Source organism: Mycolicibacterium sp. XJ1819, assembly GCF_053483675.1.
Window position 1 is genome coordinate 167,663 of the sequence record NZ_JBEFST010000007.1, and the last position, 57,671, is coordinate 225,333.

Below are 57,671 nucleotides of genomic sequence, written 5' to 3' on the forward strand. Positions count from 1 at the left end.
ATTTCACCGCGCTGGCCGCCGTCTTGCTGGCGATGAAGGTGTACTTCGGCTTCGAGCGCCAGCCCGTCGAGCGGCCGTCCAGGCGCTGGGTCGTGGTACCCGACAACGAATCCGGACCGCGGCAAGAGCCCGAGCCGCAGACCGCAGCCGCGGTCGAGCCCCAAGGGCAGAACCCGGCGGCGTAGGACATGGACTCGGGCGATCTCGAAGCCGGCGAAGGGTCGGCCTCGGGACCCGCCCTCGCCGGCCGGCCGTTCGTCGTGGCCCACCGGGGCGCCTCGGCCGACCGTCCCGAGCACACCCTGGCGGCCTATGAGTTGGCTCTGCAGCAGGGTGCCGACGGTGTGGAATGCGATGTGCGGTTGACCCGCGACGGCCATCTGGTGTGCGTGCATGACCGAAGGATCGACCGGACCTCCGACGGGACCGGGGCCGTCAGCGAGATGACGCTGGCGGAACTGCGTGAATTCGATTACGGCTCATGGCATCCCGGCGCGCAGTCGGACGGCGGGTCGGGCGCCACCGGTCTGCTGACGCTAGAGGAACTCGTCACGCTGGTGCTGGACTGGAACCGCCCGGTGAAGATCTTCGTCGAGACCAAGCATCCGGTGCGCTACGGCGCGCTGGTGGAAAGCAAGGTGCTCGCGCTGCTGCACCGCTACGGGATCGCCTCGCCCGCATCGGCCGATCTGGCCCGCGCGGTGGTGATGTCGTTCTCGGCGGCCGCGGTGTGGCGGATCCGGCGGGCGGCACCGATGCTGCCCACCGTGCTGCTCGGCGAGACGTCGCGCTATCTCGGTGGCGGTGCCGCGACCACGGTCGGGGCCACCGCGGTGGGCCCGTCGATCGCGACCTTGCGCGAGTACCCAGAGTTGGTCGACCGTGCGGCCGCCCAGGGCCGGGCGATGTACTGCTGGACCGTCGATCATTTCGAGGACGTCCGTTACTGCCGCGACCTCGGCGTCGGGTGGGTCGCGACGAACCATCCGGGCCGCACCAAGATGTGGCTTCAGGACGGGCTGACCGGCGCGCCGTGTGATTAGGGTTGCGCGTCGAGCACATCCTGGGGAACCGGCGAATCCGACCGCAGCGCGGCGAACAGCTGTTCGGCCGCGGTGCTGTCCCACACCACGGCGGAGCCCGAGGCGCTCGAGGTGAAGTCACCGATGGGGACGGTGACCGTGGTGACGTCTGTGCGCAGCGCCCAGGCCAGCGCGGCCAGATTCCAGATGTGGTCGCCGGAGTCGACGGCGACGGCGTCGGTGGCAGCGTGCGCCATCGGATACCAGCGCAACGGATTGAGCCAGACCGCCGGGCTGGCGGCGCGGTGCAGCAGCGCGGACATGAATTCGCGCTGGTTGACCATCCGGTCCAGATCGGCGCGCGGGGTCGCACGCGTGCGGACGTAGCCGAGCGCGGTGCGGCCGTCGAGCTCTTGGCAGCCGGCGGGTAGATCGATGCCCGCCAGCGGATCGCTGATGGGTTCGGGCAGACACATCGTCACGCCGCCGACCGCGTCGACCAGGACGGGAAATCCGGCGAAGCCGATCTCGGCGTAGTGCGACACCCGCAACCCGGTGGCCTGTTCGACGGTCCTGGCCAGCAGCGGCGGGCCGCCGACGACGAACGCCGCGTTGATCTTGTCGCTGCCGTAGCCGGGAATCTCGACGTAGGAGTCCCGCGGGATCGACACCATCGTGGTCGGGCTGCTCGACAGCACCGACGGGATGTGCACCAGCAGGATCGTGTCGGTGCGCCCGTCGCCGAGGTCCCCGCCGGTGGTCAGCTGTGCCTGCTGTTCGGGGCTGAGGTGCTGTCGGCTGTCGGAGCCGACGAGCAGCCACGTGGTGCCCGCGCCGGCCGCCGGGCGTTCGGGATAGTCGGCGAGGGCGGGAATCCGCCGTAGCGAGGTGTCCAACCACGCGCCGCCGGCCACCACCGCCATTGCGAACAGCAGGACCAAGACAAGCAGGATCCGGCCCCAATGCCGTTTGCGCCGCGGCGGCTTCACCGGTTTGGCAGCTGCCGGAGGCCCGGGTCGCCGGGGTAGCGGGGGTGGGGGTCGCCTCGCATGCGGAGGTGGCGGGGGTGGGGGTCGCCTCGCGGGCGGGGGTGGCGGTGCCGCCCTGCGCGGTGGCAGCGGCGGCGGAGGCCGCCGGCCCGGGTCGCGCCGGATCACCTGCGGCGGTTCCCTGCGGCGCGGCCGATTGTCGTCCACAGCAAGAAATGTACGGGTATCGCGGCCTACTGCAGCCATCCCAAGTGGCCGGCCGCCAGCGCATAGCCGACGAACGCCACCGCATCGATGAGCGCGTGCGCGATGATCAGCGGCCACAACCGCCCGGTGCGCACGTAGACGTAGCCGAAGATCAACCCCATCGCCAGGTTGCCCAGACCCGCGCCGAATCCCTGGTAGAGGTGATACAGGCCGCGCAGCACGCTCGAGGCGACCACCGCGACCACCGGGCTGACCCGCAGTTGGCGCAACCGGGTGAGCAGGAACCCGACCACGATGATCTCCTCGGCCCATCCATTGGCGAACGCCATCAGAAGAAGGACACCGATGCGCCACCAGGTGTCGTAGAGTTCGGCCGGTTCCACCGAGGCGTTCAGGCCCAGCAGCCGGGCGAGTTGATAAAGCGCCAGCCCGGGCACTCCGATCAGTGCGGCGAGCCCGACACCGCCGAGCACGTCGGGCCGCCACCGCGGCCGGGCCAGCCCGATGCGGGCCGGGCCGAAGCCGCTGCGCCACAACAGATACAGACCCAGCGCCCCCCACGCCAGCAGTTGAAACACCCCGGCGAGGTTGAGCCCGAGGTCGATCAGGTCGAACGGCGAACGTCGCGGGTTGAGCGCGACCACCTGCCCGGCCAGCCCCAGCAGCACGCCCTCGATCAGCCGCAGCAGCGCGGTGTAGGCCGACAGCGCGAACGTCAGCGCCAGCACGACCGCGATCTCGAGGCGCAGCGCGCGCCGCTGCGGATCGGTCGGTTCGTCGGCGCCCACGGTCACCGGAGCAACGCTAGCGCCCCCGCGCGAGGATCAGAGCCGGCGTGCCCGCAGCCCGTTGAGGAACGGACATCCCATCAGGATCCGAATGGCCTGGCTGAGCCCGGTGACGTCCTCGACCGGCTTGGCGAACGGCAACCGCACGTCGTGGTCCCCGTCGGCGCCCTCCACCCGCAGTCGCACGCCGTATCGGTCCAGACCCAGGGGGCGGACGCGGCCGCGGCGCAACGACATCGGCAGCCGGTCGGCCAATCGGTCGACCACCTCACGGTGTGCCGATTCCAAATGCTGCAGCCAGCGCGACTCCATCGCAAAGAACGGGTCGGGGCGGGCCGCGAGCAGTGCGCCGAGCGCTACGGCCTCCGCGCCGGTGGAGTCGGCCACCACCACGGAGTCGATCTCCAACCGCATCAGCGTGTGGCGGTTCGAGGCGTCGGCCGCTCGTGAGCCGGAGTTAACCTGCAGCAGCGCAGGATTCGGGTTCTGCGCGGCGAGGAGGTCGAGCAGCGCGGCAACCCCGGATTCGGGGACGTCATATACGCGGCCCCGCACCCAGACCAGCGAACGCACCCGTTCGCGCAACGGCAGCGGCGCGTAGTCGGTCATCTCCAGCACCGCCTGCTCACCACCGGTTCCGGCCGCCGCGACCCGCCGCGCCAGTGCCCCGTCGGCCGGGACGGTGACCGCGAACGATCCGTCGTCGAGCAGATGGTGCACCGGCGAGTCGACCGGATCGAGGTCGTCCACCGCCAGCATCGCGTCGCCGGGGCGAGCGAAGGTGCTGCGTACCCGTTCGGCCGTCGTCGGAGCCGCTGTCGTCATCCCCACCTCCAAATTAGGTTTGCCTAACTTAACTAGATGCGAAGAAATCGCGCAAGACGTACGTCCTGCGGAACGGCGTTACCAGGAATCACGGATAGGCTGGGTTCGTGAAACGCATCGCCTACCTGGGACCTCAGGGGACTTTCAGCGAGGCGGCGCTGCTCGAGATGTCGAACCGCGGCATGGTTCCCGAGTCGCCGCGGCACAACACTCCGGTCGCGACCGACAGCACGGCCGCCGCCCTGGAGATGGTGCGGTCCGGCGACGCGGCCTACGCGTGCGTGCCGATCGAGAATTCCATCGAGGGTTCGGTGTTGCCGACGCTGGACAGCCTGGCGAGCGGGACACCGCTGCAGATCTTCGCCGAGCTGACCCTCGACGTGTCGTTCGCGATCGTGGTGCGCCAGGGCGCGACGGCGGCCGACGTCGAGACGGTGGCGGCGTTTCCGGTGGCGGCCGCGCAGGTGAACCGTTGGCTGACAGCGCATCTGCCGACGGCGAAGGTGGTGCCTGCGATCTCGAATGCCGCTGCCGCGCAAGACGTCGCCGAGGGGCGGGCCGACGCTGGGGTGAGCACCGCGCTGGCTGCGGCCCGCTACGGCCTGGCCACCCTTGGCACCGAGGTGGTGGACGAGCCCAATGCGCGCACCCGCTTCGTTCTGGTCGGCGCGCCGGGCTCGCCGCCTGCCCGCACCGGCGCCGATCGCACGTCGGTGGTGCTGCGCCTGGACAACGTGCCCGGGGCGCTGGTGAGCGCGCTCACCGAGTTCGCGATCCGTGATATCGACCTTACTCGTATCGAATCTCGGCCCACCCGAACAGAATTGGGCACCTACATCTTTTTCCTCGACTGCGTCGGACACATCGACGACGACGCGGTGGCAGAGGCGCTCAAAGCGCTTCACCGACGCTGCGCAGACGTGCGCTACCTGGGTTCCTGGCCGACGGGGTCGGCCGCGGGCGCGGTCCCGCCGCGGTTGGACGAGGCATCTCGGTGGCTCACCCGATTACGAAAGGGACAGGCGTGAGTGGACGGCTCGTGCTGCTTCGACACGGACAATCGCATGCCAACGTCGAGCGTCGGATCGACACCCGGCCGCCAGGGGCGGCACTGACCGGCCTGGGCCGCGATCAGGCGCGTGCGGTCACCGAAGAACTGGCCCAACCGGTCGGGATGATCGCGCACTCGCAGGCGGTGCGGGCCGCCCAGACCGCGGACGTGATCGCCGGCCGACTCGGTATGCGCACCCTGGAGGAAGTCGACGGAATCCACGAAGTGCAGGTCGGCGATCTGGAGAACCGCAACGACGACGAGGCGATCGCGGAGTTCGAGACGATCTATCAGCGCTGGCATCAGGGACACTTGGACGTGCCGATGCCCAACGGTGAGACCGCACGCGAGGTGCTGGACCGGTACGTCCCGGCGATCACGCAGCTACGCATGCGCTATCTCGACGACGACGCGTTCAACAGCGACATCGTCGTGGTCAGCCACGGGGCGGCGATCCGGTTGACCGCCGCGGTGCTGGCCGGGGTGGAAAGCAGCTTCGTGCTCGACAACCACCTCGGCAACGCGCAAGCGGTGGTGTTGGCGCCGATCACCGACGGGCGGTGGAGTTGCGTGCAGTGGGGCACGATGGTGCCGCCGTTCTATCCGGCGCCCGCCGTGGACCCCGTGGGCGACGCCCTGCAGTCAGCCGACCCGATGGGCTGACCCCGACACCGGGATCCCCGGGGCGCACGTGCAGCCGATCGCGTCGCAGTCGATGTCGAACGCGTGCACCACCTCGGGCGTGACACAGTCCGGCTCCGTGCATTCGGCGCGCATCGACGCATGGTGAACGACGGTGCCGTGGCAGTGCTCGAGATCGGCCCGGCACTGCCTGCAGATGCTCTCCGCGGCAGGCGTGCTCATGGGGCCTTGATACCACTGTCCGGTGACATCGCGGGGATGCCGCGCTGGCTATCCCCAGCCGAGTTCGTGCAGCCGGTCGTCGTCGATTCCGAAGTGGTGAGCGATCTCGTGGATCACCGTGATCGCCACCTCGTCGACCACCTGCGCCTCGTTGTCGCAGACATCCAGGATCGCGTCGCGGTAGATCGTGATGGTGTCCGGCAGGGAGCCCGCCGCGTACCAGGAGTCCCGCTCGGTCAGCGCGATGCCCTGGTACAGGCCGAGAATCTCGGGCTCCTCCGGATCGCGGTCCTGCACCAGGACGACGACGTTGTCCAGCGCCGCGGTGAGGTCGGGCGGAATCAGGTCGAGTGCGTCGGAGACCAGTTCGTCGAACCGCTGCCTGCTCATCCGCACAGCCACGCCGCTACGGCCCCGGCGGGGGCGGTGCCGGCGGTCCGGGGGCGGGTGCGGGCGGTGGGGGCGCAGGGCCCGGTGGTGGGGCCGGCGCGGGCGGTGGCGGTGGAGCGTCCGCCGGCGGCGGCGGAGCGCCCGGCGGGGGAGGCGGCGGTGCGGGCTCGCCGGGGGGCGGGGGCGGCCCGTTGAGGAACGTGTTCTGCGGCGGTGCCTCGCCCTCGGTGGCCGCCTCCTCCTCGTCGGTCGTCGCCGCCGACTGTCCATGCTGGGTCGAGGAACTGCCGGTGCTACCCGTGGCGGAACCCGACTGGTTGCTCGTCGATCCGGAACTCGACGACGACGATGAGGAGGACACCGCATCGTCGGTGATCGGGATCGGCGGGAAGTTCAGCCGTTCCTCGGGGATGTCGGGCGGTGCGATCGGCGGCTGACCGTTGATCAGCAGCGGACCCTTGGCACTGTTGAGCAACGTCGACCAGCCGCCGTTGCCCAGGGTGGCGCCGATGCTGCACGACACCTGGCGGCTACCGGCCGACCAACTCGGCAGCGAGATGGTGCTGTAGATCAGCGTCAGCGTGGTGTTGCGCAGCTCGATCGGGGCCAGGTACGCGTCGGTCATCCGGGTGCACGCGTCCTTGATGAACGCGTCTTGCTCCGGCTCCGGCGGCAGCCCCTCCGGGAACTTCTCGGCGAGGTTGACCGCGCCGGTGACCTCCATCGCATGCGGTGCGGCGCAGTCGATCGGGATGTCGGTGGGCTGGTTGGTCGACGGGTCGATGCCCAGGCAGGTGCCCGCGGGCCACACCTTGGACTGGTCGACCTCGGCCACCTTGCCCTTGAAGGGCAGTTGCTGGTTGTTCTGCCCCGGCAGTTGTAGGCCGCACAGCACGCGGCGCTCGCCCTGCTGGCGCCACGCCCGGTCCCCGGACCACAGCATGCTCACGGTGAAGCGGCTGTTCGGGTCGAAGCGAGGGCCCAGGTAATTCTTCACCGCGGCCGTGCACTGCTCCTGGCTGATCTGCTGGATCCTGGCGACCGACGGCGGGGCGGCATCGGCGCCGTACTCGCTGCCCGGATAGGTGCGCATGTCGACCGACTGGGCGACCTCGAAGCGGTGCTCCTCGGTGCAGTCGACGATCTCGGCGGCATCGGGCGTGCGGTCCGGCCACGTCAGGCAGTCTCCGGCCTGGGCGTCCTTGAACGTGTCGTTGCCGCGCGGCCCGAGCGAGATCGTGCTGGCGGTCAGCGAGTTGGGGCCTTCCTTCTGCGGCATCGCGGTGATGAACCCGGCGATGAGCAGGCCACCGAGCGCGGTGAGCAGAAGCGCGCGCCGCGTCGACTCGGCGCGCAGGCTGTGCCACCAGGACACCGGCCGCGAGCGCTCATCGTTCGCGTCGGCGGGGGTCGGTTCCAGCGTCGGCGCCTTCGCCATCGGATCGGACATCGGCTCCATTGTGACAGGCGTGTCGGGGCCTGTGACAAGTGATGCAATTGTAACGTTATGGGGTTGTGCCTGGGGGATCCGATCGACCACCTCGGCATGCCGACGCCCGCGGGTCAAAAGTAGTGTTGCGGCCGTGATCGACCTCAAGCTACTGCGCGAAGATCCGGATGCGGTGCGCGCATCGCAACGCGCCCGCGGCGAAGACCCCGGCCTCGTCGACGTGTTGCTGCAGTCCGATGCCGCGCGGCGGTCGGCGGTGTCGGCCGCCGACAATTTGCGCGCCGAGCAGAAGGCGGCCAGCAAGAGCGTCGGGAAGGCCACGCCCGAGGAGCGGCCCGCGCTGCTGGCACGGGCCAAGGAGCTCGCGGAGAAGGTCCGGGCCGCCGAGGCCGAGCAGGCCGAGGCCGAGGCGGCGTTGAGCGCCGCGCACATGGCCATCTCGAACGTCATCGTCGACGGCGTGCCGGCCGGCGGGGAGGACGATTTCGTCGTGCTGGACACCGTCGGAGCGCCGCGCGCCATCGACGACCCGAAGGACCATGTCGAACTCGGGGAGTCGTTGGGCCTGATCGACCTGGAGCGCGGCGCCAAGGTGTCGGGCTCGCGGTTCTACTTCCTCACCGGCGCGGGCGCGCTGTTGCAGCTGGGCCTGCTGCAGCTGGCCGTGCGGCTGGCGGTCGACAACGGCTTCACGCTGATGATCCCGCCGGTGCTGGTGCGGCCGGAAGTCATGGCGGGCACCGGTTTTCTGGGTGCGCACAGCGAAGAGGTGTACCGCATCGAGGCCGACGACCTGTACCTCGTCGGCACCTCGGAGGTCCCGCTGGCCGGCTATCACGGCGACGAGATCCTCGACCTGTCAGCCGGGCCGCGCCGCTATGCCGGCTGGTCGTCGTGTTTCCGGCGCGAAGCCGGCAGTCACGGCAAGGACACCCGAGGAATCATCCGGGTGCATCAGTTCGACAAGGTGGAGGCGTTCGTCTACTGCACCCCCGACCAGGCCGAGGCCGAACACCAGCGGCTGCTCGGGTGGCAGCGCCAGATGCTCGAGAAGATCGACGTGCCCTACCGGGTGATCGACATCGCGGCCGGGGATCTGGGCTCGTCGGCGGCGCGCAAATTCGATTGCGAGGCATGGGTTCCCACCCAGCAGACCTACCGGGAGCTCACCTCCACGTCGAACTGCACGACATTCCAGGCCCGTCGCCTTGCGGTGCGCTACCGCGACGACAACGGCCGCCCGCAGATCGCCGCCACCCTCAACGGCACGCTGGCCACCACGCGCTGGCTGGTGGCGATCCTGGAGAACCACCAGCAACCCGACGGCAGCGTGCGGGTGCCGCAGGACCTGGTGCCGTTCGTCGGAACCGAAGTCCTGGAGCCGACGAAGAAGGCGTGAGGTAGGCGCCGACGCTAGGACTGCAGTAACTCGTCGAGCATCGCGGTGAATTCGCGGGGGCGCTGCGGGGTGAAGGCCGGTTTGGGGCGAACGCCGGGAACGTCGAGGGTCACCAGCGTCGACTTGATCGGCCGCCACACATCCAGCGGCAGCCAACGCCGCAGATCCGAACTGCCCCAGAGCCGGAACCGGTGGGTGAACATTCCCAGCGGCTCGGCCCGGTAGCCTCGGATCGAGGACAGCGGGATCACCTTCGACGTCCCCGACGGAAAGTGATAGCGGCGCAACGTTATCGCTTCGCGGTCCAGTTGGATCAGACCGTCGTCGTAGTACTGGTGCGGCGCGCTCACAGCTTCTTGCACCGCAACTCGTGGCCCTTGGTGGTCAGGCATCGGCCGTTCTGAAGATTCCACTGCCAGCCGTGCAGGTTGCAGGTCAGCGTCGAGCCCTCTACCACACCGAATTTGGACAGGTCGGCCTTCAGGTGTGGACAGCGACGCTGAATCTCCCAGCCGTCCAAGGTGATCGATGCGGTGTCGTCGTGCGCCTCGGCGAACCAGCCGTCGGCGTAGGCGATGCGCTCGTCGGTCAGACATTTGAAGAACGTGTACAGGTACTCGTTGTAGCCGCCGACGCGCCAGGCCCGAAAACGGGTCGACAAGAAGATGGTGTTGACCCAGTCGGGTTCGTTGTCGCGCAGCACCGTACGTACCAACTCCGGGGCGATCGCGAAGCCGTAGCGGAATTTTTCATCCGGAATCGGTTCGCGCACCACCCGTTTGGGGAAGTCGAGCACCACGGTCTCGTCGTGTCCACCGCCTTGCAAACGCAGCTCCACCGGATAACCGATGCCGTCGCAGATCTGGTCGCTCTGGATCATGATCGGCTCGAACAGTGTGCGCAACGGTTCGAGCAGCGGTTCTCCGGCCGCAGGCGCCCAGCGTGCCTTCTCGGCGGCCAGCACCGGTGCCATCCGCTCGGCGTAATCGGCGATGTAGGAGGCCTTGGCGGTGGTGAAGATGGCGTCGACGTCGTCGTCGGGCTGCGGATGGGTCAGCGAATTCAACTGCGAGCCGGTGAAGTCGGCTGTCGACCCGGGGATCATCAGCAGCCCGCGGTGATGACCGTGGGCCCGCATCTGCTCGAGGAACACCACCTGGTCGGGGAATATGTTGGCCGGGTCGTCGCGGTCGTCGTTGAGGTGGCGCAGTTCGGGATCCAAGAAGCAGGGCGGCCCGGCCGACGGGATCACCCAGGTGGCGTCGACCTGCGCGATGTACTGGCGGCACCGGTCCATCTGGCGCTGGCGCTTCTGGGTGCCGAACGCCTCCTTGGCCCGCGCGGGCATGTCGTAGACCATCGGATACCAGATCGCGCCGGAGTACTGCAGCATGTGCACGTCGACGTTGCCGAAGTCGGCGTGCACCACATCGAGGTCGACCGGCCGGGCGTCGTTCATGTTGAACATGACCGTTTCGCCGTCGTCGACGATCAGCCCGGAGTCGCCGATCGGGCCGTCCGCGGGGGCGCGCAGCGCGATGATCATCACGTCGAGGTCGCCCTTGGGCCCGCTGAGACGATGCTTGACCGAATCGGTGGTCTCGAAGAACCGATGGAAACCCAGCTTCTGCAGTTCACGCATCAGGTCGGGCACCGGGAAGTCCGGCAGCAGCACGACCGCGTCCTTGTTGACGTGCTCGCGCAGGTTCCTGGCGTCGAAGTGGTCGGCGTGCAGATGTGAGACGTAGAGATAGTCGCAGTCGCCGAGCGCGGCCCAGTCCAGGGTGCTGTTGTCCGGGAACGGAAACCACGACCCGAAATACGCCGGGTACCGCCACGGGTCACACAAGATGCTTCCGGCCTTGGTGTCGATCCGGAAACCCGCATGACCGACGCTTGTGACCTGCACGAATGCCCTTTCCCCGCGGTGTCTGCCCCTCGGCCAGCTTAACGGCAGCCAGCGCGAGCACTACGCTTGCGGCTGTGGAACCGGTGTACGGGACAGTCATTCAACTCGCGCGGATGGTGTGGCGGCTACAGGGTCTGACGTTCACCGTGACCGGGGTGGAGAACCTGCCGGTGACGGGCGGGGCCGTGGTCGCGATCAACCACACCAGCTACTTCGACTTCACGTTCGCCGGTCTTCCCGCCTACCGCCAGGGCCGTGGCCGCAAGGTGCGGTTCATGGCCAAAAAGGAAGTCTTCGACCACAAGATCGCCGGGCCGATCATGCGCAGCCTGCGCCATATCGAGGTGGACCGCGACAGCGGCGGCGAGTCATATGACCAGGCGTGCCGCAAGCTCGAAGAGGGCGAGTTGGTCGGGGTGTACCCGGAGGCCACGATCAGCCGCAGCTTCGAGATCAAGACACTGAAGTCGGGCGCCGCGCGCATGGCCATCGCCTGTGACGTGCCGATCGTCCCGCACATCGTCTGGGGCGCGCAGCGGATCTGGACCAAGGGACACCCCAAGAACCTCAGGCGCCCGAAGGTGCCGATCTCGGTGGCCGTCGGGGAACCGATCTACCCGACGCTGCCCCCGGCCGAACTGACCGCGCTGCTGCATTCGCGCATGCAACATCTGCTGGAACGGGTGCAGGACGCCTACGGCCCGCATCCGCCCGGCGAGTACTGGGTGCCGCATCGGCTCGGCGGGGGCGCGCCGACGCTGGCCGAGGCGAACCTGATGGACGCCGAGGACGCCGCCGAGAAGGCCGCGCGCCGCCAACAGACCGGACCCGCCGAGGCGCCGGGATAGCCCCGTGGAGCCGGTCTTCCGCACGCTGGAGATCGCAACGAAGGTTGCGGTCAAGCTCACCGGTACCCGGATCACCTTCCACGGCTTGGAGAACATCCCGGCGACCGGCGGCGCGGTGGTGGCTATCAACCACACCAGCTACATCGATTTTCTGCCCGCGGCGCTGGCCGCGCACTACCGCAAGCGCCGGATGCGCTTCATGATCAAGGCCGAGATGCAGGACGTGCCGGTGGTCCGCTGGCTGATCAAGCAGACCGGCACCATCCCGGTGGACCGCCAGGCCGGCGCGGGCGCCTACGCCGCGGCGGTCGAGGAGTTGCGCAACGGCGAGCTCGTCGGGGTGTACCCGGAGGCCACCATCAGCCGCAGCTTCGAGCTCAAGGAGTTCAAGACCGGCGCCGTGCGGATGGCGCTGGAGGCCCGGGCGCCGATTGTGCCGGTGATCGTGTGGGGTGCGCAGCGGTTGTGGACGAAGGACCATCCGCGGGCCTTGGGGCGCAGGAAGATTCCGGTGACCGTCGCGGTGGGTGCGCAGATCGAGCCGGTTGGTACCGTGGCTGAGCTGGGCACCACACTGCGCGCGTCCATGACCGAGCTGCTTGATCGGGTGCAGCGGGACTACCCGCATCCCGAAGGCGCCTACTGGGTACCGCGCCGGCTGGGCGGCAGCGCTCCCACACCACAGGAGGCCAAGTTGCTCGACGAGGCTGAGTTGGCCGAGCGGGCACGCAGGCGTGCGCAACGGCAGGCCGAGAGCCGCTGATGGGCACACCAGCGCTGATCGCCAGCGACGTCGACGGCACGCTGATCGACGACGCCGAGAGGGTCTCCGACCGCACCCGCGCGGTGGTGACCGCGGCCGTCGACTCGGGTGTGGAGTTCGTGCTGGCCACCGGCCGCCCGCCGCGCTGGGTGCAGCCGGTGGTGGACGCGCTCGGGTTCGCGCCGATGGCGGTGTGTGCCAACGGTTCGGTGCTCTATGACCCCGCGACCGACCGCATCGTGTCGGCGCGCACCCTGTCGACGGAGTTGCTCGCCGAACTCGCCGAGATCGCCACCCGGGTGATCCCGGGCTCCGGGCTGGCCGTCGAGCGGGTGGGGGCCAGTGCCCACGACGCCGCGACCCCGCAGTTCGTCAGCTCACCCGGCTACGAGCACGCCTGGTTGAACCCGGACAACACCGAGGTCTCGTTCGACGATCTGCTCAGCGCACCGGCCATCAAGCTGCTGGTGCGCAAGGCCGGCGCGCGAAGTGCCGACCTGGTCGCCGTGCTCGCCGAGCACATCGGTGAGCGCGCCGACCTGACCTACTCCACCGACAACGGTCTGGTCGAGGTGATGCCGCGCGGCATCAGCAAGGCCACCGGCATCGACGAACTGGCCCGACCGCTGGGCATCACCGCCGAGGAGGTGGTCAGTTTCGGCGACATGCCCAACGATGTGTCGATGCTGAAGTGGGCCGGGCTGGGTGTCGCGATGGCCCATGGCCATCCCGAGGCGCTGGCGGCCGCCGACGAGATCACCGCGACCAACAACGAGGACGGCGTCGCACGTGTTCTCGAACGCTGGTGGCCGCCGACCTGATGTCGAACGCACCGACGCAGGCCGCGCTCAGGCGGGGTTGATCGGTGGGGTGAACCGCTCCAGCTGAATCGGGATCTCGTCGGGCGCCGGTCTGGGCAGTTCCACCGGGATGCCGTCGATGACGCGGGTCACCGTGCCGTTCTCGCGGTCGAAGTTCAGCGTGCCGTGCGCGAAGTTCTGCACGATCCACAGCGGTTCGTGAATCTCGGCGCTGGTCGGCAGGCCCAACGCGCCGCGCTCGAAGCCCAGCGCGCCCCACGCCTTGTAGATCTCGCCGGTGACCGGTTCGGCGCCGGTGGACGGCGACCAGTAGATCGCGCCCCGTTCGAAGGTGACGTAGCGGGTCGGCCCCGCGCCGGTGGCCTCCGGTGAGGTCGGCGCGCCGAGCGGGCCGGCCATCCCGCCCATCGCCTCCCAGCGCGCGAAGATGGCCCCACCGCGCAGCGATTCGGCCAGGTCGGCGGGGCCGGGCGGGTCGTTGAACCGGGCCGCGATATCGCGGATGTGGTCCATCAACGCATAGGCCGCGTTGCCGGGGCATTCGGTGACGCCGACGTCGCGGTGGGTGAAGATCGCGGGCAACGCCGGGGAGGCCCCGGGTGGGAACTTGGCGAACGAACCGCCCGCCGAACTGAGCACCACGGTGCCCCGCGGGTCGACCCGGTCCAGGCCCAGCCGCCAGCCCAGCAGTCGCGCGGTGGTGCGCAACTGAATCGGCGTCGGCGGCTCCATGTCGAAGTTGCCGAGCATCGCCACGCCCCAGGTGTCATGGTTGAACCCGCCGGTGTGGGCGCCCTCCACGGCCTTGGTGATACCGCCCGCGCGGCCCTCGAAGACCTGCCCGTACTTGTCCACCAGCGCGTTGTACGCAATGTCGCACCAGCCCAGCGTGCGGGTGTGATACTCGTAGATCGACCGGACGATTCCGGCCGAGTCCTCCGGGGCGTATTCGTTGCTCCCTGCCGTGTGATGGACGATTCCGGCGCGAATTCCCTTGTCGTACTGAGGATTACCACATCTCATCGATTCATCGGCGCCCCAGCCCGCGCGGTCGATGATGTGGGGCGGCACGCCCGGCGGGGTGACCGCCGACGGCAACGGGGCGTCGACGGGCGCCTGGGGCGGGCTGATCAACACGGCGTTGATATTCTGGGCGAACGGCTGCTCGGTGTTGGCGGGCACATAGCCCAGGTCGGCTGGTTCACCGGTCGGCCCCGGGCCGGTCGGCGGCGCGTCGGCGGGTCTACTGACCGCGATCTGCACGGTGGTGGTGCGTCCGACGAACACCGGTTCGGTGCCGCGGAGTTCGGCGCCCTCGGGGCCCACGCCCTCCATGGCCTCGGCCACGTACCAGGGCCCCCACGAGCCGTCGGATTTCTTTGCCCGCACTCGGGCCGACGTGCCGGTCAGGTCCTGCGCGGTCAGCGCCACCATCGAGAACGGCGTGTCCTGGTGGATCTCGCGGACCGTCTCGCCGCCACCGAGACCGCTGAGCGCCTGTTCGGCCAGCTGCGGCGCCTGCTGTGCCGGCGCCGACGCCTCATCACCCGGCAGTCCGTCGACGGCCCACGGCAGCATCACGACCGTCGCCGCGAGCGCGGTGAAGATCATCGACGGTACGGGACGGCGGTACGGCACGGACCGATGTTACGTATGTGTCAGTTGTTACTGATGTTTCGACACGGTGCGGCGGTGCATCAATTGCGATGATGCGCAGACCCAGTGCAACGGCACCGCAGAGTCATCTCGTCATCTGCGGTGCCGTTTTGCACAGGTCTTCGGCCCTTAGGCGGGCGGCGGTGGCGGTGCCGGCAGCGGACCCGCCGGAGGTTTGACCGCCGACATGATCGCGGGCATCACCATGCCCTTGAGCAGGTCGATGGCCTGGCCGGCGCCGAGTTGGTTGGCCATGCTCGACAGTTCGCCGATGATGCCGCCGCTGCCGCTGGTGGTCGCGGCGGGCATCGTGGCCAGCGACGGGTCACCCAGGATCGGGTAGGTGCCCGCGGCCGGGTCCAATCCGATCGGTGCCGAGATCGGAACTTCGCTCGGTGCGGGCAGGCTGCCGGTGGAGATCGGCGTCAACGCGGAGTCGACACCGGCCGCCGGGGTGGTCAGCCCCGGTGTGGTCAGGCCGGGCAACTCGCCGGTGGGGCTGGTCAGCGCCGGGTTGGTCAGCGCCGGGTTGGTCAGGTCGGGGCTGGTCAGCGCCGAGTCGGTCAGCGAGGGCAGACCGGCCGCCGACGGTGCGAAGTTGGCGCCCGGCGCGTCGATCGCCGGTGCGGTGACACCCGGTGTGGCCAGACCGGGCGTCGCCACCTCGGGCGTGGTCAGCCCCGGCGTGGTGAGGCCCGGCGTGGTGAGCCCGGGGGCGGTCAAGCCCGGCGCCGTGAGACCCGGAGAGGTCAGCCCCGGGCTGGTCAGCCCGGGCGAGGCGGTCGGCCCCGACCCCGTCAGGATGCCGGTAGGCATCGGCGGCAGGTTGATCCCGAACTGCGAAAGCCCCTGCGACAGCGCGGACATCAACTCGTTGGGCAGGTCGGTGATCATCGCGGCCTGTACGAACTCACGCTTCTGTGGAGCGGGGTCGATGCTCGCGGACAGGTCGGAAACGGCGACTACGGCGGCTGGACTCGCGACTGCCAGGGCAGCGACTGCGCTCATGGCCGTCGATAGCCTGCGGCGACGTCGGTTCGGCACGGAAGTCTCCTCAATATATGGACTACAAGTGGTAGTGCTCGGTGGTCACTCGTCAGCGGTCCGGACCGGTCGTGCGCCCATCGATGCCAACGGGATTGACGGTACTGCTGTTAATACTGTGTCTAAAGTGACGATGCGGAATCGTGAGCCAATCTTGACCTGACGGGTTCCGCCCCGCGCGCCGGCCGATCGATCCGGTCCCGCGACCCGCATCAGGCAACTCGGGCGCAGCGGTCAAGGTCCGTTACCCTGGCTGCCGATGACAGCTCGTTTCGACCTCTTTGTCGTCGGTTCCGGATTCTTCGGCCTGACGATTGCCGAGCGCGTGGCCACCCAGTTGGACAAGCGTGTCCTCGTCGTCGAGCGGCGCCCGCACATCGGCGGTAACGCGTACTCCGAGGCCGAGCCGCAGACCGGCATCGAGGTGCACAAATACGGTGCGCACCTGTTCCACACGTCCAATCAGCGGGTCTGGGACTACGTGCGGCAGTTCACCGACTTCACCGGTTATCAACACCGCGTGTTCGCGATGCACAACGGGCAGGCCTACCAGTTCCCCATGGGCCTGGGCCTGGTCTCGCAGTTCTTCGGCCGCTACTTCAGCCCCGACGAGGCGCGCAGGCTGATCGCCGAACAGGCCGCCGAGATCAAGACCGAAGAGGCGCAGAACCTCGAGGAGAAGGCCATCTCGTTGATCGGCCGCCCGCTCTACGAGGCGTTCGTCAAGGGCTACACCGCCAAGCAGTGGCAGACCGATCCCAAGGAACTGCCCGCGGCCAACATCGCCCGGCTGCCGGTGCGCTACACGTTCGACAACCGCTATTTCAACGACACCTACGAGGGGCTGCCGGTCGACGGCTACACGGCGTGGTTGAAGAACATGGCCGCCGACGACCGCATCGAGGTGCGGTTGGACACCGACTGGTTCGAGGTGGCCGACGGGTTGCGCGCCGCGAGCCCCGATGCGCCGGTTGTTTATACCGGACCGCTGGACCGCTACTTCGACTACTCGGAGGGCCGGCTCGGCTGGCGCACCCTGGACTTCGAACTCGAGGTGCTCGACACCGGTGACTTCCAGGGCACCTCGGTGATGAACTACAACGACCTCGACGTGCCCTACACCCGCATCCACGAATTCCGGCACTTCCACCCCGAACGGTCCTACCCCACGGACAAGACGGTGATCATGCGGGAGTACTCGCGGTTCGCCGACGCCGACGACGAGCCCTATTATCCGATCAACACCGAAACCGACCGCGCGTTGCTGGCCGCCTACCGGGCCAAGGCCAAGGCCGAGACGGCGTCGGCGAAGGTGTTGTTCGGCGGGCGACTGGGCACCTACCAGTACCTCGACATGCACATGGCGATCGCCAGCGCACTGAATATGTACGACAACACCCTGGCTCCGCATCTTCGTGACGGCAGGCCATTGACCGACATCGGCACAGAAAGCAACAGCGCATGAGCGACATCCCGTCCGGCGCGCTCGACACCGCGGAATCGCGGGCGGTCAGCCCTCTGGCGCGCATCATCATGCCGCGGCCAGGCGAACCGCTTGATGTCCGCAAGCTCTATATAGAGGAATCCGACACCAACTCCCGTCGCGCCCATGCGCCCGACCGGACCACGCTAGAGATCGGCGCGGAGTCGGAGGTGTCGTTCGCCACCTACTTCAACGCGTTCCCGGCCAGCTACTGGCGACGTTGGTCGTCGCTGGAATCGGTCGTGTTGCGGGTCGAGTTGACCGGCAGCGCCCGCGTCGACGTGTACCGCTCCAAGGCCACCGGCGCCCGCATCACGGTCGGCGGCGCGCCGATCGCCAGCGCAGACTCGACCGAACCCGCCGCTGTCGAATTCGAGATCGATCTGACCCCCTTCGAGGACGGCGGCTGGATCTGGTTCGACATCACCACCAACAGCAACGTCAGGGTGCACAACGCCGGCTGGTATGCGCCGCGGCCCGCGCCGGGGCGGGCCAACATCGCCGTCGGCATCCCGACCTTCAACCGACCCGCCGACTGCGTCAACGCGCTGGCGGCGCTGACGTCGGATCCGTTGGTGGACGAGGTGATCGGCGCGGTGATCGTCTCCGACCAGGGCACCAAGAAAGTCAGGGACCATCCCGGTTTCGCGGAGGCGGCCGCCGCACTGGGCAACCGGCTGTCGGTGCACAACCAGCCGAACCTCGGCGGCTCCGGCGGTTACAGCCGGGTGATGTACGAGGCGCTGAAGAACACCGACTGTGAACAGATCCTGTTCATGGACGACGACATCCGCATCGAGCCAGACTCGGTGCTGCGCGCGTTGGCGATGAACCGGTTCGCCAAGTCGCCGACGCTGGTCGGCGGCCAGATGCTCAACCTGCAGGAGCCTTCGCACCTGCACGTGATGGGTGAGGTGGTCAACCGGGACAACTTCATGTGGACCAACGCGCCCAACACCGAGTACGACCACAACTTCGCGAAGTTCTCGCTCGCCGACGAGGAGCAGGACCGCAGCAGGCTGCTGCACCGCCGCGTCGACGTCGACTACAACGGCTGGTGGATGTGCATGATCCCGCGGCAGGTGGCCGAGGAGCTCGGGCAGCCGCTGCCGTTGTTCATCAAGTGGGACGACGCCGACTACGGGCTGCGGGCCGCCGAGCACGGATACGGCACCGTCACGTTGCCCGGCGCGGCGATCTGGCACATGGCGTGGAGCGACAAGGACGACGCGATCGACTGGCAGGCCTACTTCCACCTGCGCAACCGATTGGTGGTCGCCGCCATGCACTGGGACGGCAACGTCCGCGGACTGTTGGCGTCCTCGATCAAGGCGACGCTGAAACACCTACTGTGCCTGGAATATTCGACCGTCGCGATTCAGATCAGGGCGATGGAGGATTTCCTGGCCGGACCGGAGCACATCTTCTCCATCCTGGAGTCCGCGCTGCCCGAGGTGCACCGGATGCGCAAGAACTACCCCGACGCGGTGGTGCTGCCCGGAGCGACCGCGCTTCCGGCGCCGTCGGACCGCCGGCACAACAGGGTCAAGATCCCGACCGGTCCGCTCGCGATCTCGTTGAACCTCGCCCGCGGCGTGGTGAACCAACTCAAGCAGCACGACCCCGCGCACCATCACCGCCCGCAGATCAACGTCGCGACGCAGGATGCCCGGTGGTTCCTGCTGTGCCGCTACGACGGTGTGACGGTCACCACCGCCGATGGCCGCGGCGTGGTCTTCCGCCAGCGCGACCGCGCGAAAATGTTTGCGCTGCTGCGCAGTTCGATGCGTCAACACGTCAAGCTGGCTCGAAACTTCAACCGCATGCGCAAGGTGTACCGCGACGCACTGCCGGTGCTCACCAGCAAGCAGAAGTGGGAGACGGTGCTGCTAGAGGCATCGCCCAATGACTGACACCGCCCGCGGTGAGCGCGCCGCGGACCCGTTGCGGGGCGAGGAGGCCGCGCTGGTCGCCGTGCAGTCGGCGCTTGCGGACCGGCCCGGTGTGCTCACCGGCGCCCGGGCGCTGTCGCACTTCGGTGAGCACAGCATCGGGTGGCTGGCGATCTCGGCCGCCGGCGCGGTGCTGGCGCCGCGCCGGCGCAACGACTGGCTCGCGGTCGGTGTGGGTGCGTTCTGCGCCCACGCCGCCGCCGTGCTGATCAAGCGGGTGATCCGACGCGAGCGTCCGCACCACCCGGCGATCACGGTCAACGTCGGCACCCCGAGCAGGCTGAGCTTCCCCTCGGCGCACGCGACGTCGACCACCGCGGCGGCGGTACTGCTGGCCAGGGTCACCGGGCTACCGTTACCGGTGGTGCTGGTGCCGCCGATGGCCCTGTCGCGGTTGGTGCTCGGCGTGCACTATCCCAGCGATGTGCTCACCGGCGTGGCCGTCGGGGCGACCGTCGCCAAGGCGGTCAGCGTGGTCGCCGATCGGACCTCCCAGGGGGAGAGCAGCAGCCGATGAGTGTCTCGAGTGAGAGCAGTGCAGAAAGCGCGCGACAGATGAGCGACCAACAGGCACCGGACAAGGGCCCGCCGCGCAACCTGGCGACCGGGTTGGTCAAGGCCATCCGGCCACGGCAGTGGGTGAAGAACGTCCTGGTGTTCGCCGCTCCGGTGGCCGCACTCGGTGACGCCCGCTATGCCTATGACTATCGCGAAGTGCTGGTCAAGGTGCTGCTGGCGTTCGTGGTGTTCAGCCTGGCGGCCTCGTCGGTCTACCTGGTCAACGACGCCCGCGACGTCGAGGCCGACCGCGCGCATCCGACCAAACGGTTCCGGCCGATCGCCGCGGGGGTGGTTCCCGAATGGCTGGCCTACGGCGTCGCTGTGCTGCTCGGCGCCGCATCGCTGGTGATCGCGTGGCTGGTCAGCCCCAATCTGGCGCTGGTGATGGCGATTTACATCGCGATCCAACTGGCCTACTGCTTCGGTCTCAAACACCAGCCCGTCATCGACATCTGCATCGTGTCCTCGGGGTTCCTGATTCGGGCCATCGCCGGTGGCGTCGCCGCGGATGTGCCACTGTCGCAGTGGTTCCTGCTGATGATGGCGTTCGGGTCACTGTTCATGGCGGCGGGCAAGCGCTACGCCGAGCTTCAACTCGCGGAGCGTACCGGCGCCAAGATCCGCAAGTCGCTGGAGAGTTACACCAGTTCCTACCTGCGTTTCGTGTGGACGCTGTCGGCGACGTCGCTGGTGTTGTGCTACGGCCTGTGGGCCTTCGAACGCGACGATATGGGCGGCACCTCATGGTTTGTGGTGTCGATGATCCCGTTCACCATCGCCATCCTGCGCTACGCCGTCGACGTCGACGGTGGGTTGGCCGGTGAGCCGGAGGAGATCGCCTTGAAGGACCGGGTGCTGCAGTTGCTGGCATTGGCGTGGATCGGGACCATCGGTGCCGCCGTCTTCCTCGGTTGACAAGATGAGCCCGGCGGACGCCGGCGCGGGAACCTGGGTCGACGACGTCGGACGTCGGGTGGCCCGGATGCCCGCATTCCCCTACGACGCCACCGTGCGGCTGAGCCTGTGGGCCAGCGTGTTGGTGGTCGCGGTGCTGTTCGGCTGGGGCGCGTGGGAGCGGCGCTGGATCGCCGACGACGGCCTGATCGTGCTGCGCACCATCCGGAACATGTTGGCGGGCAACGGTCCTGTCTTCAACGCCGGCGAGCGGGTGGAGGCCAACACGTCGACCGTGTGGACCTACCTGGTCTATGTGGCCAGCCTTGTCGGCGCGCCGATGCGGTTGGAGTACATCGCGTTGTTCCTCGCGTTCGTGCTCAGCATCCTCGGCGTGGTGTTCGCGATGCTGGGGACCGCGCGGCTCTACGCGCCGAGCCTGCAGGGCCGTCGCGCGCTGATGCTGCCCGCCGGTGCGCTGGTCTACATCGCGGTGCCGCCCGCCCGTGACTTCGCCACCTCCGGACTGGAAAACGGTTTGGTGCTGGCCTATCTGGGCCTGTTGTGGTGGATGATGGTGTGCTGGTCGCAGACCAACCGTGGCCGTCCGGCGGCACCGGCGGCCCGTGGCGCACCGCCGACCATCCGTCGGCATCCGCTCGGGTTGGCCTCCGCACCACCGGAGCGGCCCGAAACCGTCAGCGCCGGGTTCACCGCCGCGCTGGCGTTCGTCGCGGGCCTGAGCGTGCTGGTGCGTCCCGAGTTGGCGTTGATCGGCGGCGTGGCGTTGATCATGATGTTGGTCGCGGCGCGGGGTCGGCGCCGGCGCTGGCTGATCGTGCTGGCCGGCGGACTGCTGCCGGTGGGGTACCAGATCTTCCGAATGGGCTACTACGGTCTGCTGTTTCCCGGCACCGCGTTGGCCAAGGAGGCGTCGGGGTCCAAGTGGTCGCAGGGCTTCGCCTATCTGGCCAACTTCAACCAGCCCTACCTGTTGTGGGCGCCCGCCATCCTGCTGACCGGACTCGCGGTGGTGGTGATGATCGCCCGCGGGCGCCCCTCGTGGACGCGACAGCGCGGCGAGTCGGGCCGCGGATGGCTGGTGCGGATGGTGCAAAGCCCTTCGGCTGTCGTGATTTTCATGATCGTCAGCGGGCTTCTGCAGGGGCTGTACTGGATTCGCACGGGTGGCGACTTCATGCACGGCAGGGTGCTGCTGACGCCGCTGTTCTGCGTGCTGATGCCGATCGCGGTGGTCCCGTTGGTGCTGCCCGACGGCACCCGGATGGCCCGCGGCGCGGGATACCTGTTCGTCGGGGCCACCTCGGTGTTGTGGTTGGCGGTGGCCGGTTGGGCGCTGTGGGCGGCCAACTCCCCGGGCATGGGGGCCGACGCCACCAAGGTGACCTACTCCGGAATCGTCGACGAGCGGCGGTTCTACTCGCAGGCCACCGGTCATGCGCATCCGCTGACCGCCGCGGACTATCTGGACTATCCGCGCATGCGCGCGGTTCTGGACGCGATCAACAACACCCCGGACGGCGCGCTGCTGTTGCCCGCGGGCAACTACGACCAGTGGGACGTGGTGCCCGCGATACCCCCGCCACCGGATGCGCCGGCCGGGGACGAGCGCCAAAGCGGGCCGCACACAGTCTTTTTCACCAATCTGGGCATGCTGGGAATGAATGTCGGGCTGGATGTGCGGGTCATCGACCAGATCGGACTCGCCAATCCGCTTGCCGCACACACCGAACGCCTGGAGGACGGCCGCATCGGCCACGACAAGAACCTCTTCCCGGACTGGGCGATCGCCGAGGGCCCGTTCCTCAAGGAGCCGCAGTTCATCCCGGGTTACATCAGCCCCGACTGGGTGAAGCAGGCCGAAGCGGCCCTGGAATGCCCGGCGACCGACGCGATGCTCACCTCGGTGCGGGGCCCGATGGGGCCGCGCCGGTTCCTGTCGAATCTTGTGCATGCGTACCAGTTCACGCAGTACCGGATCGATCGGGTGCCGCTCTACGAGCTGATCCGCTGCGGTCTGGCGGTGCCAGAACCCGTCGAACCCGCCGAACCGCCGTACACCGGCATGCCCGCCACCGGGCCGTAGTACGGCGTGTAACGCCGGCGGCCGCTGCGGAGATAGATAGCGCGACAGATGGCACAAGGTAATCGCCGGCCCCTGGGCGCCGTCGGACCAGACCTGATCGTGACCCCGACCCGAAAAGGAGCGACCAGGCACGATACACGTGAAATAGAAGGATCGGACCGCGGTGTGGTTGACTGCACGGGCAACGCGGCACGGTCTGAGGGGCAACTTCCGCGTGCGGCATACAACAGATGGGATAGATCAAGCATGAAGTTGGTTGGCAAGATCCGGCGTGCGGCGAGAACTCTGCCGCGCCGGCTCACGGTTGCGGCCCTAGCGGCGGCCGTGCTGCCCGGCCTCGTCAGCGCCGCCGGAGGCTCGGCGACTGCGGAGGCCTTCTCTCGACCGGGGCTTCCGGTCGAGTATTTGATGGTGCCGTCCGCGGGGATGGGACGTGATATCAAGGTCCAGTTCCAAAACGGTGGTCCCGACGCGCCGGGCGTCTACCTGCTCGACGGGCTGCGCGCCCGCGACGACTTCAACGGCTGGGACATCGAGACCGCCGCGTTCGAGTGGTACCTGGACTCCGGGCTGGCCGTGATCATGCCGGTCGGTGGCCAGTCCAGCTTCTACGCCGACTGGTACAAGCCGGCCTGCGGTGACAACGGCTGCTCCACCTACAAGTGGGAGACGTTCCTGACCCAGGAACTGCCCGCCTACCTGGCGGCCAACCACGGGGTGAACCCGAACCGCAACGCGGCGGTGGGCCTGTCGATGGCCGGTTCGGCGGCGCTGACGCTGGCGATCTACTACCCGCAGCAGTTCCAGTACGCGGCTTCGCTTTCCGGCTTCCTGAACCTCTCCGAGGGCTGGTGGCCGATGCTGGTCGGCATGTCGATGGGTGACGCCGGCGGTTACGAGTCCGAGGACATGTGGGGTCCGTCGAGCGACCCGGCATGGAAGCGCAACGACCCGATGGTCAACATGGACCGGCTGGTCGCCAACGGCACCCGGATCTGGGTGTTCTGCGGTAACGGCAAGCCGGCCGAGATCAACGGCCAGGTCGAGGGCGACAACTTCAACGCGAAGTTCCTCGAGGGGTTCACGCTGCGCACCAACGAGACGTTCCAGGAGCAGTACCTGGCCGCGGGCGGTAAGAACGGCGTGTTCAACTTCCCGCAGAGCGGCACGCACAGCTGGGGCTACTGGGGTCAGCAGCTGCAGCAGATGAAGCCCGACATCCAGCGGGTGCTGGGCGCCACCCCGCAGCCGACGACTCCCATTGCCACGGAGGCCTCGGCTCAGACAGAGGGCGGCAACTAAGCCCGCAGCAGTCAGTCCGGTCGGCGGCGGCGATCCTTCGGGGTCGCCGCCGTCGCCCGTTTCCGGCGTTCGCGGACCGCCCTTTTGCCGCTGACGCGGGCCTTCTGCTCCTATTCCCTTGCCCCATGTGATTGACTACCTCGCGCGGGGGCCAGCCGACGAGCGTGAGGTGGGGCAGTTGTTGATGCGTGGATTGTTCCGGGCGATCCTGACCGTGGTGTTGTCCGCCGGACTGTGGACCGTGACGGCGCCGACCGCCGCGGCCCAGGTCGAGACGTTGATGGTGCCGTCGGCGGCGATGGGCCGCGACATTCCGGTGGCGTTCCAGGCCGGTGGCCCGTACGCCGTCGTCCTGCTCGACGCCTTCAACGCCGCACCCGACGTGAGCAACTGGGTGACGGCGGGTAACGCCATGGACACCCTGGCGGGCACGGGCGTCTCGGTGGTCGCACCCGCCGGTGGGGCGTGGAGCATGTACACCAACTGGGAGCAGGACGGCAGCAAGCAGTGGGAGACCTTCCTCGCTGACGAGCTGCCCAACTGGCTGGCCGCCAACAAGGGTCTAGCGCCCGGCGGGCACGGCATCGTCGGCGCCGCACAGGGCGGCTACGGCGCCATGGCGATGGCGACGTTCCACCCCAACCGCTACCGCTTCGCGGGCTCGCTGTCGGGCTTTCTGACGCCGGAACGCACCGGGGTCGACGGCGCCATCACCGCCGGACTGCAGCAATACGGCGGCGTCGACACCCGCAACATGTGGGGTATGCCACAGCTGGGTCGGTGGAAGTGGCACTCCCCGAACGCGCACGTGCAGTTGCTCTCCGACAACAACACCCGGCTGTGGGTCTGGAGCGGGCCCGCCGGCGGCTGCACCGATCCCGCCGCGATGATCGGCTACTGCGACATCGCGCAGGGCACCAACCGCGAGTTCTACCAGCACTATCGCTCGGTCGGCGGCCACAACGGCCACTTCGACTTCCCGACCAGCGGCAACCACGACTGGGGCAGCTGGAGCGCGCAGTTGGGCGCGATGAAGGGCGAACTGGCGGCCACGCTCAAATAGCCGACCGCGCGCTCAGCTAACCAGGCCGCGGGTTGTCGAGCCGGTGCGCCGGTACCTTGGAGGCGTGCAACGCGCGGTTCGGCTGGTGGCCGGTGCGGCCCCGATGTCGGGTTGGTCGGCATCGGGCTGGTTGACGGCGCTTCTTCTCGCGGCGCTGCCGGTCTCGCTGACCGGGTGCTCGACCGACGACATGATGGCGACCATGGGCATGCCGACCTCGGAGACCGCGCCCGCGCACGGTCAGTCCGGGGCGGCCCCGCCGGGGCCGCTGCACGCCGACGGGCATTCCAATGCGCTCCTGCTCACCGACCGGCAGCGCGCCTACCTGGACGCGTTGAGCTCCGCCGGGGTGAAACCCTCCAGCGATCTGCGGGCGCTGTCGATCGGCTCCTACGTGTGTCACGCGCGCGTCGCCAAGAAGGACGAACAGGCGGTGTGGGATTCGGTGCGGCCGCACGTGCGCAGTGATTTCGACAGTCTCAGCCTCAGCGCGGCGGGCCCGTCGGCCGCGGACGTCGACGCCGCCACCGCCGACTACATTCGGATCGCGACCACACAACTCTGTTGATTCACCCGGCGGACCCCTCTTGAGCCAGGAGCCCGGAAGGAAGCATGGCAACTAACAATCGGCGGAATCGCCACCGCATTCTCGCGCTCACCGCGGCCGCGGCGGTGGCGCTCGTTGTGGTGTTGGTCCTGGCGTTCGTGATGCTGTGGCCGCGGATGCCCGACACGCCGCCGGGCGGCGAGCCGCCGAGCGCCGCACCCGGCGCGATACCCCCGAAGAAGCCGCGCCCGGAGTTCCAGGACGCGAGCTGCCCGGACGTCCAGTTGGTGTCGGTGCCCGGCACCTGGGAGTCGTCGCCGCAACTCGATCCGTTCAACCCGACCCAGTTCCCGATCGCGCTGCTGCTCAACGTCACCAACCCGCTGAGCCAGCAGGTGGAGAACAGCCGGCTGGAGGTGTACACCGTCCCCTACACCGCGCAGTTCCAGAACCCACTGGCGGCCGGCGACAAGCAGATGCCCTACAACCAGAGTCGCGCCGAGGGGTTCGCGGCGACCGTGCGGGCGATGACGGACATGAACAACCGCTGCCCGCTGACCAGCTACGTGCTGATCGGCTTCTCGCAGGGCGCGGTGATCGCAGGCGACGTCGCCAGCGACATCGGCAACGGCCGCGGACCGGTCGAGGAGGATCTGGTGCTCGGTGTGGCGTTGATCGCCGACGGCCGCCGGCAGGCCGGGGTGGGCCAGGACGTCGGGCCCGTTCCCGCGGGGCAGGGCGCCGAGATCACGCTGGACGAGGTTCCGCTGCTCGACTCGTTCGGTCTGGACATGACCGGCCCGCGCCCCGGTGGCTTCGGAATGCTCAACAATCGGGTCTTCGAGATCTGCGCGACCGGCGACCTGATCTGTTCGGCGCCCGAGTCGGCGTTCAACATCACCCAGTTGCCCAAGACGCTCGAGGTGCTCAGTGGCGGGGCCGGCCAACCGATCCACGCCATGTACGCCACGCCGCAATTCTGGAATCTGGACGGCCAGTCGGCCACGCAGTGGACACTGAATTGGGCACGGCAGGTGATCGATAACGCCCCGCGTCCAAAACATGGCTGACCCGTGACCGGACCGATTTGGCCCGCGCCTGGCGGTCACCTAACATTAAGAGAAAACTAAGAGCGGCAACCGAAGGCCGTGGTACCCCACCCCGGTACGATCTTGGGGTTTGGGGTTTCGCGCCGGACACGGATCGCGACCTCTCGTGGTCACGAATTCAAAGACTTGCGCTGATGCGTGTGGGTCTGACAGGAGTATGAGATGGGGTTCCATAACCCGTTCATCAAGGACGGACTGATCAAGTTCCCGGACAACGGCAGCCTGGTCAAGCACGTCGAACGATGGGCCAAGGTGCGTGGAGACAAGCTCGCCTACCGCTTCATTGACTTCTCGACCGAGCGTGACGGCGTCGAACGCGACCTGCGCTGGGCCGATTTCAGCACGCGTAACCGGGCCGTGGGCGCCCGCCTGCAGCAGGTCACCGAACCCGGCGACCGCGTCGCGATCCTGTGCCCGCAGAACCTGGAATACCTGGTCGCGTTCTTCGGCACGCTGTACTCCGGGCGCATCGCCGTGCCGCTGTTCGACCCGAACGAACCCGGCCACGTCGGCCGTCTGCACGCCGTGCTCGACGACTGCCGGCCGTCGGCGATCCTGACCACCACCGACGCCGCCGAGGGGGTGCGCAAGTTCTTCCGCACCCGGCCCGCCAAGGACCGCCCCCGCGTCATCGCCGTCGACGCGGTGCCCGACGAGGTCGGCGCCACCTGGGCGCCCGTCGACGTGCAGCACGACACCATCGCCTACCTGCAGTACACGTCGGGTTCGACCCGCATCCCGACGGGTGTGCAGATCACCCATCTGAACCTGGCCACCAACGTGGTGCAGGTGATCGAGGCGCTCGACGGTGAGGAAGGCGACCGGGGCGTGTCCTGGCTGCCGTTCTTCCATGACATGGGCCTGATCACGGTGCTGCTGCCGACGGTGATCGGGCACTACATCTCGTTCATGACCCCGGCCGCGTTCGTCCGCAGGCCCGGCCGCTGGATCCGCGAGATGGCGCGCAAGGAGGGCGACGACGACGGCGGCGTCATCTCGGTCGCCCCGAACTTCGCCTTCGACCACGCCGCCGCGCGCGGGGTGCCCAAAGACGGCGAACCGCCGCTGGATCTCTCCAACATCAAGTGCATCCTCAACGGCAGCGAGCCGATCTCGGCGGCCACCGTGCGCAGGTTCAACGAGGCATTCGGCCCCTATGGCTTCAAACCGCAGGCGATCAAGCCGTCCTACGGTTTGGCCGAGGCGACGCTGTTCGTGTCCACCACCCCGATGGACGCCGAGCCCCGGATCGTCTACGTCGACCGCGACGAACTGAACAACCATCGGTTCGTCGAGGTGCCCGAGGATTCACCGAAGGCGGTCGCGCAGGCCGGCGCGGGCAAGGTCGGGGTTGCGGAGTGGGCGGTGATCGTCGACAACGAAACGGCCACCGAGCTTCCCGACGGCCAGATCGGCGAGATCTGGATCAGCGGCCAGAACATGGGCACCGGTTATTGGGGTAAGCCCGAGCAGACGATCGCCACCTTCCAGAACATCCTCAAATCCCGCACCAACCCGTCACACGCCGAAGGCGCGCCCGACGACGCCACCTGGGTGCGCACCGGCGACCTGGGTGCCTACCACGACGGTGAGCTCTACATCACCGGGCGCACAAAGGATCTGGTGATCATCGACGGCCGAAACCACTACCCGCAGGACCTCGAGTACTCGGCGCAGGAGGCCACCAAGGCGCTGCGCACCGGGTTCGTCGCCGCGTTCTCGGTGCCCGCCAACCAGCTGCCCGACGAGGTGTTCGCCGACGCCCACTCGGGGCTCAAGCGCGATGCGGGCGACACCTCCGAGCAGTTGGTGATCGTCGGCGAGCGGGCGCCGGGCGCCCACAAGCTCGACATGGGCCCGATCGTCGACGACATCCGGGCCGCGATCGCGGTGCGGCACGGTGTGACCGTGCGTGACGTACTGCTGACCCCGGCGGGCGCGATCCCGCGCACCTCCAGCGGCAAGATCGGCAGGCGCGCCTGCCGCGCGGCCTACCTCGACGGCAGTCTGCGGAGCGGGAAGGTCGCAAACGCGTTCCCCGACGAGACTGACTGACAGCAATCGACTGGAATATGGCTGACACACAGGACAATCCGCCCGAGCCCCAGACCCCGGAGTTCCCCCTCGCCCAGGGCCAGGAGCCCCCCACCCCGGCTTCCGGTGCCGCGGCCAGGGCCGGCAACGACATGACGGTCGCCGAGATGCGTGAGTGGCTGCGCAACTGGATCGCCGAGGCCACCGGCCAATCACCGGCCGCCATCAACGATTCCACACCGATGGTCGAACTGGGCCTGTCCTCGCGTGATGCGGTGGCGATGGCCAGCGACATCGAGGACCTCACCGGCGTGACGCTGACGGCCACGGTGGCGTTCCGCCATCCGACCATCGAATCGCTGGCGACGGTGATCATCGAGGGCGAGCCGGAACTCGAGCACGCCGACGAGGACGAGATTTGGAGCCGCGACGACTCGGCGCCTAGGGACATCGCGATCGTGGGCATCGCCACCCGCTTCCCGGGCGACCTGAACACCCCCGAGCAGACGTGGCAGGCCCTTCTCGAGGGCTTCGACGCGATCACCGACCTGCCGGAGGGGCGCTGGGAGGAGTTCCTGGGCGAGCCACGCATCGCCGAGCGCGTCGACAAGGCCCGCACCCGCGGCGGCTACCTGTCCGACATCAAGGGCTTCGACGCCGAGTTCTTCGCGCTGTCGAAGATGGAGGCCGACAACCTCGACCCGCAGCAGCGGATGGCGCTCGAATTGACCTGGGAGGCTTTGGAACACGCGCGCATCCCGGCGTCGAGCCTGCGGGGCGGCAACGTCGGGGTCTACCTCGGCAGCTCGCTGAACGACTACAGCTTCTTGGCGATGTCCGACCCGTCGATCGCCCACCCCTACGCGATCACCGGCACCGCCAGTTCGATCATCGCCAACCGGGTGTCCTATTTCTTCGACTTCCGCGGGCCGTCGGTGGCCATCGACACCGCGTGCTCGTCGTCGCTGGTCGCCGCCCATCAGGGTGTGCAGGCGCTGCGGGCGGGCGAGGCCGACGTGGCGATCGTCGGTGGTGTGAACGCGTTGATCACGCCCCTGGTGACGGTCGGCTTCGACGAGGTCGGCGGGGTGCTGGCCCCGGACGGCCGGATCAAGTCGTTCTCCGCCGACGCCGACGGCTACGCCCGCTCCGAGGGCGGCGGGGTGCTGGTGCTCAAGCGGGTGGCCGACGCGCGCCGTGACGGCGACGAGATCATCGCGGTCATCGCGGGCAGTGCGGTCAACCACGACGGCCGGTCCAACGGTCTGCTGGCGCCGAACCCGGATGCGCAGGCCGAGGTGCTGCGCAAGGCCTACAAGGACGCCGGCATCAACCCGCGCGATGTCGACTACATCGAGGCGCACGGCACCGGCACCATCCTGGGCGACCCGATCGAGGCCGACGCGCTGGGACGGGTCGTCGGCAGAGGCAGGTCGCCCGACCGGCCCGCGCTGCTGGGTGCGGTGAAATCCAATGTGGGACACCTGGAGTCGGCCGCCGGCGCGGCCAGCCTGGCCAAGATGGCGCTGGCGCTCAAGAACGACAAGATCCCGCCGTCGATCAACTACTCCGGCCCCAACCCGTACATCGACTTCGACGGTGTGCACCTGAAGGTCGCCGACACCGTCACCGACTGGCCCCGCTACAGCGGACATGCGATCGCCGGCGTGTCCGGGTTCGGCTTCGGCGGCGCCAACGCCCATCTCGTGCTGCGTGAGGTGCTGCCGTCCGACCTCGTCGAGCCAGAACCGCAGCCCGAACCCGAACCGCAGCAGGCGGGTCCGTCGGAGGCCAACGCCGTCTATGTCGGCGGGGTGCGGATGGACGAGTACGGCGAGTTCCTCGATGAGGACGCTGACGATGACGACGGGCTGGATCGGCCCGCGGCGGCGCTCGACGAGGAGCCGGAACTGCCGGGTCTCACCGACGAGGCGCTGCGGCTGCTGGAGGTGGCCCGCGAAGAGCTGGAGGCCTCCGAGCAATCGGCCCCTGTTGTACCGCTGGCGGTTTCGGGGTTCCTGACGTCACGCAAGAAGGCGACCGCCGCCGAACTGGCCGACTGGATCGACAGCCCGGAGGGGCGCGCGTCGTCGCTGGAGTCGATCGGTCGCGCGCTGTCGCGACGCAACCACGGCCGTTCCCGCGCGGTGGTGCTCGCCCATGACCACGACGAGGCGATCAAGGGCCTGCGCGCGGTCGCCGAGGGTAAGCAGAACCCGAATGTGTTCAGCGCCGACGGCCCGGTCACCAACGGGCCGGTGTGGGTGCTGGCCGGTTTCGGTGCGCAGCACCGCAAGATGGCCAAGAGCCTGTACCTGCGCAACGAGGTCTTCGCCGAGTGGATCAACAAAGTTGATTCGCTGGTGCAGGACGAGCGCGGCTACTCGATCGTCGAGTTGATTCTCGACGACGCGCAGGACTACGGCATCGAGACCACGCAGATCACGATCTTCGCGATCCAGATCGCCCTCGGCGAGTTGCTCAAGCACCACGGTGCGAAACCCGCTGCGGTGGTGGGGCAATCCCTCGGGGAGGCCGCGGCGGCGTACTTCGCCGGCGGGCTGTCGCTGGCCGACGCCACCCGCACCATCTGCTCTCGCTCGCATTTGATGGGTGAGGGCGAGGCCATGCTGTTCGGCGAGTGGATCCGGTTGATGGCTCTGGTGGAGTACTCCCCCGAGGAGATCGAGACGGTGTTCGCCGACTTCACCGATCTCGAGGTGTGCGTCTACGCCGCCCCGACCCAGACCGTCATCGGCGGCCCGCCCGAGCAGGTCGACGCGATCATCGCCAGGGCCGAATCGGAGGGCAAGTTCGCCCGCAAGTTCCAGACCAAGGGCGCCAGCCACACCTCGCAGATGGATCCGCTGCTGGGCGAACTGGCCGCCGAACTGCAGGGCATCGAGGCCAAACCGCTGACCATCGGCTACTTTTCGACCGTTCACGAGGGTCGCTACATCCGACCCGGCGAGACGATCCACGACGTGGACTACTGGAAGAAGGGGCTGCGACACAGCGTCTACTTCACCCACGGCATCCGCAACGCCGTCGACAACGGTCACACCACGTTCCTCGAACTGGCGCCCAATCCGGTGGCGCTGATGCAGGTGGGCCTGACGACGGCCGCCGCGGGCCTGCACGACGCGCAGTTGATCGCGACGCTGGCGCGCAAGCAGGACGAGGTCGACTCGATGACCGTCGCGATGGCGCAGCTCTACGTGCACGGCCACGATCTGGACTTCCGCACGCTGTTCGGCAAGGGAGAGTTCGCCGACATTCCGCCGACTCGGTTCCGGCGTAAGCCGCACTGGCTGGATGCCAGGTTCACCGGGGACAGCTCGATGATGATGCCCGGCAACCACGTCGCGATGCCCGACGGCAGGCACGTCTGGGAGTTCGCGCCCAAGGGACAACCCGACCTCGCTGCGCTGGTGAAAGCCGCTGCCGCGCAGGTTCTTCCCGGCGCCAAGTTGATGGCTTCCGAACAGCGCGCGGTACCCGGCGAGGGCGCCCGGCTGGTGACCACGCTGACGCGGCACCCGGGCGGCGCCAGCGTTCAGGTGCACGCCCGCATCGAGGAATCCTTCACGCTGGTCTACGACGCGTTGGTGGCCCGCGACGGTGCCGCCGCGGCGTTGCCGACGGCCGTCGGTGCCGCGACGGTGGCCGAGCAGGTCTCGACGGGTCCGGCGCCCGTCGAGGACGACGCCGAGGCGGAGATCCTGCAGGACAACCTGGCGGCCGGCGCCGGGCTGGCCGCCGGCTTCGCCAAGTGGTCACCGGACTCGGGTGAGACGGTGCACGATCGGCTGGCCGCGATCGTCGGTGGCGCAATGGGTTACGAGCCCGAGGACCTGCCGTGGGAGGTTCCGCTCATCGAGCTCGGGCTCGACTCGCTGATGGCGGTGCGGATCAAGAACCGCGTCGAGTACGACTTCGACCTGCCGCCGATCCAGCTCACCGCGGTGCGCGACGCCAACCTGTACGCCGTCGAGAAGTTGATCCAGTACGCGATCGAGCACCGCGACGAGGTGGACCAACTCGCTGAGCACCAGAAGACCAAGACGGCCGAGGAGATCGCCGCCGAGCAGGCCGAGTTGATGGGCGGCGCGTCGACGGCCGCCGAACTCGAGCAGGTGCTGGCCGAGAAGACCGCCGCCGCACCGGATCTGACCAGCGCGGGTACCGCCACCGCCGCCGACATCCCGCCGGCGGCGCCGGACATGGCGGTTCCCCCGCCGCCGACCGACCCGTCTGGTCCCACCCCCGCCGACCCGAAGTCGGCGGCAGGCATCGCCGCCCAGGTGCTCAGCCAGGAGGCGGTCACCGAGGCGCTGGGCGCCGACGTCCCACCCCGCGACGCCTCCGAGCGTGTGACGTTCGCGACGTGGGCGATCGTCACCGGTAAGTCGCCGGGCGGCATCTTCAACGAGTTGCCCGCCGTCGACGACGCGACCGCCGCCACGATCGCCGAACGGCTGTCCGAACGCGCCGAGGGCACCATCACCGCCGACGAGGTCAAGTCGGCGAAGACCATCGAGGAACTCGGCGAGACGGTGCGTCAGCACCTGGAAGCCGGCAAGGTCGACGGCTTCGTGCGGGTGATCCGGGCCAGGCCGGAAGGCCCGGCGGGTGCGGCCAAGGTGCCGGTGTTCGTGTTCCACGCCGCGGGCGGGTCGACGGTGGTCTACGAGCCGCTGCTCAAACGGCTGCCGCCGGACACCCCGATGTACGGCATCGAGCGCGTGGAGGGTTCCATCGAGGAGCGGGCCCGCGAGTACGTGCCGAAGCTGATGGAGATCCAGGGCAACGGCCCGTTCGTGCTGGCCGGCTGGTCTCTCGGTGGCGTGCTCGCCTACGCGTGCGCGATCGGGTTGAAGAAGGCGGGCGCCGACGTGCGGTTCGTCGGCCTCATCGACGCGGTGCGCCCCGGCGAGGAGATTCCGCAGACCAAGGAGGAGACCCGCGCCCGGTGGGACCGCTACGCCCGGTTCGCCGAGCGCACGTTCAACGTGGAGGTGCCCGAGATCCCCTACGAGCAGCTGGAGGAACTCGACGACGAGGGGCAGGTGAGGTTTGTGCTGGATGCCGTAGCGGCCAGCGGCGTGCAGATCCCCGGCGGCATCATCGAGCACCAACGCACGTCGTATCTGGATCAGCGGGCCATCGACACCGCCGAGATCCAGCCGTACGACGGCAAGGTCACGCTCTACATGGCCGACCGCTACCACGACGACGCGATCTACTTCGAGCCGCGCTACGCCACCCGCAAGCCCGACGGGGGCTGGGGCGAGTTCGTCTCCGAACTGGAGGTCGTGCACATCGGGGGTGAGCACATCCAGGCGATCGACGAGCCGTACATTGCGAAGGTGGGAGCACACATGAGTGAAGCGCTCAACCGGATCGAGGGTGAGGAGCCGCAGGCGAAGTGACCACCGAGATGTCGTCCGCCCCGCGCCCGAGGACCACCGCCGAGCTGCTGGCCGAGCTCCGCGAAAAGCTGGAGCAGGCGAAGGAACCCGGCGGTGAGAAGGCGATCGCCAAGCGGGCGAAGAAGGGCATTCCCAGCGCCCGTGAGCGGATCCACGCGTTGCTGGACCCGGGTAGCTTTCTGGAGATCGGCGCGCTGTGCAAGACCCCGGGCGACCCCAACGCGCTGTTCGGCGACGGTGTGGTCACCGGACACGGCAGGATCAACGGCAGGCCGGTCGGGGTGTTCAGCCACGACCAGACCGTCTTCCAGGGTTCGGTCGGCGAGATGTTCGGTCGCAAGGTCGCCAAGCTGATGGAGTGGGTGGCGATGGTCGGCTGCCCGATCATCGGCATCAACGACTCCGCGGGGGCGCGCATCCAGGACGCGGTCACCTCGCTGGCGTGGTACGCCGAACTCGGCCGTCGGCACGAATTGTTGCGCGGACTGGTTCCGGAGATTTCCATCATTCTCGGTAAATGCGCTGGCGGAGCGGTGTATTCACCGATCCAGACCGACCTGATCGTGGCCGTGCGCGATCAGGGCTACATGTTCGTCACCGGCCCGGACGTCATCAAGGACGTCACGGGTGAGGATGTGTCGCTCGACGAACTCGGCGGCGCCGACGCCCAGGCCCGCTACGGCAACATCCATCAGGTGGTCGAAGACGAGGCCGCGGCGTTCCAGTACGTCCGCGACTACCTGAGCTTCCTGCCTCCCAACACCTTCGACGATCCGCCGATTGTCAACCCTGGCCTGGAGTCCGAACTCACTCCGCACGACTACGAACTCGACTCGATCGTGCCGGACTCCGACAACATGGCCTACGACATGCAGGAGATCCTGCTGCGCATCTTCGACGACGGCGACGTCTTCGAGGTCGCCGAGCAGCAGGGCCCGGCGATCATCACCGCGTTCGCCCGGGTCGACGGCCGCCCCGTCGGGGTGATCGCCAACCAGCCGATGGTGCTGTCCGGGGCGATCGACAACGAGGCCTCCGACAAGGCCGCGCGGTTCATCCGGTTCTGCGACTCCTACAACCTGCCACTGGTTTTCGTCGTCGATACCCCGGGCTTCATGCCCGGTGTCGAACAGGAGAAGGGCGGCATCATCAAACGCGGCGGCCGGTTCCTCAATGCCGTCGTCGAGGCCGACGTGCCGAAGGTGACGATCACCATCCGCAAGTCCTACGGCGGTGCGTACGCGGTGATGGGATCCAAGCAATTGTCGGCCGACCTGAACTACGCCTGGCCGACCGCGCGCATCGCGGTGATCGGTGCCGAGGGGGCCGCGCAGCTGCTGATGAAGCGGTTCCCCGACCCCAATGCGCCTGAGGCCCAAGAGGTCAAGCGCCAGTTCATCGAGGGCTACAACCTCAACATGGCCACGCCGTGGATCGCCGCCGAGCGCGGGTTCATCGACGCGGTCATCCAGCCCCACGAGACGCGGCTGCTGCTGCGCAAATCGCTGAGGCTGTTGCGTGACAAGCAGATCGACCGCGTGCAACGCAAACACGGCCTGACGCCCATCTAAGCTCTCGGGTCACACCCGCGATGGTGGCGGCGTAGACCGTCAGATCGACGGGAAGTCCAGCCAGTCGTCGACCATGAAGGCATCCCCGCGGGCGACCACCGTCGCGCCGCCCGGTCCGGGATAGTGGGCGGGGATCACCGCGGCCCGCCGCCGCGACGCCTCGGTGAGCACCCGTTTACGCGACACCGCCGCCGCATCGAAATCCTCGTCCCAGGCGCACGGATCGTCGGGCCGGGCAATCTGGATGGGGCAGTGGGTCAGATCGCCGACGAACACCGCCGGCTTGCCCGCGTCCAGCCACACCACCGACGACCCGGGTGTGTGCCCCGGTGCCGGACGCAGCCACAGTCCGTCGCTGACCTGGTGGTCGCCCGACCACAACTCGACCTGGTCATCGACGGGAGACACGCTGTCGGCGAACACCGTTCGGACATGGTCCTGGTTCGACTGTTGCTCTTCGGTGTGCGGGGTCGACGCCTGCACCGGTCCGTCCGGCGCGAAGTGACGGTAGTCCGCCTCGGGCATCAGGTAACGCGCGTTCGGGAACGTCGGCACCCAACAGTCACCGTCGCGCTTGGTGTTCCAGCCGACGTGATCGAAGTGCAGATGGGTGTTGACGACCACGTCGACGGTGTCGGGATCGAAACCGGCGTCGCGAAGAGTGGTCAGAAAGCCGGTTTGGAGTTGATGTAATACGGCCATCCGCGGACGCGTCTTGTCGTTACCGGCGCCGGTGTCGACCAGAACGGTCAGCCCGTCGACCTCGATCACCCAGATCTGCATCGCGACACGCCAACCCGCCTCGGTCCAGAACGTCGGCGAGAACTCGTCGGTGTTCTCGCGCCAGGCCGCGGCGGGTGTGCGCGGAAGTATCCCCGTCGGCAGGTTGTCGACCTGCATCTCGACGACGCGGGTCAGTGTCGCGTTGCCGAGCCGGATCCGGTCCACCGGTTCAGACTAAGCGACCCCGACGCATCGACGAGGGTGCGCAAACTCGGTTGGCTGACCGGCGTGTCGCCCTCAAACACGCACGCTCGCGCCAAAGGGAGGGGAAGGTCAGGGCTTGATTCGAATGTGGCCGGGGGAGTAAAGCCCGCTGTGGGTGGTGCTGCCCAGCTCCAAGGTGGCCGGCGTGGCATCCGCGGCCTCGGGGGTCATTTCGAACCTGCGCAACGATCCCCAGTCACGGCCCCAGTCCTGCGACAGATAGGTCGCCATCACGTGCTGGCGCATCAGCAGGTCGGTGATGCCGAGCAGCCCGCCGTTCAGGCCGTCCTGCCAGGTGTCGGTGTCCTTGCGTTTGGCGTTGTAGTCCGGCGTGATGCGGAACTTCGGAATGTCGGTGACGCCGTTGGCGTGCAGCATCGGCTGTTGACACGGGAACGCGAGCCCGACCGCCCAGTCCATCAGCACCGGCTGCTCGGAGCCGACGTACTCCTGCACCGACCGCAACTCCGGCACCCGCGGGGGCGTGACCGCCAGCCAATCCCCGGGGGTCAGCGAAAGATCCTCGGCCACAACGCGGACCGCAATCGCGTCGGCGGGAATCTGGTCGCGCGGGAAGCGCAGGTTGCGCCACGACGGGATGGGCCCGAGGTCATAGGGCACCAGCCGGCCCGCCGCCACCGGCGCGCCGTCGGGACCGGGCAGGGCATATTCGAGTTCCACGGTCTGGCCCTCGGTCCTGCCGTTGAACACGCTGTCGCCGGTGATCGAGCCCGCGGCGGTGACGACGACCAGCGGATGGCCGTCGTCGGGCTCGGGCAGCCGGTACCACGCCGAGGTCAGCCGGCTCTGCTCCTGCGCCGCGCCTTCGATGTAACTGCCTGCCAGCGGCACGGTCTGCGGGTCCAGACCGTAGGGCAGCGGCACCGTCGACCCGTTCACCCCGGGCGTCTTGCGCTTGGTCGGTTGGTCCCAGTCGTAGTCGGTGCCCGGCATCGGCAGGTTCATCCGAATCGCCTCGGCGACAATCTTCTCCGGCACACCGTCGGGCGTGAAACCGGTCGGGTCCACCCCGCCCAGCGGGCCCAGCGGCCCGTAGTCGCCCGGCAGTGCGGTCAGGAAACCGTCGTTGGGGTCGGGCTCGACCAGTACGTCGTCGGCCAGACCGCAGCCGCCGGTTAACGCGCGCAGGTTCGCCGACGCGTTGGAGTAGGTCGGGTACTGGCGGACCACCCCGGCCAGCATCGACCCCACGAACACCAGCACCATGAACCCGGCGGCCACCGGGATGGGTGCCGCCGTCAGCGCGTGGGTGATGCGGCCCTGGCCGCTGGTGCGCGGGGCGAAGTGCAGCCACACCGCGTAGATCAGGGCCGCCGCGAACAGTGCGAAGAAGATCGTGCTGACCGTGATTCCGCCGATCGTCGGCATATCGTTGTTGAACGGGACGCCGTAGCTCGATACGTACCACCAGCCGTTGGTGGTCGCGAAGCACAACGCGAGCAGGAACAGCACCGCGGCCACCACCGCCATCCGGTTGCGCGACCACCGCAGCACCGCCGGCGAGACCAGCACCGTGGCCAGCGCCGCCATCGCCGCGCCCACCGCCGCGAACAACCCGAAGTGGTGCACCCACTTGGTCGGGGTGAACATCAGGAAGAACACCGTGCCGAACAGGATGCCGATCAGCCGCCACGCCGGCCCGCGCGCCACACCGGGAATCCGCTTGCGGCGCAACATGATGAACATCGCCACGAACAGTGACAGCGCGGTGATCAGGAACCCGAACCGGCGCGACAGCGAGCCGTCCACGGTCGGCAGGATCAGGTAGTAGTAGCGCAGATTTTCGGTGTACCACTCCTGGTTCGGGCCGATGTCGGTGCGAATCCGGGTGGCTTCCAACACCGTCGCGAACGTCTGGTCGGCGAACACCACGGTGAGCACGACGGTGCCGATGGCCAGCAGCGGCGCGACCAGCGGCCAGATCCCCACGAGGTGACGGCGGCTCACCAGGATCCGCAGCAGCGGGCGGCCGCCGGCCAGCAGCGCGGCGACGGCGATCAGCCCGGTGGGCTGGATGCCCAACGTGAACGCGGCCGTCACGACGGCCAACGCCGCAGGGGTCATTCGGCCCGAGATGATCGCCCGTTCGATGAGCACATAGGTGATCAGCGCGCCCACGGCGATGATCGGTTCGGGCCGCAGCCCGTTGTTGAACGGCATCCAGGCCGCCAGCAGCACCAGCCCCGCAGCCCACATCGCCGGCCTGCTGGACGCCACCGCGGGCCCCAACCGGGGCAGCACCTCCCGCGACAGCAGCAGCCAGCTGACCAACGCCGCGGCCAGCGACGGCAACCGGATCCAGATGCTGGCGTCGCTGACCGACGTCATCAGCGCCAGCAGGTTGTAGTACCAGCCGAACGGGTCCTCCGGGCTGCCGAACCAGCGGAAGTAGTTCGACATGTAGCCCGCATGCCCGGCCACCCGCGCCATCCCCAGGATGTAGCCGTCGTCGGAAGAGTTGGCGCCGACCACATACCAGAGCAGGAAGGCGCCGACGATCGTCGCGTCGGTGCCGTCGAACCGGCGCCACCGCGCGGGGATCAACCGCTGCATCCGGCGGCCGTCGAGCCGGTCCAGCCGCCACAGCGCGAGCACCGCGATCACGGTCGCAACGATCGCCAGCACCATCGCGGCGAACTTCAAAATCGTCGGTTGCGTGGTGAACCGGGTGTCGATCTGCGCGGACACCGAAAGTCCCGGTGGCGCAGGACCGGTCAGATCGGTGAACACGCCGACCACCTGGGGGCGCAGATTCGGGTCGGCGAATCCGGTCCGTTGTTCGGTGCCGTCGGGCTTGGTCAGCCCGACGAATGTCGCGAACGTGCCGTCCTCGGAGGAGGTGATCTCGATCCGCTCACATCCGGGTGCCTCGACTCGTGCCCGAGACACGCTGGCCACCACGACGTTTCGGTCGGTGATGTCGACGCGTTCGCTGGTGACGTGGACGAACAGCCCCTGCAGCGCGGCTTGCTTGCCGTCTTTGGGCGCCGTGCCGAACACCATGCCCCCGCGGGCCGGCATCGACCGGATCACCTCGCACGGCACCGTGGCCGACATGCTCACCGGGGTCAGCGAGATCAGCGGCGCGGTGACATTGCCGAGTTGACCGCCCTGCGGCCAGTTCACATTCGCGGTGGTCTGCGTCACCGGAAGCAGCGGGGTGGCGACCGAAAGCACGAAGCCGATCAGGCCCGCGATGGTGGCCACCCAGCGGGCGATCTTCACGTCACGTGTCATGGCAGCGCCCTGATCGGTCCGTTACGGCTCCAGCCGAACACCCGCGCCGTGCCCTGCTCGACGGCCGCGTCGGGGGCTTCATCGGCGGGCACCACGCGGTGGTAGCGCTCGATGGAGCCCCAGTCGCGGTACCAGTCGCCGCGCAGATAGGTCGGGACGGTGGAGGTGCGCAGCAACGCCTGGATGAACAGGAACGGCCCGCCGTCCTGGGCCGACTGCCACATGTTCGACGACGACACCACCTGCTTGAAGTTGGGCAGGACACGGTATTCGGGCAACTCGGCGACGCCGAGGTGCTGGGAGAACGGCCGCTGACACGGGAAGTTCGCGGCGGTGGCGATGTCCATCAGCACCGGGGTCTGCGAACCCAGGAACTGCTGCGCGGTCTGCAATACCGGCGCCCGCGGCGGGGTGAAGGCGAACCACTGGTCCTCGGACAGGTTGGGGTCGTCGGCGACGATACGCGCCACGTTGGCCTCCGGCGGCGCCCACGCCAGCGGGAAACGCAGGTTGCGCCAGGCCTTCTGGGGGAAGATGTCGATCGGCTGCACCTCACCGAGCGCCTGATAGCTGCCGTCCGGATGATGCACGCCCCACTGCAGTTTGAGCGACTGGCCGTAGTTGAACGAGCCGTCCTCCTCGTAGTACCAGATGGCGCCCGCGGCGGCGACGGTCACCAACGGGCGGTCGGGGGTGCGGGGCGGCAGTTGGTACCACGCCGAGGTCACCTTGGCGGCGACGGTGTTCTCGTCGTAGCTGCCCATCACCGGGGTGCGCGCCGGATCGAGCCCGAACGGAAGAAAGACGCGCGAGCCGTTGACGCCTTCCGGGCCGTAGCCGCCGCCGGTGCCCGCGGCGTAACCGATCCCGACGTTGGGTTCGTTCGGTGAGCCGTCGGAGTTGACCAAACCGGGGTTCGCGGTGACGGGTTCGGCCGGTTCCAGGGTGTCGCTGACCCCGTTGGGGTGGAAGCCGACGGGATCCGCACCGCCCAGCGGACCGTACTGGCCGAACCGCTGCCCCGGAACTGGCTGCAGCAGACCGGCATTGGTGTCGGGCTCGACGAGCACGTCGTCGGCCATCGCACAACTGGTGTCGGAAAGTCCGGACTTCAACGCCGAGAGGTTGGCCTTGGCGGTGGTGTAGACCGGATAGCGCTGCGCCGCGCCCTTGGCCATCGACCCGACCTCGAGCACCACCATCACCACCGCGACCACCAGCAGCGGGGTGGACGCCAGCGCCCGGTTGCGTCGGGTGTCGGCGACCTCGGTGTGGCCTGCGTAGTCCATCCGGAAGTGCAGCCAGCCGGCCAGCAGGCCGGTGGCGATCGATGCCACCAGCAGGATGACGAATACCGGAGCCGAGCCGAGCCCCGGTACCGGGACCACGGGTTGCTTGTCGAACCACGGCACACCGTAGTTGCCGACGTAGAACCAGCCGTTGATACCCGAAGTCGCCCAGGCCAATACGAACAACAGCGCGGTCACATACAGCGCGAGGTTGCGTCGGCTGTGCAGCCCGACCCGGGCGAACGCGAACGCCGCGACCGCACCCAGCGCGCCGGCCAGCCCCGCGAAGGCGCCGAACTGCACCGCCCACTTGGTCGGGGTGAAGGTCAGCAGCAGCAGGCCCACCGCCGCCGCGCCGATCAGCCGCCAGACCGGGCCGGTGCCCGCCCCCGGCACGCCACCGCGGCGCAGCATCACCGCGAGCAGCCCGAACAGGCACAGCAACAGCACCAGCACCGCGAAGCGGCGGGTCAACGAACCGTCGACGCTGTCCTCGACGGTGAGGAAGTAGTAGCGCAGGAAGTCCTGGTACCAGGCGATGGTGGGGCCGACGACGTATTTGATGCGCGCGGACTCGGCGACGGTGGCCAGCGTCTGGTCGCGGAACACGACCACGAAGATCAGCGCCGCCGAGGCGGCCAGCGCCGCGATCGGCGCCAGCAGGCCGTCGGCCGCGCGCCGGCGCACGATGATCCGGGCGATCGCCCGCGCACCGACCAGCAGCGGGGCCACCGCGATCAGGCCCTGCGGGGCGAGCGTCGCGCTGAACACCGCGACGATCACCGCCAGCGCCGCCGGCCACAACCGGCGGGTGCCGATCGCGTTCTCCACGAGCACCCAGGTCGCGACGGCGCCGAACGCGATCAACGGTTCCGGCCGCAACCCGTTGTTGAACGGCAGCCAGGCCGCCAGAAACACCGCCCCCGCGGTCCACATCGCGACGCGGTGGTCGGCCAGCCGCCTGCCCAGCCGGGGCAGCACCCAGCGGCTCAGCAGCAGCCAGGTGCCGATCGCGGCGACGGTGGCCAGGATGCGCATCCAGACGCTCGCGGTGCTGACCGCCGCGAACTGCGCCAGCACCGACTGGTACCAGTCGAAGGGCGCCTCGGTGGCGCCGAAGTACCGGTAGTAGTTGGCGGTGTAGCCGGCCTCGTCCGAGATGCGGGCGATGGTCAGGTTGTAGCCGTCGTCCGACGACAACGCCCCGATCAGATGCCACAGCAGCAGGGTCCCGACCACGCCGATGTCGGCCAGCCACGTCGCCGGGCGCACCCGCAGGAACCGCCGCCACGCACCGGCCACCCGCCTGCCCGCGCGCCGGTCGAGCGCGGCGAGCGCGACCACCGACGCCAGCACACAGGCGACGCCGAGCACCATCACGGCGAGCTTGAGCGGTGTCGGTGCGGAGATGAACCGGGTGTCGATGTCGATGTGCGCCCACAGTCCCTCTTGTGCGGCGACCTCGAGCTCGGTGAACACCCCGGCGACCTGGGGCTTCTTCTCGGCTTCCAGGGTGCCCGCGGCGCCGGGGATACCGACGAAGTCCGCCCCGACGTCGCCGGGGTTGGCCCAGATGTGCAGGGTGCTGCAGGCTCCGGCGTCGACGGCGGCGCGGGGCGCCACCGCGGCCACCGAGTCGCGAAACGCCACCACGACGACGTCCGCGGTGGCGCGGACGAACAGCCCGTTGCGGCTGGCGTCGATGCCGGCGGGCGGCACCGTCGAGACCACCAGGCCACCCTGGGCGGGCAGCGTGGCAACGGCCTGGCACGGAATCGAGATGTCGAGGGCCTGCGGGGCGCCCGAGACCAGGGGCGCGGTGATGTCGCTGACCAGCCCGTCCGGGCCGGGCGCCTGCGGCCACTGGATGGTCGCGGTGGTCTGGGTGACCGGCAGCAGCGGAACCAGCCCGCACAGCAACACCCCGGCGATGCCGGCGACGACGGCGATCAGGCGCGCGAAACGGTGAGTCCGCTGTTCGTCGTCGTCGGGTGGCACGAGGGTCGATGGTAGGCGACGGATCTAGTGGCGCAGCGGCGCCGGGCTCCACAGGCCGCTGCGCGTCGCGGTGCCGAGGTCCAGCCGGGCCGGTTCGGCGTCGCGGTAGTACGGCGTCAGCTGCTGCAGCTCGCCCCAGTCACGGAACCAGTCGTCCTTCAGATAACTGGGCACCACGGTGGCGCGCAGCAGCAGTTCGGTGATGCCCAGCGGCCCGCCGCCCAGGTTGTCCATCACCGGGGAGTTGGCCTCGGCGCCGAACCGGTCGGGCAGGATGCGCCACTTCGGCACCTCGATGACGCCGTGGCGGTGGTCGTAGGGCCGCTGGCACGGGAAGGCCAGCCCGACCAGCCAGTCCAACAGCACCGGGTCCTGCGAACCGACCACGTCCTGCAGCGTCTGCAGCTGCGGGACCCGCGGCGGGGTCACCGCGATCCAGTGCTGCGGGTTGAGGTCGTCGTCACTGGCCACCAACCGCACCTGGGTGGCGTCCTCGGGGATCGACGCCATCGGTGCGCGCAGGTTGCGCCATGCGGGTGCGGCGCCGACGTCGCCGAACTCCACCGCGCCGCCGGCCTGGTCGGTGGCGGCCTGTTCGTCGGTGGCCCACTGCACCACCACCTCGCCGGCGTCGAAGCGGCCGGCGGCGGCCACCACCAGCAGCGGTCCGCTCTGGTCGCGCGGGGGCAGTTGGTACCACGCCGAACGTAGCTGGGCGGGCTGCTGGGTACCGCTGCGCCAACTGCCCATCACCGGCGTGGCGGCCGGGTTGAGCCGGAACGGCAGCCGGGCGCGCGAACCGTTGACACCCGCGGCGGCGGTGGTGCCGCCCTCGGTGCCCGCCTCGCTCGCACCGTCCTCACCCTCGGGGGTGTCGGCGAAGTTCGTCGCCGTGCCCGGACCGCCCATCACCTCGTCGGCCGACAGGTCCGACGGCACGCCGTTGGGGTCGAAGCCCTCGTCGGTGACGGCGCCGAGCGCGTCGCCGACCGGTGCCGCGACCGGCTGCAGCATCCCCGCGTTGGCGTCCTGTTCGACCAGGACGTCTTCGGCCATGCCGCAGGTCTGGCCCGCCAGGGCGCCGAGGTTCGACTTGCCCACACTCCAGGCCGGGTACTGGCCGATCATCGCCAGGGTCAACGACACCACCTCGAACACCACCAGAGCCCAGGTGGCGATTGCCAACGGGGCCTGGGTGATTCGTTGCCAACGACGCGGCGGTCCCGGCGGCGCCTGGTCTCGCCCGGAGAAGTGGAACCACGCGGCGACCAGCAGCGCCACCATCGACAGCCCGAGCAGGAAGGTGGTGAAGCCGAACTTGTATTCCGGGAACGCGTTGGACCACGGCACCCCGAAGTTGGAGACATACCACCAGCCGTTGACGGTCGCGAACGACAACGCCGTCACGAACAGCACCGCGGCGGCGAACACCGCGCGGTTGCGGCGCGAGCGCATCGCGACGGCGGTGACCGCGACCGCGGCCAACGCGCCGAGCGATCCGGCCAACCCGGCGAACACGCCGAAGTGGTGGGTCCACTTGGTGGGGGTGAACATCAACGCCAGAAACGAGATCACGGTGATGCCGATAATGCGCCGGCTCGGCCCCAATGCGGTGCCGGGGATCCGGTACTTGCGCAGCGACATCGCCACCGAAACCGCAAGCGCCAGAAGCAGGGTCAGCACCGCGAACCGACGCGCCACCGAACCGTCCGGGCTGCTGGTGAACAGCCTCGAATAGCGGATGTGCTCGTCGAACCAGCTCAGGCTGGGGCCGACCGCCGACTTGAAGGTGCTGGCCTGCAGTTCGCCGATCAACGTCTGGTCGCGGAAGATCAGGATGATCGTCACCGTGCACGCCGCCAGGATCGGCGCCAGCAGGGCGAGGTAGCCGAACCGCGAAGTATGCGCGGCGACAATCGTTTTCAGCGGTCCCACGGCCACCAGCAGCGCGCCGATGGCCGCGATGCCGGTGGGGCCGGAGAACAACGTGAGCGCGCCGACGATGATGGCGACCGCCACCGGCAGCAGTCGGCTGGTGGCCACCCCGCGCTCCACCGAACACCAGGTCAGCAAGATGCCGAGCGCGATGATCGGCTCGGGGCGCAGCCCGTTGTTCAGCGGCAGCCAGAACACCAGGAAGAGCCCGGCCGCCGTCCACGCCGCCGCGGTGCTGGTCTTGACCGCATGCCCGAGGCGCGGGATCACTTCGCGGCTGATCAACCACCAGCAGGCCAGCGCCATCACCAGGGTGGGCAGCCGCATCCAGACGCTGTGGGTGCTGACGTGCGCCCACATCGCGAGCAGGTCGTAGTACCAGCCGAACGGCGCCTCCGGCGTGCCGAACCACCGGTAGTAGTTGGCCATGTAGCCGGCGTTCTCCGAAACCCTGGCCATCGTCAGGATGTAGCCGTCGTCGGCGGTGTTCGCGCCGACGAAGTGCCACCACACCAGGACCGCGGTGACCACCCCGTCCAGCGGTGTCAGCGACCACCAGCGCCGCGGTAGGAAGCGTTTGACCTTGCGCCCGTCGGCGGTGTCCAGGACGTGCAGGGCGCCCAGCGCGACGATCGTCATCGCGACGCCGACGAGCATCGTCAGCAGCTTGAGCAGCGTCGGGGAACTGCTGTAGCGAGTGTCGAGGGTGGCCGAGAACTGCAGGCCTGGTGGGGCGGGCCCGGACAGGTCGGTGAACACACCGACGATCTGCGGCCGGAAGTCGTAGCCGCTGCGTTCGCCCGACAGCGGTTCGTCGGCGTCGGCGGGTTCCTCACCCGGCCCGGGTTCGGCTGTCAGGCCGACGAATTCGCCGGTGACCCGGTCGGCGTGTGCGGTGAAGGTGAGCCGTTCGCAGGCCGGGCTGAGCACCTGGTCCAGTGGCGCGCTGACGACCGGGGTGTTGCGGACGATCACCAGCAGGTCGTTGTTGACGCGTTCGATGAGCAGCCCGCGGTCCACGGCCTTGGGCGCCTGCTTGGGCACTGTCGAGAGCAGCACGCTACGACCCTCGTTGCCGGGCCCGACCAGGCCGGCCGCGGCGCTGCACGGCACGGTGATGGTCAGGTCGGTGGCCACGTAGCCGATCAGCGGCGCGTCCACGCTCTGCAGCACGCCGTCCTGCGGCCAGTTGAGCTGCGCGGTGGTCTGGGTGACCGGAAGCAGCGGCGTGGCGATCGCGAGCACCGCGCCGACCAGACCCGCGATGATGGCGATCAGCCGCGCGGTCCGGTGGTTGGTCCCCACTTCCGCGCCAGATCGGGTCACGGGGCTTGATCGTAGTTGGGCAGCCGGATGGCCAGCACGAACGGTCCGATCTCGAAGACGTCGAAGCGCGGATCGTCGAACAGGGCCTCGTCGAGGGTGACGTGATAGCGGCGCACGTTGGGTTGGTTGGGATAGACGTCAGAGGCCAGCCGCAGCGTGTAGGAGTCGTCGGCACCGCGGCGCATCAGAAACACCGTCGGCGCCTCCCACGGCATCGCGTCGAGCGCGTCGACGAATCGGTCGGCGTCGGTGAGCGTCGCCCAACTCTCGATCTCGTCGGCGCGCTTGTCGAACTGCGCGAGCGGGTTGGCGTAGTGCGACGTCAGGCCCTGAAAGCCGTAGTAGGGGTAGTACGACAGGAAGCTGTAGTCCGCGGTGAGCACCACCGTCTGGTTGCGCTCCCGACCGGTCACGTCCCTGATCTTGGCGTCCACCTCGTGGTAGTACCGCTCGGCGCCGGGTGGCCTGCGGTCGGCGCGTTGGCCGTCGCCGTCGGTGTCGGTGTAGGCCACGACGATGTCGGAGCGCAGCACATCGGGGATGTCCTGGCTGAACGTCAGCGCCCCGAGGGTGCCGACGGTGGCGGCGACCGCGACGACACGGTTGGCGTTCTCCGCGCTGACCCGGGCCGCTGCGGCGCGGGCGACCTCGATGAAGCCGAACGCACCCGCCGCGGTCAGCAGCACCGTCAGCGTGGGTTGCAGCCGGAACGACAGCAGCGTGGTGCCGACCAGCGTGGTCAGCATCGACAACAGCGACCAGGCATAGACGGCCAGCACCGCGATGGTCAGCGCGCCGGCGCGCGTCGACGTGCGGGCGCGCCAGATCAGCCAGAGGGAGCCGAGCATGCACAGCGCGCCGAGCAGGGTGAACCGCAGCATCGGGAACTCGAAGTTCGCGCCGGCATCCGGCAGATAATGCTGTGCGGTTCCGGAGTCGGCCGGCTCACCGCCGATCGCGGCGATCAGCCACGGCGCCCAGCCGATCAGCGCGATCGCCCCCGAGATCGCCGCGATGACGACACCGCGCACGATCGGTTCGACGCTTCGGCGTGCGGCGGCCAAGACCAGCCCCATGATCGCCAACGTGAACGCGGCGTAGGCGAACAACAGCGTGTAGAACAGCCCGGCCACGCCGAGGAACAGCCCGGTGCCGACGACCGCGGCCCATCCGCCGCCGCGGGTGGCGCCCTTCAGCCCGGACCAGGCCAGCACGAACACCGGCGGCAGCAGCGCGGTGATGATGGCCGCATACGGTTCGGCGGGGGAGTACGCCAGCGTCGCCGCGGCGGTCACGGTGGCGACCACCAGCGCGTACTCGAAGCGGATCAGGGTGGCCCACAGCACGAACGCCAGCACCACGGCGACGGTGATCGAGATGATCGCCCACGGTTTGAACATCTCCCAGGCCGGCGTGCCGGTCAGGTCGGCCAGGCGGCCGCCGAGCCAGAACCAGCCGGGCGGATAGAACGGCGGTAGACCGTAGTAGGTCATATCGTGCAGGGCGGCGGTGTCGGTGAGCCTGGTCAGGTACTCGGTGCGGAACTGCTGGTCGACCGAGATCCCGTGCAGGTAAAGCTTCGTCGCACCGAGCGGCATGGCGAGGGTGACCACCGAGAACGCGGACAGGAACACCGTCGCACCGCCCCGGGCGACCAACCGCCTGCCGCGACGCCACAACCAACCCGAGGCCAACAGCCCCGCGAGACAACCGAATTGACCCGCCGTGGTCAGCGCGTGCAGTTGGTTCGACGAGTTGTACGCCGGCCACTCGACCCGCGAGATCGCGACCAGGGAGACGGCCGCGACGACCACCGCCACCGCAGCCGCCACCGACATCCGGCCGACGACGGCCAGTGCGCCACGCATCAGATGGGGAGCTTGCGGAAGATGGGCCGCGGAATGTGTCGCAACACCATCATCACGTAACGGAACGCCCCCGGCGCCCATACCAGTTCCTTGCCTTTGGCCGATGCCGACACCGCCAGGTCGGCGACGTATTCCTTGTCGACGGTCAGCGGAGCCTCCTTGACGTGCGCGCTCATCCTGGTGCGCACCTGGCCGGGCCTGATCACCAGCACCCGAACTCCGAACTCGCGCAACGCCTCCCCGAGTCCGAGGTAGAAGCCGTCCAGGCCGGCCTTGGTCGAACCGTAGACGAAGTTGGACCGCCGCACCCGTTCGCCCGCGGCCGAGCTCATCGCGATGATCCGGCCGAAGCCCTGCGCGCGCATCTTCTCGCCGAGCAGCACCCCGACCGAAACCGCGGCGGTGTAGTTGATCTGGGCGATCTGTACGGCCTTGCGCTGGTTCTGCCACAACTCCTCGGCGTCACCGAGCAGGCCGAACGCGACGATCGCCACGTCGATGTCGCCCCCGGCGCACGCGGCGTCGATCACCGCGGGGTGGCTGTCGATGTCCATGGCGTCGAAGTCGATCAGTTCGACCGATCGTGCCCCCGCGGCCTTCATCGCCGCCACGGCGTCGTCGCGGCCCGGATCGTCGGGCAGGGCGGCCAGCACGATGCGGGCGGGCGCGTCACGCAGATAGCGCTGGCAGATCGCCAACCCGATCTCGGAGGTGCCGCCGAGCAGCAGGATGGACTGGGGGTTACCCACCGCGTCGAACACCATTTACCATAACTCCAAGCGTCGGGCCATATCGGAGATGAACACCCCGTTCGGGTCGGCCTTGCGGCGCACGGCGATCCATTCGTCGATGCGCGGGTACATGGCATGGAAGGTCTCGGCGCTGGTGCGGGAGTCCTTGGCGGTGTAGAGCCTGCCACTGAACTCCAGTACCCGGCTGTCGAGCTGGTTGACGAACTCGCCCAGGCCGGCCTTGATCGGGAAGTCGACACAGACGTTCCAGCCCGGCATCGGAAAGCTCAGCGGCGCCTGGTTGCCCGGGCCGAACAGCTTGAACACGTTGAGGAACGAATAGTGCCCGGAGCGTTGAATGTCGACGATGATGCTCTTGAACTCGTCGACCGCCGCGGTCGGCACCACGAACTGGTACTGCAGGAAACCCGCGGGCCCGTACGCGCGGTTCCATTCACCGAACATGTCCAGCGGGTGGTAGAACTGCGTCAGGTTCTGCACCTTGCCGCGATAGGTGCCCGACTTGCGGTACCACAACTCGCCGATCGGGCCGAACGTGTACTTGTTGGCCAGACCGTTGGGGAACACGTCGGGCAGCGTGAGCAGTTGCGGCGCTTCGAATCTCAGTGGATCGCGTTGCAACTTCGGCGGCAGCTGGTCCAATCGCGCCAACGAACCGCGGGAGATCGCGGCGCGGCCCAGCTTCGGCGGCGCGCTGATCGCGTCGAACCAGGCGCTCGAATAGGTGTACTCGTCTTCGCTTCCGTCGCTGTGAAACGCGATGGTCTCGTCCAGCCCGGTGGTGACATCGCCGTCGGCGATGAAGTAGGCCGTCTCGGTCGGCGTCATCTCGACGGTGGCCCGCAGGATGATCCCGGTCAGCCCGTTGCCGCCGACGGTGGCCCAGAACAAGTCGGCCTCGGCGCCGTCGGGGGTGAGCCTGCGGATGGCGCCGTCGGCGGTCAGCAGGTCGATCGACCGCACGTGGTTGCCGAAGCTGCCCGCACTGTGGTGGTTCTTGCCGTGGATGTCGCAGGCGATGGCGCCGCCCACGGTGACCTGCCGGGTGCCGGGCAGCACCGGCACCCACAATCCGAACGGCAGCGCCGCCTTCATCAGGGTGTCGAGGCTGACGCCGGCATCGACATCGACGATGCGGGTCTCGGCGACGATCGAGTGGATGCGGTTCAGCGGGGTCATGTCGATGACCAGTCCGCCGCCGTTCTGGGCGTTGTCGCCGTAGGAGCGGCCCAGCCCGCGGGCGATGACGCCCCTGTTGGCGTGCCGTGGGCCCGCGTCGGCGACCTGCGCGACGGCCTTGGCGATGACCTCGGGATCCGGCGTCGACAACACCTGGGCGACGGTCGGGGCCGTGCGGCCCCAGCCGCTCAGCCGGGCAGTCGTCGTCGGAAACACCGTGACGAGGGTACCGACTCGGGCTATGGCGCAGCCCCGCGCAACCGGAAAATGACGGTGCGTTGCACCACGAAGTTGATCACCGTCGCGGTGCCCTGCGCGATCACGAACGCCACCGGCACCCGCCACGGCTTGTCCTCCCACGCCATGTAGAACGCGTAGTTGATGCCCACCTGTACGGCGTAGGTCAGCGCGTAGAGCACGCACACCGCGACGAAGCGCGCGGTGCTCGGTGGCGCCTGGAACGTCCAGCGCCGGTTGATCAGGTACGCGGTGGTGGTGCCGGCGACGAAGCCGATGGTCTTGGCCACGTTGACGTGCAGGCCGGCGAACAGCAGCGCCACGTAGAGCCCGAAGTCGACGACCGCGGACAACCCGCCGGTGACGACGAACCGCCACACCTGGGTGCCCAGGCTCAGCTGCGCGGGGGTGGCGGGCTCGGTCACCTCGGCAGCTTAACCACCGAGTCCGCTGGCGGTGAGCACGGCGCACAGCGCCTGCACCGCGGCGGGAAACGCATGCTCGGCCGGCGTTCCGAAGCCGACCACCAGGCCGTCGGGCGCGGGCACCTCGGCACCGGCGCGCGGATGCCGCATGAGCGAGAGCCCCTGCACCCGCACGTCGGCCTCGCCCGCGCGCTGGAGCACTTCGGGCTCGGCGCCGTCGGGCAGCGTCAGCAGCATGCTCAGGCCGGCGTCCATCCCCTTGATGCCGACGTCGAACGTCGACAGCGACTGGACCAGCAGATCGCGACGGCGCCGGTAGCGCATGCGCATGCGCCGAATGTGCTTGTCGTAGCTGCCGCTTGCGATGAACTCGGCCATCGTCAACTGGGCGATGCCGTCGACGTAGAACTGGGAGCCGCCCTGGGCGTCGATGACCGGGTCGACGAGGTCGCCCGGCAGCACCATCCACCCCAGCCGCAGCACCGGGGACAGGCTCTTGCTGACCGAGCCGAGGTAGGCCACCCGCTCGGGGCTCAGCGCCTGTAGTGCGCCGACCGGTAGCCGGTCGTAGCGCAGTTCGCCGTCGTAATCGTCGTCGATGACGTAGCCGCCGGTGCGCTGCGCCCACTCGATCACCGCGGTGCGCCGCGACGGGTGCAGCGACATCCCGTGCGGGTTGTGGTGTGCGGGGGTGAGCAGCACGGCGGGCACGTCGGTCCGGTCGAGATCGGCAACCACGGCGCCGTGCTCGTCGAGACCTATTGGCACAGTGGACATTCCCATCGCGGCCAGGGCGTCACGGAACAGGAACAAGCTGTACGCCTCGACCGCGATCGGTCGCTCGCCCGCGAACACCCGGCCCAGCAGTTCGACGGCATGCCGCACTCCGGCGCAGATGACGATGTTGTCGGCCGAGGTGCGCACACCGCGGGCCCGAGCGAGGTATTCGGCGAGCGCGTCCCGAAGTTCGGGGCGACCGCGGGGATCGCCCATGCGCAACGCCTCGGTCGGTGCCTGCGTGAGCGCCCGCCGGGTGGCAGCGGCCCACTCGTTGCGGGGGAATTCGGCCACATCTGGGCTGCCCGGCATCAGGTTGTGCCGGGGGGTGTCGGCGATCCCGCGGGTGCGCGCCGGTGGGGTGGCCGCGCCCGCGTTGACCACCCAGGTGCCCGCGCCCTGCCGCGACGCCAGCCAACCCTCGGCGACCAGTTCGGCATAGGCATCGGCGACGGTGTTGCGGGCCAATCCGAGGTCGGCGGCTAGGGTTCGCGACGGCGGCAGCATGGTGCCCGGCGCCAGCCGCCCGGAGCGCACCGCGTCGCGCAGGGCCGTCATGAGCAGCTCCCTCGCCCCGCGCACGCCGGGCGTGATCGCCTCTCGCAGGTCGAGGTGTAGATCGCGGCTTCCCGAAATGGCCCACGAAGTCATAGGTAAATTCAACCATGAATATGGGACTTTGCGGATTAGCGTGAATGGCATGACGCAGACCCTCGACGGCGGGCGGTTGAAGATCCACCGCACTTCGCCGGAGTTGTACGACGCGATGCTGGTGCTCACCAACGCGGCGGGCAAGGACATCGACCTCGAACTCGCCGAGCTGATCAAGGTCCGCGCCTCGCAACTCAACCACTGCGCGTTCTGCCTCGACATGCACACCCGCGACGCGCGCGCCCGCGGTGTGCGCACACAGAAGCTCGACGTGCTTGCGGCGTGGCGGGAAGCCGGCGAGGTGTTCGGTGAGCGGGACCGGGCTGCGCTGGCGCTCACCGAGGCCGTCACCGACCTGGACGGCGGCGTCTCCGACCCGGTCTATCGCCGTGCCGCCCAGGTGTTCTCCGAACGCGAGCTCGGCCAGATCATCGCGCTCGTCGTCACGGTCAACGCATGGAACCGCATCAACACCACCATCCGACTGCAACCCCCAACCCACTGATAGGAGTCGACATGACCACCACCGAAACCACCCGGCGCATCGACCTCAACCGCGTCTCACCCGAGGTGTACGAAGCGATGATCGCCCTGGACAAGGCGGCCCGCGCCGACCTCGACCCGGACCTGGCCGAGCTGATCAAGATCCGCGCGTCGCAGCTGAACCACTGCGCGTTCTGTGTGGACATGCACACCACCGATGCGCGCAAGCGCGGCATCAACGAGCAGAAGCTCACGCTGCTGCCCGCGTGGCAGGAGGCCGGTGACATCTACTCCGAGCAGGAGCAGGCGGCGCTGGCGCTGACCGAGGAGATGACCGACCTCACCCATCACCACGTCTCCGACGAGGTCTACGCCAGGGCCGCGGCGGCGTTCTCCGAGCGTGAGCTCGGCCAGGTGATCGCGATGGCGCTGACCATCAACGCCTGGAACCGCATCGGCGTGACGACCCGCCTGCAACCGCCGCGCCGCTAATACCGCGATTTCGGCGTGATTTCCTGCGATCACAGCGCAGGTTTTCACGCCCGAGTCGCCGGGAGACTAGACCCAGTACGGCACGCGGGCGCGGTACTGGCGCATCGCGAAGGCGGCGATCGTCCAGCCCACCACCGTCAGCGCCAGCACCACCAACCAGTGCCGCAACTCCTGGTCGGCGCCCAGCAGCGGGGCCCGCACGATGTCGAGGTAGTGCAGCAACGGGTTGAGCTCGATGATCTTGGTGTACGAACCGGCGCCCTGCTGCTGCAGGGTGGACTCGTTCCAGATGATCGGGGTCATGAAGAAGAGCAACTGCACCACGCTGGCCAGCAGCGGGCCGATGTCGCGGTAGCGGGTGGCCAGGATGCCGAAGCACAGCGACACCCAGATGCAGTTCAACACGATCAGCCCCAGCGCCGGGATCACCGCCAGGTCGGTCCACGTCCACGGCTTGGGGAAGATGATCGCGATGATCACGTAGATGACGATGTTGTGGGCGAACAGGATCATCTGCCGCCACACCAACCGGTAGACGTGCACCGACAGCGGTGTCGGAAGCTGTTTGATCAGGCCCTCGTTGGCGACAAACACCTCGGCGCCCTCGAGAATCGCCGCGCTGATCAGCGCCCACACGATCAGCCCCAGCGTGATGTAGGGCAGGTGCTCCTCGAGCGGCAGCTTGAACAGCTTCGAATACAGCAGGCCCATCGCGATGGCCGTGGCGCCGGTGGCGATGGTGATCCAGATCGGGCCCAGCACCGAACGGCGGTACCGCTGCTTGATGTCCTGCCAGCCCAGGTGCAACCACAGTTCACGCTTGCCGAAGCCGTCGACGAGGTCGCGCCACGCCTTGGCGAAAGTCTTCGAATGCGCGGTGGCGTCGGTGAACGTCACTGTGGCGGCCTCCCGAACCTCTCGTCACGGCCCAAGCGCCGCAACCGGATCCACTCCAAGAGCCCGGCGGGATCACGCCGGGACACCAAGAAGTACCAGACGAAGCGTGCCCACTCCTGAAACACCAGCCTGCGCAGTCCGGGCTGGGAGAGCAGAAAACCACGATTGCGGTAGGTGTAGAACCGCTTGGCCGCATCGTCGGGATACTGCGTGTGCATCCTGCCGCCGAGGATCGGCTTGAACTCGTCGCCACCCTGCGGGTGCAGGTACACCGCGTTCAGGCAGGTGCCGAACGGCAGACCGGAGCGGACCAGTCGACGGTGGAGTTCGGTCTCGTCGCCGCGCACGAACAACCGCAGATCCGGTACGCCGATCGCCTCCAGCGTCGACGCGCGAAACAGCGCGCCGTTGAACAGCGACGCGATGCCGGGCAGAAGGTCCTGGCCCGCGGCGGTACGCAACTCGTCGACCCGGCGTCGCCATTGCAGGCCGCGGCGCAGCGGAAACGCCAGTCGCGCAGGCTCGTTCATGTCGCACACCATCGGCGACACCTCGGCAAGGCCGTGTCTGTCCGCGCATGCCAGCAGCTGGGCCAGCACCTGCGCGTCGGCGGGGCGTCCGTCGTCGTCGGCCAACCACACCCACTCGGCGCCCCACGCCAGCGCATGCAGCATGCCCAGTGCGAAACCGCCCGCGCCACCGAGATTGCGCCGCGAGCCCAGATACGTCGTCGCGACGGGTTGGCCGGCCACCAGGTCGGCGACGCGGGAATCGTTGTCGTTGTCGACGACCACCAGGTGGTCGGGCGGGCGGCTTTGCGCCGACACCGCCTCCAATGACTTGGCGAGCTCGTCGCGACGCCGGTGGGTGACCACCACCGCGCAGACCGTGTCGGTCATGCCGAGCGGGTTTCCTCGAGGACTTCGCGCACATGCCGCGCCGCGTCCTCGCCCTCGTACGCGCGCACCACGTCCTCGATATCCCCCGTCTTCTTGACGGTGCCGTGGTCGATCCACATCGCGGTGTTGCACAGCCGCGCCAGAAACTCGTTGGAGTGGCTGGCGAACACCAGGATGCCCGACCGCGCGACGAGGTCCTGCAGCCGGACACGGGCCTTCTTCATGAAGTCGGCGTCGACGGCGCCGATGCCCTCGTCGAGCAGCAGGATCTCCGGGTCGATGCTGGTCACCACGCCCATCGCCAGCCGCACGCGCATGCCGGTGGAGTAGGTGCGCAACGGCATCGACAGGTAGTCACCGAGTTCGGTGAACTCCGCGATCTCGTCGACCTTGGCCATCATCTGCTTGCGCGACTGCCCGAGGAACAGCCCCCGGATGATGATGTTCTCGAAGCCGGAGATCTCGGGATCCATGCCGACGCCGAGGTCGAAGACCGGCGCCACCCGTCCGGTCACCGACGCGTGCCCACGGGTGGGTTCGTAGATTCCGGACAGCAGCCGCAGCAGCGTCGACTTGCCCGCGCCGTTGTGTCCGACGAGCCCGACCCGGTCGCCGAGTTTCAGCGACATGGTGACGTCGCGGAGCGCCTCGATCACCACGACGTTGGAGTCGTTGCGTCCGATCGCGCCACCGGCCTTGCCGAGGAACGCCTTCTTCAACGAGCGCGCCTTGGCGTCGAAGATGGGGAATTCCACCCACGCGTTGCGCGTCTCGATACGCGGAGCTACCACCGCCACCTACTACAGATACTGTCCGGTCCCATGCCCACCGCGCTGTCCCGGCGGCCCGGCGACACCGGGCGGTAGTGCGCCCTGGCGCATCTGCTCGAGCTGGTGGCGCGCCGCCATCTGCTGGGCGAACAGCGCCGTCTGGATGCCGTGGAACAACCCCTCGAGCCAACCGACCAACTGCGCCTGCGCGACCCGCAACTCGGCGTCGGAGGGGACGCCGTCGTCGGTGAACGGCAGCGTGAGCCGCTCGAGCTCCTCGCGCAGTTCGGGCGCCAGACCCTCCTCGAGTTCGCTGATGCTGGTCCGGTGGATGTCGCGCAGCCGGTTGCGGCTGGCCTCGTCGAGCGGGGCCGCCCGCACCTCTTCGAGCAGCTGCTTGATCATCGTGCCGATCCGCATCACTTTCGCGGGTTGCTCGACGAGGTCGGTCAGCGACTTGCCGTCCGCCTCCTCGTCGCCGGAGGAGGCGCGGTCGCTGCCGAGAATCTCGATGTTGTCGTCTTCGGGGTTGGTCGTCATTGCTCCAGCGTTCCCTCTACGTTCCCAAGCCAGTCATACATAGATGTGAGCCCATTCAGCGACACTAGTCCGTTGGTCGGGCCGGCCCCACGAAGAGCCGCCCGCAACACGGCGGGACGCCGGTGGCCCCACTGTGAGCAAACAACACCGACGATGCGCTGTGTGATTCCCAGCCGCGCCGCACGCGGCGATGGCGGAAACGGTGGTTGCTACGCCTATCACCAGCAACGACAACGCAATTAGCATTCCGCAGCCGAAGCTCACTGGACTAGTATGGCTGCCCAGGTTACCCAGTCTGGCACGGCGAGTACGGCCGCGAACCGGTCGAGCCGTGCCGAGGTGTGGATCACAAACGCTCGAAGGTGGGCTGGCATGGCATACGACGTCGCCCGGGTGCGCGGTCTGCACCCCTCCTTGGGCGACGGATGGGTGCACTTCGACGCCCAGCACGGCATGCTGCTGCCTGACACCGTCGCCAGGGCGGTATCGACGGCGTTCCGGGGGTCCATGCCCACGCCGGCCGGTCCGCACCCCTCCGCGCAACGCAGCGCCGCGGTGCTGGCCGCCGCCCGCCAGTCGGTGGCCGACATGGTCAACGCCGACCCCAGGGGCGTGGTGCTCGGCGCCGACCGTGCGGTGCTGTTGACCTCGCTGGCCGATTCGTCGTCCTCGCGCGTGGGACTCGGGTACGAGGTGGTGGTCACCCGCCTCGACGACGAGGCGAACATCGCCCCCTGGTTGCGCGCCGCCAATCGATATGGCGCGAAGGTGAAGTGGGCCGAGGTCGACATCGAGACCGGGGAGTTGCCGAGTTGGCAGTGGGAGAG

At 68.6% G+C, this 57,671-nt stretch carries 46 protein-coding genes (2 of these 46 running past the window's edge); 23 read left to right on the forward strand and 23 right to left on the reverse strand.

Features of this window, described 5'->3' with window-relative positions:
* Together ABQE89_RS09715 and ABQE89_RS09720 are read left to right on the forward strand one after the other, a co-directional pair.
* Nucleotides 1-185, forward strand: the final stretch of a protein-coding gene (locus tag ABQE89_RS09715; protein ID WP_448416105.1) for a DUF4328 domain-containing protein. It extends 838 nt beyond the left edge of the window; the window shows 185 of its 1,023 coding nt (coding positions 839-1,023); its start codon lies beyond the left edge, outside the window; the stop codon is at nt 183-185.
* Between the two features lie 3 nt (nt 186-188).
* Nucleotides 189-1,043, forward strand: a complete 855-nt coding sequence (locus tag ABQE89_RS09720) for a glycerophosphodiester phosphodiesterase (protein WP_448416106.1) — start codon at nt 189-191, stop codon at nt 1,041-1,043.
* On the opposite strand, the gene ABQE89_RS09725 is transcribed toward ABQE89_RS09720, so the two are convergent.
* From ABQE89_RS09725 to ABQE89_RS09735, 3 genes are read right to left on the reverse strand one after another with little or no spacing between them, the layout of a single operon-like run.
* Nucleotides 1,040-2,257: an LCP family protein gene (locus tag ABQE89_RS09725; RefSeq protein ID WP_448416107.1), complete on the reverse strand. Its 1,218-nt coding sequence runs from the start codon at nt 2,255-2,257 to the stop codon at nt 1,040-1,042. The genes ABQE89_RS09720 and ABQE89_RS09725 overlap by 4 nt on opposite strands.
* Complete coding sequence (locus ABQE89_RS09730) at nt 2,245-3,012, reverse strand: CPBP family intramembrane glutamic endopeptidase (RefSeq protein WP_448416108.1); 768 nt, start codon at nt 3,010-3,012, stop codon at nt 2,245-2,247. The genes ABQE89_RS09725 and ABQE89_RS09730 overlap by 13 nt, the downstream gene beginning before the upstream one ends.
* Before the next feature lie 30 nt (nt 3,013-3,042).
* Complete coding sequence (locus ABQE89_RS09735) at nt 3,043-3,831, reverse strand: DUF2470 domain-containing protein (protein WP_448416109.1); 789 nt, start codon at nt 3,829-3,831, stop codon at nt 3,043-3,045.
* A 107-nt stretch (nt 3,832-3,938) separates the two neighbouring features.
* Here ABQE89_RS09735 and pheA point away from each other — a divergent pair, with 107 nt between their 5' ends.
* Both pheA and ABQE89_RS09745 read left to right on the forward strand, forming a co-directional pair.
* Entirely contained in the window at nt 3,939-4,859 is a 921-nt protein-coding gene (gene pheA / locus ABQE89_RS09740) for a prephenate dehydratase (RefSeq protein ID WP_448416110.1), read from the forward strand.
* The gene (locus tag ABQE89_RS09745; protein ID WP_448416111.1) at nt 4,856-5,545 is read left to right on the forward strand and encodes a histidine phosphatase family protein; all 690 of its coding nucleotides are present in this window, start codon (nt 4,856-4,858) and stop codon (nt 5,543-5,545) included. Before pheA ends, ABQE89_RS09745 begins: the two co-directional genes overlap by 4 nt.
* Here the strand turns inward: ABQE89_RS09745 and ABQE89_RS09750 are convergent.
* Genes ABQE89_RS09750 through ABQE89_RS09760 form a run of 3 tightly spaced genes read right to left on the reverse strand, consistent with a single transcriptional unit; the run spans nt 5,525 to nt 7,595 of the window.
* Complete coding sequence (locus ABQE89_RS09750) at nt 5,525-5,746, reverse strand: hypothetical protein (RefSeq protein WP_448416112.1); 222 nt, start codon at nt 5,744-5,746, stop codon at nt 5,525-5,527. The two genes, ABQE89_RS09745 and ABQE89_RS09750, sit on opposite strands and share 21 nt — an antisense overlap.
* A gap of 48 nt (nt 5,747-5,794) precedes the next feature.
* Entirely contained in the window at nt 5,795-6,148 is a 354-nt protein-coding gene (locus ABQE89_RS09755) for a metallopeptidase family protein (RefSeq protein WP_448416113.1), read from the reverse strand.
* A 4-nt stretch (nt 6,149-6,152) separates the two neighbouring features.
* Nucleotides 6,153-7,595 (reverse strand): septum formation family protein, encoded by a 1,443-nt coding sequence (locus ABQE89_RS09760; protein WP_448416114.1) that lies wholly within the window; start codon nt 7,593-7,595, stop codon nt 6,153-6,155.
* Between the two features lie 124 nt (nt 7,596-7,719).
* On the opposite strand from ABQE89_RS09760, the gene serS reads away from it, so the two are divergent.
* On the forward strand, nt 7,720-8,985 hold the full coding sequence (gene serS / locus ABQE89_RS09765; RefSeq protein ID WP_448416115.1) for a serine--tRNA ligase: 1,266 nt from the start codon (nt 7,720-7,722) through the stop codon (nt 8,983-8,985).
* A 14-nt stretch (nt 8,986-8,999) separates the two neighbouring features.
* Here serS and ABQE89_RS09770 read toward each other — a convergent pair whose 3' ends face one another.
* Both ABQE89_RS09770 and ABQE89_RS09775 read right to left on the reverse strand, forming a co-directional pair.
* Entirely contained in the window at nt 9,000-9,377 is a 378-nt protein-coding gene (locus ABQE89_RS09770) for a hypothetical protein (protein ID WP_448416116.1), read from the reverse strand.
* On the reverse strand, nt 9,332-10,894 hold the full coding sequence (locus ABQE89_RS09775; RefSeq protein ID WP_448416117.1) for a Rieske 2Fe-2S domain-containing protein: 1,563 nt from the start codon (nt 10,892-10,894) through the stop codon (nt 9,332-9,334). Before ABQE89_RS09775 ends, ABQE89_RS09770 begins: the two co-directional genes overlap by 46 nt.
* Nucleotides 10,895-10,968: 74 nt before the next feature.
* On the opposite strand from ABQE89_RS09775, the gene ABQE89_RS09780 reads away from it, so the two are divergent.
* The 3 genes from ABQE89_RS09780 to ABQE89_RS09790 are packed head-to-tail and all read left to right on the forward strand — an operon-like array spanning nt 10,969 to nt 13,326.
* Nucleotides 10,969-11,742, forward strand: a complete 774-nt coding sequence (locus ABQE89_RS09780) for a lysophospholipid acyltransferase family protein (protein WP_448416118.1) — start codon at nt 10,969-10,971, stop codon at nt 11,740-11,742.
* Nucleotides 11,743-11,746: 4 nt separating this feature from the next.
* The gene (locus tag ABQE89_RS09785; RefSeq protein WP_448416119.1) at nt 11,747-12,505 is read left to right on the forward strand and encodes a lysophospholipid acyltransferase family protein; all 759 of its coding nucleotides are present in this window, start codon (nt 11,747-11,749) and stop codon (nt 12,503-12,505) included.
* Nucleotides 12,505-13,326: an HAD family hydrolase gene (locus ABQE89_RS09790; protein ID WP_448416120.1), complete on the forward strand. Its 822-nt coding sequence runs from the start codon at nt 12,505-12,507 to the stop codon at nt 13,324-13,326. Before ABQE89_RS09785 ends, ABQE89_RS09790 begins: the two co-directional genes overlap by 1 nt.
* A gap of 27 nt (nt 13,327-13,353) precedes the next feature.
* Here ABQE89_RS09790 and ABQE89_RS09795 read toward each other — a convergent pair whose 3' ends face one another.
* Entirely contained in the window at nt 13,354-14,964 is a 1,611-nt protein-coding gene (locus ABQE89_RS09795; protein ID WP_448416121.1) for an N-acetylmuramoyl-L-alanine amidase, read from the reverse strand.
* Between the two features lie 147 nt (nt 14,965-15,111).
* Nucleotides 15,112-16,026, reverse strand: coding sequence for a hypothetical protein (locus ABQE89_RS09800; protein WP_448416122.1), 915 nt, complete (start codon nt 16,024-16,026; stop codon nt 15,112-15,114).
* A gap of 259 nt (nt 16,027-16,285) precedes the next feature.
* Here ABQE89_RS09800 and glf point away from each other — a divergent pair, with 259 nt between their 5' ends.
* The 12 genes from glf (at nt 16,286) to ABQE89_RS09860 (ending at nt 36,081) form a co-directional block, all read left to right on the forward strand.
* Nucleotides 16,286-17,491 (forward strand): UDP-galactopyranose mutase, encoded by a 1,206-nt coding sequence (gene glf, locus ABQE89_RS09805; RefSeq protein ID WP_448416123.1) that lies wholly within the window; start codon nt 16,286-16,288, stop codon nt 17,489-17,491.
* Nucleotides 17,488-19,422 (forward strand): glycosyltransferase, encoded by a 1,935-nt coding sequence (locus ABQE89_RS09810; protein ID WP_448416124.1) that lies wholly within the window; start codon nt 17,488-17,490, stop codon nt 19,420-19,422. Before glf ends, ABQE89_RS09810 begins: the two co-directional genes overlap by 4 nt.
* Entirely contained in the window at nt 19,415-19,978 is a 564-nt protein-coding gene (locus tag ABQE89_RS09815; protein WP_448416125.1) for a phosphatase PAP2 family protein, read from the forward strand. Before ABQE89_RS09810 ends, ABQE89_RS09815 begins: the two co-directional genes overlap by 8 nt.
* A 38-nt stretch (nt 19,979-20,016) precedes the next feature.
* Complete coding sequence (locus ABQE89_RS09820) at nt 20,017-20,937, forward strand: decaprenyl-phosphate phosphoribosyltransferase (protein ID WP_448416126.1); 921 nt, start codon at nt 20,017-20,019, stop codon at nt 20,935-20,937.
* Nucleotides 20,938-20,941: 4 nt separating this feature from the next.
* Nucleotides 20,942-23,023 carry a terminal beta-(1->2)-arabinofuranosyltransferase gene (gene zomB, locus ABQE89_RS09825; RefSeq protein WP_448416127.1) on the forward strand — a complete coding sequence of 694 codons (2,082 nt, stop codon included), beginning with the start codon at nt 20,942-20,944 and terminating at the stop codon, nt 23,021-23,023.
* A 246-nt stretch (nt 23,024-23,269) separates the two neighbouring features.
* Nucleotides 23,270-24,325, forward strand: a complete 1,056-nt coding sequence (locus ABQE89_RS09830) for an esterase family protein (RefSeq protein WP_448416128.1) — start codon at nt 23,270-23,272, stop codon at nt 24,323-24,325.
* 184 nt (nt 24,326-24,509) lie between these two features.
* Nucleotides 24,510-25,388, forward strand: coding sequence for an alpha/beta hydrolase-fold protein (locus ABQE89_RS09835; RefSeq protein ID WP_448416172.1), 879 nt, complete (start codon nt 24,510-24,512; stop codon nt 25,386-25,388).
* Nucleotides 25,389-25,491: 103 nt separating this feature from the next.
* A complete protein-coding gene (locus ABQE89_RS09840; protein ID WP_448416173.1) occupies nt 25,492-25,956 on the forward strand; it encodes a DUF732 domain-containing protein in 465 nt (154 codons plus the stop codon).
* A gap of 44 nt (nt 25,957-26,000) precedes the next feature.
* Complete coding sequence (culp6, locus tag ABQE89_RS09845; protein WP_448416129.1) at nt 26,001-27,005, forward strand: carboxylesterase Culp6; 1,005 nt, start codon at nt 26,001-26,003, stop codon at nt 27,003-27,005.
* Nucleotides 27,006-27,206: 201 nt separating this feature from the next.
* The gene (gene fadD32, locus ABQE89_RS09850; RefSeq protein ID WP_448416130.1) at nt 27,207-29,099 is read left to right on the forward strand and encodes a long-chain-fatty-acid--AMP ligase FadD32; all 1,893 of its coding nucleotides are present in this window, start codon (nt 27,207-27,209) and stop codon (nt 29,097-29,099) included.
* A gap of 17 nt (nt 29,100-29,116) precedes the next feature.
* Nucleotides 29,117-34,510 (forward strand): polyketide synthase Pks13, encoded by a 5,394-nt coding sequence (pks13, locus tag ABQE89_RS09855; RefSeq protein WP_448416131.1) that lies wholly within the window; start codon nt 29,117-29,119, stop codon nt 34,508-34,510.
* Between the two features lie 8 nt (nt 34,511-34,518).
* The gene (locus ABQE89_RS09860) at nt 34,519-36,081 is read left to right on the forward strand and encodes an acyl-CoA carboxylase subunit beta (RefSeq protein WP_448416174.1); all 1,563 of its coding nucleotides are present in this window, start codon (nt 34,519-34,521) and stop codon (nt 36,079-36,081) included.
* 39 nt (nt 36,082-36,120) lie between these two features.
* Here ABQE89_RS09860 and ABQE89_RS09865 read toward each other — a convergent pair whose 3' ends face one another.
* The 9 genes from ABQE89_RS09865 to pdxR all read right to left on the reverse strand — a co-directional run bounded on the left by ABQE89_RS09865 (nt 36,121) and on the right by pdxR (nt 52,763).
* Nucleotides 36,121-37,029: an MBL fold metallo-hydrolase gene (locus tag ABQE89_RS09865; protein ID WP_448416132.1), complete on the reverse strand. Its 909-nt coding sequence runs from the start codon at nt 37,027-37,029 to the stop codon at nt 36,121-36,123.
* 108 nt (nt 37,030-37,137) lie between these two features.
* Nucleotides 37,138-40,326, reverse strand: a complete 3,189-nt coding sequence (locus ABQE89_RS09870) for an arabinosyltransferase domain-containing protein (protein ID WP_448416133.1) — start codon at nt 40,324-40,326, stop codon at nt 37,138-37,140.
* Nucleotides 40,323-43,613 carry an arabinosyltransferase domain-containing protein gene (locus tag ABQE89_RS09875; RefSeq protein ID WP_448416134.1) on the reverse strand — a complete coding sequence of 1,097 codons (3,291 nt, stop codon included), beginning with the start codon at nt 43,611-43,613 and terminating at the stop codon, nt 40,323-40,325. Before ABQE89_RS09875 ends, ABQE89_RS09870 begins: the two co-directional genes overlap by 4 nt.
* 24 nt (nt 43,614-43,637) lie before the next feature.
* Nucleotides 43,638-46,874, reverse strand: a complete 3,237-nt coding sequence (locus ABQE89_RS09880; RefSeq protein ID WP_448416135.1) for an arabinosyltransferase domain-containing protein — start codon at nt 46,872-46,874, stop codon at nt 43,638-43,640.
* On the reverse strand, nt 46,871-48,742 hold the full coding sequence (locus ABQE89_RS09885; protein WP_448416136.1) for a galactan 5-O-arabinofuranosyltransferase: 1,872 nt from the start codon (nt 48,740-48,742) through the stop codon (nt 46,871-46,873). Before ABQE89_RS09885 ends, ABQE89_RS09880 begins: the two co-directional genes overlap by 4 nt.
* A complete protein-coding gene (locus ABQE89_RS09890; protein ID WP_448416137.1) occupies nt 48,742-49,506 on the reverse strand; it encodes a decaprenylphospho-beta-D-erythro-pentofuranosid-2-ulose 2-reductase in 765 nt (254 codons plus the stop codon). Before ABQE89_RS09890 ends, ABQE89_RS09885 begins: the two co-directional genes overlap by 1 nt.
* Nucleotides 49,507-50,889, reverse strand: a complete 1,383-nt coding sequence (locus ABQE89_RS09895; RefSeq protein WP_448416138.1) for a decaprenylphosphoryl-beta-D-ribose oxidase — start codon at nt 50,887-50,889, stop codon at nt 49,507-49,509.
* Nucleotides 50,890-50,912: 23 nt separating this feature from the next.
* Nucleotides 50,913-51,335 (reverse strand): GtrA family protein, encoded by a 423-nt coding sequence (locus tag ABQE89_RS09900; protein ID WP_448416139.1) that lies wholly within the window; start codon nt 51,333-51,335, stop codon nt 50,913-50,915.
* A 9-nt stretch (nt 51,336-51,344) separates the two neighbouring features.
* Nucleotides 51,345-52,763, reverse strand: coding sequence for a MocR-like pyridoxine biosynthesis transcription factor PdxR (pdxR, locus tag ABQE89_RS09905; protein ID WP_448416140.1), 1,419 nt, complete (start codon nt 52,761-52,763; stop codon nt 51,345-51,347).
* 49 nt (nt 52,764-52,812) lie between these two features.
* Here pdxR and ABQE89_RS09910 point away from each other — a divergent pair, with 49 nt between their 5' ends.
* A complete protein-coding gene (locus tag ABQE89_RS09910; RefSeq protein WP_448416141.1) occupies nt 52,813-53,268 on the forward strand; it encodes a carboxymuconolactone decarboxylase family protein in 456 nt (151 codons plus the stop codon).
* Nucleotides 53,269-53,279: 11 nt separating this feature from the next.
* Nucleotides 53,280-53,738 (forward strand): carboxymuconolactone decarboxylase family protein, encoded by a 459-nt coding sequence (locus ABQE89_RS09915; RefSeq protein WP_448416142.1) that lies wholly within the window; start codon nt 53,280-53,282, stop codon nt 53,736-53,738.
* A gap of 66 nt (nt 53,739-53,804) precedes the next feature.
* On the opposite strand, the gene wzm is transcribed toward ABQE89_RS09915, so the two are convergent.
* From wzm to ABQE89_RS09935, 4 genes are read right to left on the reverse strand one after another with little or no spacing between them, the layout of a single operon-like run.
* The gene (gene wzm, locus ABQE89_RS09920) at nt 53,805-54,635 is read right to left on the reverse strand and encodes a galactan export ABC transporter permease subunit Wzm/RfbD (protein ID WP_448416143.1); all 831 of its coding nucleotides are present in this window, start codon (nt 54,633-54,635) and stop codon (nt 53,805-53,807) included.
* Nucleotides 54,632-55,534, reverse strand: a complete 903-nt coding sequence (gene glfT1, locus ABQE89_RS09925) for a galactofuranosyltransferase GlfT1 (RefSeq protein WP_448416144.1) — start codon at nt 55,532-55,534, stop codon at nt 54,632-54,634. Before glfT1 ends, wzm begins: the two co-directional genes overlap by 4 nt.
* Nucleotides 55,531-56,325, reverse strand: a complete 795-nt coding sequence (gene wzt / locus ABQE89_RS09930; protein WP_448416145.1) for a galactan export ABC transporter ATP-binding subunit Wzt/RfbE — start codon at nt 56,323-56,325, stop codon at nt 55,531-55,533. The genes glfT1 and wzt overlap by 4 nt, the downstream gene beginning before the upstream one ends.
* A 9-nt stretch (nt 56,326-56,334) precedes the next feature.
* Entirely contained in the window at nt 56,335-56,844 is a 510-nt protein-coding gene (locus ABQE89_RS09935; RefSeq protein ID WP_448416146.1) for a bacterial proteasome activator family protein, read from the reverse strand.
* Between the two features lie 372 nt (nt 56,845-57,216).
* Between ABQE89_RS09935 and ABQE89_RS09940 the strand changes: the two genes are divergently transcribed.
* Nucleotides 57,217-57,671, forward strand: partial view of a cysteine desulfurase-like protein gene (locus ABQE89_RS09940; RefSeq protein WP_448416147.1) — the 5' portion only. It continues 742 nt past the right edge of the window; the window shows 455 of its 1,197 coding nt (coding positions 1-455); the start codon lies at nt 57,217-57,219; its stop codon lies beyond the right edge, outside the window.

Bases quoted from the DNA above. Each gene is read 5' to 3' on its own strand.
- ABQE89_RS09720 (WP_448416106.1), top strand. From the start codon at position 189: ATGGACTCGGGCGATCTCGAAGCCGGCGAAGGGTCGGCCTCGGGACCC.
- ABQE89_RS09725 (WP_448416107.1), bottom strand. From the start codon at position 2,257: ATGGCTGCAGTAGGCCGCGATACCCGTACATTTCTTGCTGTGGACGAC.
- ABQE89_RS09735 (WP_448416109.1), bottom strand. From the start codon at position 3,831: ATGACGACAGCGGCTCCGACGACGGCCGAACGGGTACGCAGCACCTTC.
- ABQE89_RS09750 (WP_448416112.1), bottom strand. From the start codon at position 5,746: ATGAGCACGCCTGCCGCGGAGAGCATCTGCAGGCAGTGCCGGGCCGAT.
- ABQE89_RS09760 (WP_448416114.1), bottom strand. From the start codon at position 7,595: ATGGAGCCGATGTCCGATCCGATGGCGAAGGCGCCGACGCTGGAACCG.
- ABQE89_RS09770 (WP_448416116.1), bottom strand. From the start codon at position 9,377: ATGCCTGACCACCAAGGGCCACGAGTTGCGGTGCAAGAAGCTGTGAGC.
- ABQE89_RS09790 (WP_448416120.1), top strand. From the start codon at position 12,505: ATGGGCACACCAGCGCTGATCGCCAGCGACGTCGACGGCACGCTGATC.
- glf (WP_448416123.1), top strand. From the start codon at position 16,286: ATGACAGCTCGTTTCGACCTCTTTGTCGTCGGTTCCGGATTCTTCGGC.
- ABQE89_RS09810 (WP_448416124.1), top strand. From the start codon at position 17,488: ATGAGCGACATCCCGTCCGGCGCGCTCGACACCGCGGAATCGCGGGCG.
- ABQE89_RS09815 (WP_448416125.1), top strand. From the start codon at position 19,415: ATGACTGACACCGCCCGCGGTGAGCGCGCCGCGGACCCGTTGCGGGGC.
- ABQE89_RS09820 (WP_448416126.1), top strand. From the start codon at position 20,017: ATGAGCGACCAACAGGCACCGGACAAGGGCCCGCCGCGCAACCTGGCG.
- zomB (WP_448416127.1), top strand. From the start codon at position 20,942: ATGAGCCCGGCGGACGCCGGCGCGGGAACCTGGGTCGACGACGTCGGA.
- ABQE89_RS09830 (WP_448416128.1), top strand. From the start codon at position 23,270: ATGAAGTTGGTTGGCAAGATCCGGCGTGCGGCGAGAACTCTGCCGCGC.
- ABQE89_RS09835 (WP_448416172.1), top strand. From the start codon at position 24,510: ATGCGTGGATTGTTCCGGGCGATCCTGACCGTGGTGTTGTCCGCCGGA.
- ABQE89_RS09840 (WP_448416173.1), top strand. From the start codon at position 25,492: ATGTCGGGTTGGTCGGCATCGGGCTGGTTGACGGCGCTTCTTCTCGCG.
- culp6 (WP_448416129.1), top strand. From the start codon at position 26,001: ATGGCAACTAACAATCGGCGGAATCGCCACCGCATTCTCGCGCTCACC.
- fadD32 (WP_448416130.1), top strand. From the start codon at position 27,207: ATGGGGTTCCATAACCCGTTCATCAAGGACGGACTGATCAAGTTCCCG.
- pks13 (WP_448416131.1), top strand. From the start codon at position 29,117: ATGGCTGACACACAGGACAATCCGCCCGAGCCCCAGACCCCGGAGTTC.
- ABQE89_RS09860 (WP_448416174.1), top strand. From the start codon at position 34,519: ATGTCGTCCGCCCCGCGCCCGAGGACCACCGCCGAGCTGCTGGCCGAG.
- ABQE89_RS09870 (WP_448416133.1), bottom strand. From the start codon at position 40,326: ATGACACGTGACGTGAAGATCGCCCGCTGGGTGGCCACCATCGCGGGC.
- ABQE89_RS09885 (WP_448416136.1), bottom strand. From the start codon at position 48,742: ATGCGTGGCGCACTGGCCGTCGTCGGCCGGATGTCGGTGGCGGCTGCG.
- ABQE89_RS09890 (WP_448416137.1), bottom strand. From the start codon at position 49,506: ATGGTGTTCGACGCGGTGGGTAACCCCCAGTCCATCCTGCTGCTCGGC.
- pdxR (WP_448416140.1), bottom strand. From the start codon at position 52,763: ATGACTTCGTGGGCCATTTCGGGAAGCCGCGATCTACACCTCGACCTG.
- ABQE89_RS09910 (WP_448416141.1), top strand. From the start codon at position 52,813: ATGACGCAGACCCTCGACGGCGGGCGGTTGAAGATCCACCGCACTTCG.
- ABQE89_RS09915 (WP_448416142.1), top strand. From the start codon at position 53,280: ATGACCACCACCGAAACCACCCGGCGCATCGACCTCAACCGCGTCTCA.
- glfT1 (WP_448416144.1), bottom strand. From the start codon at position 55,534: ATGACCGACACGGTCTGCGCGGTGGTGGTCACCCACCGGCGTCGCGAC.
- ABQE89_RS09935 (WP_448416146.1), bottom strand. From the start codon at position 56,844: ATGACGACCAACCCCGAAGACGACAACATCGAGATTCTCGGCAGCGAC.